The 44,511-nt window shown below is 44.6% G+C and carries 32 protein-coding genes and 3 pseudogenes (1 of these 35 cut by a window edge); 9 read left to right on the forward strand and 26 right to left on the reverse strand.

Features of this window, described 5'->3' with window-relative positions; all coding sequences use genetic code 11:
- The 6 genes from ACPV3A_RS09335 to ACPV3A_RS09360 form a co-directional block, all read right to left on the reverse strand.
- Positions 1–851, reverse strand: the 5' portion of a protein-coding gene (locus ACPV3A_RS09335) for an O-antigen ligase family protein (RefSeq protein WP_426199170.1). The gene continues 574 nt to the left of window position 1, outside the view; the window shows 851 of its 1,425 coding nt (coding positions 1–851); the start codon lies at positions 849–851; its stop codon lies beyond the left edge, outside the window.
- A gap of 49 nt (positions 852–900) precedes the next feature.
- Positions 901–1,599 carry a sugar transferase gene (locus tag ACPV3A_RS09340; RefSeq protein ID WP_127594056.1) on the reverse strand — a complete coding sequence of 233 codons (699 nt, stop codon included), beginning with the start codon at positions 1,597–1,599 and terminating at the stop codon, positions 901–903.
- A 22-nt stretch (positions 1,600–1,621) separates the two neighbouring features.
- A complete protein-coding gene (gene galU, locus ACPV3A_RS09345; RefSeq protein WP_339273360.1) occupies positions 1,622–2,512 on the reverse strand; it encodes a UTP--glucose-1-phosphate uridylyltransferase GalU in 891 nt (296 codons plus the stop codon).
- 308 nt (positions 2,513–2,820) lie between these two features.
- The gene (locus tag ACPV3A_RS09350) at positions 2,821–3,453 is read right to left on the reverse strand and encodes a CpsD/CapB family tyrosine-protein kinase (RefSeq protein ID WP_339292127.1); all 633 of its coding nucleotides are present in this window, start codon (positions 3,451–3,453) and stop codon (positions 2,821–2,823) included.
- On the reverse strand, positions 3,434–4,186 hold the full coding sequence (locus ACPV3A_RS09355) for a YveK family protein (RefSeq protein ID WP_426199174.1): 753 nt from the start codon (positions 4,184–4,186) through the stop codon (positions 3,434–3,436). The genes ACPV3A_RS09350 and ACPV3A_RS09355 overlap by 20 nt, the downstream gene beginning before the upstream one ends.
- 255 nt (positions 4,187–4,441) lie before the next feature.
- On the reverse strand, positions 4,442–6,412 hold the full coding sequence (locus ACPV3A_RS09360) for a glycosyl hydrolase family 28-related protein (RefSeq protein ID WP_426199177.1): 1,971 nt from the start codon (positions 6,410–6,412) through the stop codon (positions 4,442–4,444).
- A 237-nt stretch (positions 6,413–6,649) separates the two neighbouring features.
- Here ACPV3A_RS09360 and ACPV3A_RS09365 point away from each other — a divergent pair, with 237 nt between their 5' ends.
- The 4 genes from ACPV3A_RS09365 to ACPV3A_RS09380 all read left to right on the forward strand — a co-directional run bounded on the left by ACPV3A_RS09365 (position 6,650) and on the right by ACPV3A_RS09380 (position 10,331).
- Entirely contained in the window at positions 6,650–7,063 is a 414-nt protein-coding gene (locus tag ACPV3A_RS09365) for a VanZ family protein (protein ID WP_426199179.1), read from the forward strand.
- 150 nt (positions 7,064–7,213) lie between these two features.
- On the forward strand, positions 7,214–9,163 hold the full coding sequence (locus ACPV3A_RS09370; RefSeq protein WP_426199181.1) for an asparagine synthase-related protein: 1,950 nt from the start codon (positions 7,214–7,216) through the stop codon (positions 9,161–9,163).
- A gap of 16 nt (positions 9,164–9,179) precedes the next feature.
- Positions 9,180–9,305 carry a paeninodin family lasso peptide gene (locus tag ACPV3A_RS09375; RefSeq protein ID WP_106426994.1) on the forward strand — a complete coding sequence of 42 codons (126 nt, stop codon included), beginning with the start codon at positions 9,180–9,182 and terminating at the stop codon, positions 9,303–9,305.
- A gap of 102 nt (positions 9,306–9,407) precedes the next feature.
- Positions 9,408–10,331 (forward strand): aldolase, encoded by a 924-nt coding sequence (locus tag ACPV3A_RS09380; RefSeq protein WP_426199183.1) that lies wholly within the window; start codon positions 9,408–9,410, stop codon positions 10,329–10,331.
- 284 nt (positions 10,332–10,615) lie between these two features.
- Here the strand turns inward: ACPV3A_RS09380 and ACPV3A_RS09385 are convergent, their stop codons facing one another.
- Positions 10,616–10,828, reverse strand: coding sequence for a hypothetical protein (locus tag ACPV3A_RS09385; RefSeq protein WP_100540236.1), 213 nt, complete (start codon positions 10,826–10,828; stop codon positions 10,616–10,618).
- Positions 10,829–11,031: 203 nt separating this feature from the next.
- Positions 11,032–13,803 (reverse strand): annotated as a pseudogene (locus ACPV3A_RS09390) (glycoside hydrolase family 3 C-terminal domain-containing protein).
- A 263-nt stretch (positions 13,804–14,066) separates the two neighbouring features.
- On the opposite strand from ACPV3A_RS09390, the gene ACPV3A_RS09395 reads away from it, so the two are divergent.
- From ACPV3A_RS09395 to ACPV3A_RS09405, 3 genes are all read left to right on the forward strand, one after another.
- Positions 14,067–14,243 carry a hypothetical protein gene (locus ACPV3A_RS09395; protein WP_181469815.1) on the forward strand — a complete coding sequence of 59 codons (177 nt, stop codon included), beginning with the start codon at positions 14,067–14,069 and terminating at the stop codon, positions 14,241–14,243.
- Between the two features lie 159 nt (positions 14,244–14,402).
- Positions 14,403–14,768 carry a winged helix-turn-helix transcriptional regulator gene (locus ACPV3A_RS09400; protein ID WP_426199185.1) on the forward strand — a complete coding sequence of 122 codons (366 nt, stop codon included), beginning with the start codon at positions 14,403–14,405 and terminating at the stop codon, positions 14,766–14,768.
- 108 nt (positions 14,769–14,876) lie between these two features.
- Positions 14,877–15,425, forward strand: a complete 549-nt coding sequence (locus tag ACPV3A_RS09405) for a cysteine hydrolase family protein (protein WP_220686898.1) — start codon at positions 14,877–14,879, stop codon at positions 15,423–15,425.
- A 131-nt stretch (positions 15,426–15,556) separates the two neighbouring features.
- Here ACPV3A_RS09405 and ACPV3A_RS09410 read toward each other — a convergent pair whose 3' ends face one another.
- From ACPV3A_RS09410 to ACPV3A_RS09460, 11 genes and pseudogenes are all read right to left on the reverse strand, one after another.
- The gene (locus ACPV3A_RS09410) at positions 15,557–16,810 is read right to left on the reverse strand and encodes a mechanosensitive ion channel family protein (RefSeq protein WP_339295336.1); all 1,254 of its coding nucleotides are present in this window, start codon (positions 16,808–16,810) and stop codon (positions 15,557–15,559) included.
- Positions 16,811–16,983: 173 nt separating this feature from the next.
- The gene (locus tag ACPV3A_RS09415; RefSeq protein ID WP_426199188.1) at positions 16,984–17,457 is read right to left on the reverse strand and encodes a DUF5381 family protein; all 474 of its coding nucleotides are present in this window, start codon (positions 17,455–17,457) and stop codon (positions 16,984–16,986) included.
- Positions 17,458–17,792: 335 nt separating this feature from the next.
- A pseudogene (locus ACPV3A_RS09420) lies at positions 17,793–19,009 on the reverse strand (DUF438 domain-containing protein).
- Between the two features lie 544 nt (positions 19,010–19,553).
- Positions 19,554–20,909 carry an FAD-dependent oxidoreductase gene (locus tag ACPV3A_RS09425; RefSeq protein ID WP_426199190.1) on the reverse strand — a complete coding sequence of 452 codons (1,356 nt, stop codon included), beginning with the start codon at positions 20,907–20,909 and terminating at the stop codon, positions 19,554–19,556.
- Between the two features lie 34 nt (positions 20,910–20,943).
- Positions 20,944–21,801 (reverse strand): carbohydrate ABC transporter permease, encoded by an 858-nt coding sequence (locus ACPV3A_RS09430; RefSeq protein WP_071219263.1) that lies wholly within the window; start codon positions 21,799–21,801, stop codon positions 20,944–20,946.
- Positions 21,791–22,738 carry a carbohydrate ABC transporter permease gene (locus tag ACPV3A_RS09435; protein ID WP_194540482.1) on the reverse strand — a complete coding sequence of 316 codons (948 nt, stop codon included), beginning with the start codon at positions 22,736–22,738 and terminating at the stop codon, positions 21,791–21,793. Before ACPV3A_RS09435 ends, ACPV3A_RS09430 begins: the two co-directional genes overlap by 11 nt.
- Before the next feature lie 26 nt (positions 22,739–22,764).
- Complete coding sequence (locus ACPV3A_RS09440) at positions 22,765–23,457, reverse strand: hypothetical protein (RefSeq protein ID WP_194540481.1); 693 nt, start codon at positions 23,455–23,457, stop codon at positions 22,765–22,767.
- Positions 23,458–23,483: 26 nt separating this feature from the next.
- Positions 23,484–24,776 (reverse strand): ABC transporter substrate-binding protein, encoded by a 1,293-nt coding sequence (locus ACPV3A_RS09445; RefSeq protein ID WP_426199193.1) that lies wholly within the window; start codon positions 24,774–24,776, stop codon positions 23,484–23,486.
- 171 nt (positions 24,777–24,947) lie between these two features.
- Entirely contained in the window at positions 24,948–25,712 is a 765-nt protein-coding gene (locus ACPV3A_RS09450) for a response regulator transcription factor (protein ID WP_426199196.1), read from the reverse strand.
- A gap of 10 nt (positions 25,713–25,722) precedes the next feature.
- Positions 25,723–27,558 (reverse strand): cache domain-containing sensor histidine kinase, encoded by a 1,836-nt coding sequence (locus ACPV3A_RS09455; protein WP_426199198.1) that lies wholly within the window; start codon positions 27,556–27,558, stop codon positions 25,723–25,725.
- A 197-nt stretch (positions 27,559–27,755) separates the two neighbouring features.
- Positions 27,756–29,821, reverse strand: a pseudogene (locus ACPV3A_RS09460) (pectate lyase).
- A 916-nt stretch (positions 29,822–30,737) separates the two neighbouring features.
- Here ACPV3A_RS09460 and ACPV3A_RS09465 point away from each other — a divergent pair.
- Positions 30,738–30,908, forward strand: a complete 171-nt coding sequence (locus ACPV3A_RS09465) for a helix-turn-helix domain-containing protein (RefSeq protein ID WP_426199200.1) — start codon at positions 30,738–30,740, stop codon at positions 30,906–30,908.
- A gap of 341 nt (positions 30,909–31,249) precedes the next feature.
- Here the strand turns inward: ACPV3A_RS09465 and ACPV3A_RS09470 are convergent, their stop codons facing one another.
- Positions 31,250–32,044 (reverse strand): sensor domain-containing protein, encoded by a 795-nt coding sequence (locus ACPV3A_RS09470; RefSeq protein ID WP_426199202.1) that lies wholly within the window; start codon positions 32,042–32,044, stop codon positions 31,250–31,252.
- A 269-nt stretch (positions 32,045–32,313) separates the two neighbouring features.
- On the opposite strand from ACPV3A_RS09470, the gene ACPV3A_RS09475 reads away from it, so the two are divergent.
- Positions 32,314–32,664, forward strand: coding sequence for a hypothetical protein (locus tag ACPV3A_RS09475; protein WP_339221050.1), 351 nt, complete (start codon positions 32,314–32,316; stop codon positions 32,662–32,664).
- A gap of 492 nt (positions 32,665–33,156) precedes the next feature.
- On the opposite strand, the gene ACPV3A_RS09480 is transcribed toward ACPV3A_RS09475, so the two are convergent.
- The 6 genes from ACPV3A_RS09480 to ACPV3A_RS09505 form a co-directional block, all read right to left on the reverse strand.
- Positions 33,157–34,167 carry an AI-2E family transporter gene (locus ACPV3A_RS09480; RefSeq protein WP_194540474.1) on the reverse strand — a complete coding sequence of 337 codons (1,011 nt, stop codon included), beginning with the start codon at positions 34,165–34,167 and terminating at the stop codon, positions 33,157–33,159.
- Positions 34,168–34,578: 411 nt separating this feature from the next.
- Positions 34,579–35,328: a thioesterase II family protein gene (locus ACPV3A_RS09485; protein WP_426199205.1), complete on the reverse strand. Its 750-nt coding sequence runs from the start codon at positions 35,326–35,328 to the stop codon at positions 34,579–34,581.
- 23 nt (positions 35,329–35,351) lie between these two features.
- Positions 35,352–36,419: a DUF3810 domain-containing protein gene (locus ACPV3A_RS09490; protein ID WP_426199217.1), complete on the reverse strand. Its 1,068-nt coding sequence runs from the start codon at positions 36,417–36,419 to the stop codon at positions 35,352–35,354.
- An 88-nt stretch (positions 36,420–36,507) separates the two neighbouring features.
- A complete protein-coding gene (locus ACPV3A_RS09495) occupies positions 36,508–37,572 on the reverse strand; it encodes a saccharopine dehydrogenase NADP-binding domain-containing protein (RefSeq protein WP_426199207.1) in 1,065 nt (354 codons plus the stop codon).
- Positions 37,573–37,643: 71 nt separating this feature from the next.
- A complete protein-coding gene (locus ACPV3A_RS09500) occupies positions 37,644–39,386 on the reverse strand; it encodes an ABC transporter ATP-binding protein (protein WP_426199209.1) in 1,743 nt (580 codons plus the stop codon).
- Positions 39,387–39,584: 198 nt separating this feature from the next.
- The gene (locus ACPV3A_RS09505) at positions 39,585–44,501 is read right to left on the reverse strand and encodes an amino acid adenylation domain-containing protein (RefSeq protein WP_426199211.1); all 4,917 of its coding nucleotides are present in this window, start codon (positions 44,499–44,501) and stop codon (positions 39,585–39,587) included.
- Positions 44,502–44,511: the final 10 nt, after the last annotated feature.

Consider the following 44,511-nt stretch of genomic DNA (forward strand, 5'->3'; position numbering starts at 1 on the left):
ATCCATCCAACCCGAACCAGAGTAAGCAGAAGCGCAAACGCGACGATCATGATGCCTACGATGCCAAACGCTCTCCACTTTTTCTGCACAATCATAATGGCTAGTGCAAACCCAAGAAACATGCCTGCTGGTCCCGGTGAATTCAGCAGAGAGAACACCCGAAATTTCTGAGGTTCCGGTATTCCGACTGAGTTCATATCCGCGGTTGTCATCCAGAAATGATCCCAAGGAGGCAAAACCAAGTATTGGTAAATGCCGTAAACTCCAACAAGGACCGCAAGATAAGCAAAGCTTCTCAGCCATTTGTCCCAAACTTCCTTATCGAACTGACTGGCACTCACGTATAGCAGCACTAAGAATGGAACAAATAAGCTTAGCAAGTCATATACAGAAGACAGCCCATATTTCATGAAACCGAGGATAAACCCATATATCAATGCCACGCCAATGATCTTTATGATCAGTCTTATTCTCGAATCAATCCGATTAAAGTGTTTTAGCGTTGTTATCAGTAATATTAATGAAACAGAATACGGAGTCAGCATGATAATCGATGTATCGCTGTACGACTGAAACGACCAGTCAAGCAAGCGTCTTACCTCAGGGCTGATCGTCCATATCAAAAGTGAGTATGGAATAAGAACATGGGGGCTCTTAAACTGGATATAAAGCCCGATCAGCATACATAAGACCAGGAATACCAATTCCAGCAGTTTAATATGCAGAGAGTCAACGGAACTTAGCAATCCAATCAAAGTACCGCTCGCTATAATGCCCCCGACCTGTATCGACCCACGAATCGTTCGTGCGGCGTTCCTTCTCCAAGAGCTTAATCCAGAGATCCTCTCCATATTCTCCAATCACCCTATCTCCCTCAAAAATTCCAATAGCACGCCTCAGTTAATAGGCTGAATTCGGAAGGATCATGATCTTGACGGTTTGAAGTATCAATTTCAGATCCATCCACAAGCCTCTTCGTTCGATATACTCCAGATCCAGCTCCAACATCTCATCAAAACTTAAATTGTTACGACCGCTCACCTGCCACAATCCGGTGCAGCCAGGGCTTACCCTCAATCGCAACCTGTCGTAATTGCTGTATAATTGAACTTCTCTCGGTAATGCCGGTCTTGGACCGACCAGAGACATCTCGCCGCAGAGAACATTCCATAGCTGAGGCAGCTCATCAATGCTCGTCTTTCGAATCCATTTCCCAAGCTTCGTAATACGAGGATCATTCTTCATTTTGAACATAGCACCGCTAACTTCATTTTGGTCCAATAGCTCCTCAAGCAGTTCTTCTGCATTCGATACCATGGAACGAAATTTGTACATTCGGAATGGCTTCTCATCCTTACCGATGCGTGTCTGGTAGAAAAAAACAGACCCCTTCGGGTCCTCCAGTTTTATAAGAATGGATACAATCACAAAGAGTGGCGACAACAGAACAAGGCCGATGAAGGCCAATACACAATCCATTACACGTTTTATTGCCAGATACATAACTCTAGGTTCCGCCTCTAATGCCAAATCGTTTGCATATCGTTTATTTACTTCGAACACAACGTCTACTTCATTACGTTGCGGATTGGGAGACATGGATGATACACCTCTTCAGCTATTAATTTTTATTTGAATTTGAATACTCTCTTTCAAGAATCGTCTCCATACCTTGTAGAAGGGGTTTGCGGAGCTCCTCATTTTGAAGTGCAAAATCAAGAGTTGTCATAATAAATCCAAGCTTTTCACCTACGTCATATCGGGTGCCTTCGAAATCATAGGCGTATACGCCCTGACTTTCATTCAGCTTCTGGATCGCGTCCGTCAACTGAATTTCTCCACCAGCGCCCTCCTCTTGATGCTCCAAAAAATCAAAAATTTCAGGAGTTAATATGTAGCGGCCCATGATGGCTAGTTTCGACGGTTCTTGACCGGCAGGAGGCTTCTCTACAAAATAATCCACTTCATACAAGCGGTTCATTTTGCCCAGCGGAGCCACGATACCATAACGATGCGTTTGATCATCGGGTACGGTTTGAACACCTATCACGGACTTCTGCAAGCGTTCGAACTGCTGTGCCAATTGCCGAGTACATGGTGTATCGGATTGGACAATATCATCCCCTAGTAGGACAGCAAACGGCTCGTTTCCTATAAAATTACGTGCACACCAAACGGCATGCCCTAAACCCCGAGCCTCTTTCTGGCGTATGTAATGGATTTCAACATTCGAAGCGCGCCGAACCTCATTAAGCAGTTCATATTTCCCCTTGCTGAGCAAATTATGCTCCAATTCAAACGCATGATCGAAATGGTCTTCAATGGAACGCTTGCCTTTACCCGTCACTATGATAATATCCTCAATTCCCGATGCCACGGCCTCCTCCACAATGTATTGGATGGTGGGTTTATCCACGATCGGAAGCATTTCCTTTGGCATTGCTTTCGTTGCAGGCAGAAAACGTGTACCAAGCCCCGCTGCAGGAATAATGGCTTTCTTTACTCTCCTCATCACCCATTCACTCTCCAACTCTTATTTTTATATAGACAACGGGTAGGCTCATTGTCCGTTTAGCAGAAACGCTCAGCTATATACTCTTCTCTGTAGAAAAGAACATAGCTAAGCCTTTCATGAAAAAAGGGCATTGAACCCGTCCTCACATTACACCCTCGACAATCATGTCTAAGGTCGATACGACCCACAGCGTAACCGAGTGTCTGCAGTGATAGAGGTGCAGCAGACATTACCTTTTCTTACTCATTTTTTCGCCTAATACCATTACTGCCTGAAAGCCGATTCCTTGCGGGCGTTCTCTTCGATTAATTCAGCACAATCCCCAATATTCGGGCATTCACATGGTCCAACTGCTCCTTCGCCTTTCTAAGATGATCCTTCTTTACCTTTCCGGTTGCAGCTACCATAATGACTCCATCGCATAATGCGCTGACAATTACGGAGTCCGATACGGAAAGCACCGATGGCGTATCGACAAGAATGACATCATATTGCAGTTTCGACAGCTCTAGCAGTTCCCGCATAGACGGTGAATCGATCAATTCTGATGGATTTACGGGGACCGGACCGGATGGCAGCAATGATAATCGTTCAACAGCCGTCTCCTGAATCGCTTCCTCAAGACTTATGTCTCCCGCAAGCAGAGTGCTTAAACCTTGGGAGTTTAACAGCGAGAACATTCGGTGCAATGAGGGCTTTCGCAGGTCTGCATCGATCAGAAGCACACTCTTGCCCTCCTGCGCATAAGCTACCGCCAAATTGCCTATCGCAGTACTTTTGCCTTCTCCAGGCTGTGACGATGTCACCGTAACGGTCTTCAATTCCTGTTCTTTATAAAAGAATTGGATCTTGGTTCGAAGCAGTCGATAAATCTCTGAAATTGGCGATTTTGGATTGGCGGAAACGATCAGATTATGGTTATTGATGGAGCGACGCATACTGGCTCTCACCTGCCTTTTGTTTTGGAATAGCTTTCGATCTTGTGGACCTCTTCAGTTCTTTTCTGCTGATCCTTCCTACGACAGCAAGCACGGGTACTTCCATAATCTCTGCAATCTCCACTTCGGTCTTGAGGGTATCGTCCAAATAATCGAGCAGAAATATAAAGCCGATCGCCAGAAGGAGTGAGATAACAAAACTAATCAACATATTCATCACCGGATTTATATTGATAGGCGCAGGAGATATGGTTGGATCCGCTTCGCTCAGAATGGTTATATTGTCTACATTCATAATGTTTGGAATTTGCTCTTTAAATACCGTGGAAACAGCATTTACGACACTGGCGGCCTTGGTGTAAGAGACATCTTCGTAAACCAGATTCATAACTTGTGAATTGTTTGCCGAGGTAACAGATATTTTGGCAGCAATTTGTGAGGGGCTTTCACCCAGCTCGGGGTATTGCTCAACCACTTTGTTCATCACGGCCGAGGACCTAATAATTTCCTTGTACGAATTGATCAGAAAAATACTAGTTTGAATCGTGCTTGCATTGAGTGTCGCCGCTCTGTCGCCCGAGAATTGGTTTACAATTAACTTAGCGTTCGCTGCGTAGATAGGTGTCGTAAAGTAGAAGCTCTTTACAGCGGCTGCTACCATCGCAATGACGACAATAACCGCAATCAACCACCATTTTCTCTGAACAACTCGGAAATATTGTTTGAGTTCCATTCGGCTGCAAACCTCCGCTTATTTTATGGATTGAAAAACATACCTTGATTTTCAAACTCTTCGATACAATCTGTATATTTTACATTCCATAATTTACGATACAATTTGTATCATGTCAAGGTTAATTTTCATGAATTTACATAAAAATGACACAATATGTATCTTTGTATTCGTTGTAACCGCAAAAAAACAGCCTTGTTGATATAAGATCAACAAAGCTGGTTCACCGAAGAGGATCAGTAGTTAGCGAAGCAGTTATAATTTTTGAGAAATTTGCAAGCTGCCATTGACAATAGATAATTGATATCTGGCTCTTGTCACGGAGTCCGTCAATATAATTCCGTTTCCTGGACCCTCGATTTCCAAGGAATCGGTCATATAGCTATGCGGATGTGGTGAATACGACCCGATATGATCCCACGTCACCATTACTCCAGCAATATATGTTTCACCCACTTTGGGAATGAACGATATGCTGAATTCATGCAGTAAACCTGTTTGACTTGCAAGCTCTCTCCCCCGAAGATGCTTCCAACCTTCTTCACGCCAAGTTATGGCATCGTTAAAAATATACTCCGCATTCTGGGCAGCAATTCGGCCCATTGATTTATATAACGACCCACTTTCATACTCCGTTTGCAAAATGAAATATTGCATGGCCAAGTTTCTGTTTGCATCTCCCTGATACGGCAGTGTCCGGCTATTAAACTTGATCGCCATCATCGGTGAGCGAACTCCATCTGGCGTAATTTTTAAAATAACAGGATGCGGACCGATGACCTGCTTCATCTCGTTGCTAATAGGGATCGGCACTTGGTCGGCTGTGACAAGACTAATTACGCCTCCATTTAATACCGTCCAATTCGATAGCACTTCCGGATTTCTAAGCAGGTTCGGCGCTGATACCGGCATAAGCGTGCGATGCTCTCTTTCCTTCATCCGTGTTTGTAAGTCGGCACTCTTGTATAATGGAGTGACCTTTCTACGAATCACCGCTTCCTCTGGTCCCAATCCAGTCAAATCGGAATCCTTATCACCGGTTAGAATATCAATATACGCCGTTCCAATGGCACCTTGAGCATTTGATTTTTTTAATACTCCAAGTTCATCGTTAAATGTCGTCGGAGCTGTAACGGTTCCAAACCAAGCTGCATATTTCTGCTTTTCACCAGCAGGAATCAGTTCATCTGGCATCGAGTACTCCCACTTTGAAGGATTGCCTGTATAACTTGTTACAGACCAAGAAAAGCCGAATCCGAACATTCTTAAATTCGAAGTTAAGGATTTACTTAATAATTTTATGGCTGCTTCTCCGCACTGCTCAAATTGTGCATTCATGTAGATACCGCTTAATCCTAGAACTACAGGAGCTGCCTTATAGTCATCAAGTCCACTGTCGATGCACTGATAAATAGCGTACGGCGAAAATCCAAGATGTGTTCTATGAATATTTGCATTTAACCCCCCGCGATGTCCGGCTGCTAATGTCGTACCGAACATAATGCCGCAGAATGCTCCTGTTATACTTCCGCCTTGATAAAAATAATCCCCCGTGTTGATACGGCAGTATACGCCAATTAATCCGTTCCAGGTACATTCGTATGAAGATACATGTCCATTGTTACTGTTTAGAAGCTGCCCAACCTTTACTCCGGATGTAGCGATATTTCTAAATATCGGTGTTGCTGATCCTGCAACTTCGAACGCAGCTGAACCTACAGCAAACATATCGTATAGACTTTGCTCGAATAACTCCTTATTTATCCAGTTGATCAGTTCTCTTGAGCTATATTTTGAAACACCATATACTCCGAAATCCTCAAATACTGCTTTCACTCCAGAATTTCGGATTCTTATGCATGGAAGTAAATCGGTTGTTGTGTCGAGGGGGTCCCAGATAATTCTCGTGCCCATTTGTCCACCATCTACATAGGGACCTGCTCCATAAATCCCTCTGCTATTGTTGTCTATCGTTTGTCTGATCCGGTAATCACCAGGAGGCACAAATAGCTTGTAACGCTTATCACACTTTGCCATCGCGGCTTGAAAAGCCGCAGTGTCATCTGTTCTTCCATCACCTACAGCTCCAAACCACTTAACGTTAATGCCACGGCTCATTAATTCCTCATCTAACAAATCGAAATTGAAGCTTACATCTTTCGGATCCATCGTATCCGAGGATGACCATGCATTCATCTTCATGTATTTCGTTTGTCTCTTGGCCATGCTCATCTCCTCCTTGCTACATAGTAGTGACTACATTACAAATGTGCTTGATGAAAATACCCATCTAAGATTAGAGCCAAGCCCAAATATTGAAACAATTCAAACTTCAATCTTGAAAACAACACAAGGATTACTATAATATAGGAATTAATTGGATACATTTTGTATCAATCGCAAACGCTCTATAATCAGTTTTATAAATAGAAGCATCTTCACCACCAAAAGGAGCTATTTTTCATGCGAATCATTCTTACCTTTCTATGGGCAATAGCTCTATTCATCTTTACTTGTTCAGTTAATTTCCATCTCCTGATCAGATATCAAGTTGTGGATTTTCAGTTCAACCCCTCCCCCGACTGGTCCGAGCTTACAAAACTGGATTTCCAATGGTACAGGAGCGATTGGATCCTGCGAAAAATCGGCCATTTTATCGGGTTCTTCATTCTTGCCCTTCTCGCATCCGACTTTGGCAGGAGAAGGACCGCCTTTTTCTGGTCAGTCGCCTATGCAGCGCTAACTGAAATTCTCCAGCTCTTCTTCTTCCGAGGCGGTCGAATCTACGATGTGGTCAATGATTCACTCGGCATTCTCCTTGCTTACCTACTCTGTATGATCCTATTCCGCAAAAGTTCAAGGCGCACAAGAAGGTGAAGCCATTTAAAGCCGCCCAATTCTACCCACCAAAAAGGTTAAAAAAAGTATTGATACATTTTGTATACTTGTATTATAATGATAACGATACGAAATGTATCAACGAGATACTTACTTACTCGTAATGAGTTGCAACGAAAGGAAGATCGAATGGGCGCAATTGCCGGTATTTATCGTTTTCATGGAGAGCCGATTCCAACGGATAACAGCGAACTCATAATGTCGGCATTAAGCAAGTATCCTGCTGATCAAAGCGCCGTTTGGCAAAAGGATTACATTATGATGGGGTGTCATGCCCAATGGATTACGGAGCAAGCCGTACAAGAAATACTGCCTTATTACGATCCGCAGCGCGGGCTTGCCATCACGGCCGACGCCATCTTAGACAATCGGGATGAGCTCATGGAGCAGCTGCATGTGCCGCATGTCCACAGGCCGCACATGACAGACAGTGAAATTCTGCTGCAGGCTTATGAGAAATGGTCTGAACGGATGCCGGAGCGACTGGTCGGAGATTTTGCTTTTGCCATATGGGATGCACGCAAGCAGCTGTTGTTCGGAGCAAGGGATTTCTCAGGCGCAAGAACGCTATATTATCATCGCGATGAGCAGCAGTTCTCCTTCTGTACGATGATGACTCCCTTGGTCACTTTACCTTATATACATAAAGAGCTTAACGAGCGTTGGCTAGCCGAGTTTCTGGCGATCCGCGGTGTGTTCGAACCCCCGGATGCTTCAACCACTGTGTACAATCATATTTATCAGATCCCGCCTTCCCACTCCTTCATCGTTACACATAACCGGTTATTGATCAGCCGGTATGACAGCCTGGCTAATGTGCAGCCTTTGCAGCTCCGTTCGTCCGAGGAGTATGAAGAAGCCTTTCGTGAGGTATTTCATAAAGCCGTAACCTCAAGGCTTCGCCGTTCAAGCCTGCAAATCGGCGCTCATCTTAGTGGTGGTTTGGATTCGGGCTCTGTTGCAAGCTTTGCAGCCAGAGCACTTCAGCAGGAGAAGCGGATGCTTCATACCTTCAGCTACATACCGGAAGATGAATTCATAGATTGGACGCCAAAGCACAGATTTGCTGACGAGAGGCCGCTTATCAGGCAGACCGTACAGTTTGTGGGCAACATCCATGATCATTACTTGGATTTCAAAGGTCACAGTCCCTTTACGGAAATCGACGACTGGATTGACATCCTGGAATCTCCTTATAAGTTCTTTGATAATTCGTTCTGGCTAAGAGGAATTTATGCGCAGGCGCAGCAGCGCGGGATCGGAATTCTGTTGAATGGAGCAAGGGGGAATTACAGCATCTCTTGGGGACCCGCGATGGAGTATTACACGCGACTTATGAAAAAATTCAACTGGCTCCATCTATCCCGCGAGATCAATCAGTATAGCAGGAACGTTGGAGTTGGACGTAAACGGCTATACTCCATCCTTTGCCGTAAAGCATTGCCTTCCCTTACAAGGATAAGGCTATCCGGAACATCAGCTGAGTTGCCGCAGCTCATACATTCCGACTTTGCTGAACGCACAGGGATCTACGACAAGCTGCAGGATCGCGCGTTTACCGGAATTGGCTCAACAGACGATCTTCCTGATGATCCACTGGAAGCAAGAATTCAGCATTTCAACCGGGTTAACATGTGGAGCGCCACCGGGTCAAGCGGCTGCAAACTGTCCCTTCGTTATTCCGTATGGAGTCACGATCCGACCAATGATCTGCGCGTCATTCGATTCTGCCTGTCAACGCCAATGGAGCAATTCGTTCATAATGGCATGGATCGGGCTTTAATTAGACGCTCTACTTCAGGCTGGCTCCCCGATTCCATCCGGCTTAACCAGAGAACAAGAGGCATCCAGGCAGCCGATTCTATCCATCGTATGCGAAGTGACTGGCCAGCATTTATCGATGAACTGGATCATCTGAGTCGTGATTCTAGAATGCAGCAGTTCATTAACATGCCTGTTCTCGAAGAAGCTCTATCGGAGGCCCGTCAGGGAATGGATCCAAATCAAGCCTATGGCCCGTCCATTAAACTCCTAATGCGCAGCCTCATTCTGTATCGATTTCTTCAAAAAAACTTTTGAAAGGAGGTGAATCTATATGAAAAAGGAATGGAGCGTACCTGCTTTGGAGGTTCTTGACATCAAAATGACCATGGCTGGTCCTGGTAGTGCAATTCCGGATGGAGTGCAACCGGATCCGGATGAAATGGTTCACACCAGCTAACATATAAAGCCATCATGTTCTGATAAAAAGAGCCCCTATACGCCTGATCGGGTATAAGGGCTATCTTTTTTTATTCGCATATTAATCATTGGAGTGAGGACCATGCTTCAAACATTTAAGCCAACCGCATATAAAGCCTTCGGGTTTTCCATTCATAGTGACATTCCCCTGCCTGAGTTACAGCCTGTCGTCCTCCCGGATGCTATCGCCGATATTGCCATCCGTTATGCTGATCTAACCGAAAGATGGCTTGGAAGATCTGATAAATCGAATAAAACATGGGTATGCACTGAAGATATGGTCATGTTCAGAGTGCCTGAACTCGCTGTTTTTGCAATAGAGGACGGGACGACCATCTCTGTTTCTCCAGAGAAGGGCGCCGCGGAGGATAAAATCCGGCTGTACGTGCTTGGATCTTGTATGGGTGCCCTTTTACTGCAGCGTAAAATACTCCCCCTCCACGGCAGCGCGGTAGTGATTGACCATAAAGCCTATGCCTTCATCGGTCATTCCGGGCACGGGAAGTCGACGCTGGCTTCTGCCTTTTTGCAGAAAGGATACCAATTATTAACGGATGACATTGTCGCCGTGACGCTGGACCAACAAAATATTCCTTACGCAACGCCAGCTTATCCTCAACAAAAGCTTTGGCAGGAAAGCCTTGAAGTCTTCGGTATGGATTCCAGGCATTTTCGGCCTTTGTTCGAGCGTGAAACCAAGTACGCCGTCCCAATCACATCCCAATTCTCCAATAATCCCCTGCCGCTGGCTGGCATTTTTGAGATCATCAAGACGGATTGCTGTCAACTACATATACGTGAGATTGATAAATTAGAGAAGCTGCCGCTGTTGCATCGTCATACCTATCGAAACCAACTTCTATCCGGCAGCGGATTAACGAAGTGGCATTTTGACATCACAGCGCGCATGTCCGGGAGTATGGCTATGTACCAGATTCAGCGTCCATTAAACGAACATACCGTGCAAGAGCTAACGGCCATGGTTTTAGATGCCATCCGTCAATAAAGATGGACCTCATGAGTCGTTTCTTGAATCATATCCTTCATCCTCAAACACCCTCGATTACATATGTCCCCTCTATTAAGAATCCCCAAACGACAGGTTTGGGGATCATTTCACTATTCCACAGCTCAACTTCGACAAGTCAAAGCCTCGTGTGCGTTACAACCTTTCGCTACGTGCTCATGATGGCAAGTATTCTGGGAGAATCAAAATATGAGGCATCGGCTTCAACTGAAGTGGAAAGCGAAGTTGTGCTTATTCCGGTAGGTGTATGTATCATGCACGATTTAAACATCCACCGGCAGGCTTTCTATAGCTGTAAAAAATACGTCCAGCAGCTCTTTATCAAACATTTGTTTTACGTAATCCGAGATTCGAGCTAGGTCTTCCTCGCCGTTATATTCCAGGCATGCACGCCCTTCACACCATAATACCTTGCAATGAAATTGTTGCTTCACATGCTCAATAATATAGTCTTGTTCAACACATTCACGGATCATTACTGCCAACGTCTCACACCCTCTCATCTTTTTATGTTCTCGCATCCTCCTTATTATTCAAATTTCAAATATGTTTTTCGGTGATATTTGTCATACATACTGGATATCAGCAACGGGCAAGTGGTGTATTCATATTGTTATGGAGGAAAAAGGGGATATCCAAAAGATCTTAGATCTGTTGGATACCCCCTGTGTTGCTAGAATTAAACCCGTTTAAATTCAATCCAGTCGATCTGCAAGCCGGGCTTGACGAAATCCAGCTTCATTTCATAATAACCCGCTTCCAGCTACACTTTGACAAGCTTCTGCCTGATCCATCTGCCGTCGGTACCATTCGTTTGAATCGTGGTCACCGGTTGATCGTTCAGTGTGACGTTGCATGCGCTCTGGGCCAGTTCCGATTCCGGAGACATAATGCGCACAATGATCCGGTACTCGCCGGATTCTTCGACCTTCACATACGTCGATCCCGCTTCAGCCGGTTTTACTTGTGTGCTCTCCGATAAGGTTTGTGCTTGCTCCGGCGCGAGAGAAGTGGCGGATTTAAAAGCACCTACGGCTTCCTCGATCACCTGTTTTCTTGAAAATACCGGCGCATGCATCAGGAACCGGCAGATGTTCATGGCGCTGCGCTGCAGCTCTCCACGAGTCAGCGTACCATTGTCCAAGGATGCCAAGGTATTGTCTTCCCATGCGTTGATTTCCGCACCGTAGTTCATAACCACCATATACAGATCATTTTGGGCGCGGACCATCCAGTTGGTGTTTTTGCGATCGGCTGGGCCTCCGTTCACCACATCGTTCATAATGGCCCACCAGTCGGTCATCACGATACCCTGGAATCCCCACTCGTCGCGTAGGATGGTGGTATTCAAATCATAATTGGATGCTGCCCAGTGTCCATTGATCGGATTATACGAGGTCATGATGGCGTTCGCCCCGCCTTGTTTCACCGCGATTTCAAAGCCTTTCAGGTAAATCTCCCGAAGGGCGCGTTCGGACACAACAGCGTCGACTTTACTGCGATGCTTCTCCTGGTTGTTGCAGGCAAAGTGCTTCAGGGTGGCATTGGAGCCGCCCCTCATGATCCCGCGCGTGCATGCCGCGGCAAATACCCCCGAGATCAGCGGATCTTCCGAGAAATATTCAAAATTGCGTCCATTCAGCGGGCTGCGGCGAATGTTCAGACCCGGTCCAAGTAAAGTATCAATGTTGTAGCTGAGTAGCTCCCGGCCTTCCATGACATAGAGCTCTTCGACCAGCTCGGCGTTCCAGGTGGCCGCAAGCAGGGTTCCAATTGCCACCTGCGTTGCTTGCTGGCCGCTGTCCATCCGTATTCCGGACGGCCCATCCGCCGTACAAGCCACCGGAATTCCGTAGTCGAGCAAGCTGTCGCTCACGCCGCCAAAAGCCGATGCCGTGCCCGCCGTAACCAGCGGACTGCTCATGCCTTCTCCTCTGACGATCACTGCCAAGTCATGATCGCTGAGTTGAGCGATAAAAGCTTCCATGCTGACTTTCCCCTCATAAACGTCCCTTAAGGTATAACCTCGATTGCCCGTTTGTTCCAAGGTAAGCGGCAGGTTTTGATGAATGCGTTCCTCCATGTTCGTCTTGCGCTGCGGCACCTCTGCATATGTCAGTTCGTATGAGCCGTCTTCCTTGCGAATGCCTGGCTTCATTCGGGTGAAGCCTTCCGTTGGCGCCATAGCTTCCTGCAGCTGCTCCACAACTTGCAGCGTTTCGACAACATAGCCTTCTTGGCCATCCAAACCGATGGGCTCCACATTCTTCACGCTGGTTCCCACATACAAACGGTAGGTTCCGGCCTCCAAGACATAAGCGGAAGCTTGTCCCGTCACACCAGCATCATCGTAGGAAGCCATGGTGTGGAGAGGGAAACTGATCGTGAGCGGCTGCGAATCGCCGGGCGCAAGCACCTGCGTCTTTCCAAATGCCGCCAACACTTTGGCAGGCTTGCCCAAGACGCCTTGCGGCGCTTCGTAATAAACCTGCACCACCTCTTTACCTGTATAGGTGGTCCCGATATTTTTTACGTTTACGTCGATTTCAACGTATTGCGCTCCCTCTCTAACCACCAGCTTGCCTTCCTGCGGCTCGATTTGGAACTGCGTATACGACAACCCAAAGCCGAATTCATACTGCACGGAAGCGGGTCGAAACGTTTCGAAAAAACGGTAACCCACATAAATATCCTCTTGATAAACATTCTTTAGCTCGTTGCCGTAATTGCGGGTCGATGGATAATCCTCGATCGAATAAGCAATCGTATCGGTTAGTTTGCCGCTAGGCGTCACCTCGCCCACCAATACGTCTGCAATGGCGTTACCGCCTTCCATGCCACCTTGCCAAGCGTACATGACAGAAGAAATCGGGTGCACATAACCTTCATCGAGCATCCAGCTCATATCGATAATGTTGGATACATTCAGCACCACAATGGTTTGCTCGAAGTGCGTGGTCACCTGCTGCAGCATCGCTTTTTCTTCGGACGTTAACTGGTAACTGCCCGGCTCATTAGCATTATCCTGATCTTCACCCGCTGTTCGCCCGATAACAACAATCGCCTTGTCGGATGCCTGTCTTGCTGCGGATACCAGCTCATCGGTCAAAGCCATTTCCTTCTGATGCCACGGTTCAGCAGCCCAGCCGCCTCCGCCATTATCGAAAGGGTTTTGTTCAATCCACTGTTCATAGGCAGCTGCCAATTCTTCGTTGACGGTGATGTTCTTCTTATCCCGAAGACCGCCGAGCAGGTTCGTTGTATGGGAAACATGAACGCTTCCGCCCGAACCCGTACCGCTGCGGTAATAATTAATTTGCGTTCTGCCGAAAACGGAAACGGTTTCGTTTGGTTTCAGGGGCAGAACCTGTCCATCATTCTTTAACAGTACGGCACCTTCGGCAGCGACCTTTCGGCTGAACTCGGCAAAGCCTTCCAAAGGAGCTCCCATTCTCTGTGTATTCAATCTTTTCCCTCCTGTTTGTTTTCTCCAAAGATCCAATCAATATGAAGAAAGGTATGTAAATGCCCAGCTGATTCCAATATTAGGTGTAAGGCATCTTCTACTATCATAGTAACAAATTCTGTATAGGAGTATATAAAAAAAGTCTTCTGGAGATTTTGCTTGTTAAGACGACCTACGAATAGCCCATCCTAAGCCAGCACATAATAAACTTCATAACCGAAAAAAAGTAAACAAGGAGGTGCTTTCCATTGAGTACGAACCAACCGGACAAGAACCTGATCAACACGGTGGAACAACTGGCAGAAACACCTGTAAACAGCCAAGAGGCCCAGCAACAGCAACAAGCCCGCAACGATCGCCGGAAACAAGCGCTGCATAACAGCGATGACAAATACAAGGAAAATGAATCCAAGAACTATCATTAGGAGCGTCGGTGACAAACCTTACTGATCTCCCTTCCCAATGAGAAAACGTAAAAAAGCGACCCGTAGCGGTCGCTTTTCTTATGGTATACATGCTACCTTTTTATTGTTTAAGTGTCACGATTTTATTACATTTGTTATGATGGCATAGAGGTGAGTTCGATGAAAATTCGAGAGAAATGTACCTGTCCATTAGAGATTGCTCATGACATTATAAAAGGCAAATGGAAAACCATGATCATATATCAATTGAACAATGGGAACACGTCCTTAGCCCAACTGGAGCGAGATATTGATCAGATCACCCAAAAGATGTTGCTACAGCATTTAAGAGAACTTATATCCTGCGGGATCGTTGATAAAATCAAAACGGAAGGGTATCCGTTACACGTAGAATACTATCTTACGGAACGCGGGAGGAAGCTGTTAGAGGCGGTACTGATTATGCAAGAGATCGGCATTGAATATATGGTGGAACGGGGTCAAACCGAGCTTCTCGACCGCAAAGGCATCAGTTATAAGTTATGAAATCATGATCACCATACCCACAAAAAAGTGGGTAATTCACCGTTCACGGGTCCGAAATTATAATACTTGTAGAAACCGATTTTACTACGAGTAAAGGAGCCATGAACCATGAATACTGCGTTACTATTAGTAGACATTCAGAATGATTACTTTCCAGGAGGTAGAAATGAATTATTCCATCCCGATCAAGCGTTAACCCATGCTCAAGAAGCATTGTCGCTATTCCGGGAGAAGAATTTGCCTATTGTCCACGTTCAGTGTATTCTTCTGGAGGATAACGCTACATTTTTCCTCCCCGAAACCGAAGGGATCAACATTCATGAAGGCATAAAACCCCAATCCGACGAACAAGTCATCGTTAAGCACACGCCAGACAGCTTTTTTCAAACGGAACTGCAAGAATATCTCGAATCCATTAAAGTCACGCGCTTGGTCATTGGCGGCATGATGAGCCACATCTGTATCGATTCGACCGTGAGAACGGCAAGTCGCCTGGGCTATGAAGTCCTATTGCTCAGTGATGCGTGCACCACCCGAGATTTAGTATGGAATGATACGGTAATTCCTGCAAAAACCGTCCATGATACATTTATGGCATCGTTACAAGATACCTTTGCTCAAGTAGTCGACACGAGCAGACTTTACGACTTGATCTGACTTTCATTACATAAACTAAAACAACAGACGCTTAAGGGCCTGCCTCATATTAAAAAAGTACCCATGTCCGAACACTTTAAAAGGTGCGGGCTATGGGTACCTTTTTGTAATATACATTCCTTAAAGCTGATCTAATACCCTCGCGAATACTCCGGGCTTTCTTTAAGATGGACGATATCATGACCGGTTGGATTCTGGAAGGCACGAAGCCCGAAGGTTGGCGCAACCGCAAAGATATGATCAAAGATATCCGCTTGAATCGATTCATACACTCCCCAGTTGGTGTCATTGCTGAAAGCGTAGATTTCCAATGGAAGTCCATTATCTCCCGGCGCTAATTGTCTGACAATCAGCGTCATATCCTTATGGATTTTCGGATGGTTCCGCAGATATTGATGGATGTATTCCCTGAATACGCCCACATTCGTAAGCTGTCTGCCGTTCACTTTGCTTTCCGTATTAATCTCGTGTTCGATGTTGTAGGCGTTAATTTCATTTACTCTTGTCGTGACGTAATCGGTAAGGTAGTGAATCTTCTGAAATTCCTCAATCATTTCCCTGGTGCAAAAGCAGATGCTGCTCGTATCGACATAGAAGCTTCGCTTAATTCTTCTGCCTCCGGATACTTGCATGCCTCTCCAATTCTTGAACGAGTCCGAGATGAGGGCGTAGCTTGGAATCATGGTAATCGTTTTATCGAAATTCATTACTTTTACCGTATTCAATGTAATATCGATGACGTCACCGTCCGCATGATATTTCGGCATTTCAATCCAGTCGCCAACGCGCACCATATCATTCGATGATAATTGAACGCCTGCCACCAGGCCCAATATGGAGTCCTTGAAAACCAACATCAGAACAGCCGATAAAGCACCAAGCCCGCTGAGAATGATCAAAGGATTCTGCCCGATGAGGTTGGAGATGACCACGATGCCGCCGATGATGAAGAGAACGATTTTCACCACCTGAATGTATCCCTTAATCGGTCTGATCTTGGAAACCTCAAACGAACGATAAATGTCATCAAAAGCATTAAGCAGCGCATTCAACACCGTGATCGTTACGATAATCATGTACGTTGCTGCAGCTTTTTCAATCAAAACTTGATAAGCCGGAAAGATGGACGCCGAAAAATAAATAATGATTGCCGGCACGAGATGCGACAGCTTGTGGAACACTTTTTTCTCTACGATGATATTGTCCCACGTATACCGATTGTTGTTGACGATATGAATAATCGTCTTCAGCACGATTTTTTTGGCTATGAAATTAGCCAGCACGGAGATCACCGCGATAAATACAACCATGATCATATTCGAGAGATATCCAATGGTTTGTTCGCTCATGCCATATCCGTCTAGTTGATTTTTGATAAAGTCCATTGTTTCCTCCTGACGCAGTTTAAGATTAGCCTATTATTATAGAGGAGATTCTAGTACTACGCAAAGTTTAAGATAAGACATCGCTGGGTCGATTTGGAAGATGCTTGGTAAGTCTGTAAGGAAAACGAAAAAGAACACCGATTCGGTGCTCTTTTTGTCTGATTCGATCCGATCTATTTCGTTTCCTTTCCGTTACGGCTGATCAGCCCCCGCAGGAGCTTCATGACAGACTGAATTTCAGTATCGGTTAACAAATAATACGTGTTCACTGTCCAGGTCTCTCTGTTTTTCAAATGAAAAATCAGCACAGGAAATTTCGGAAGCAGCCACTCCCGAATGGAAGGGCCGCTGTAGCTGATGCTTGTAATCTCCGTCCAGGCTACGGTCCGCGTACCATCTGAAATGGAATTTTGATCGTAAGTGATGAGCTGCGTGTCTGATTTCAGTGCCTTTGGCAAGCTGACAACCAAATATCCTCCAAAAAACGGAATCCCTATTATGGCTGATGTGATACAAAAGAACTTACGAATAAAGGAAGTATCCATAAAAAAAGCCGCATACAGCAGAAACAGGCAGGTCAGCACAAACAGTAAACTGCCAAGTGCTTTGCCCCATGCCACGGATTTCCGATAAGATATCGCGTTCATGAATTAACGCCTTTCTGAAATTATTTGAATAGTCCGCGAATCCAGCGAACTCTATTTTTGACCACTTTAGCTGCGCCATCACCAATAAAGGCTCCAATCGTACAACGGCGCGATGAATGTACCAAGAAACCGTCTCGTTTTGGTTTATGGTTGGATGGTACCTCCATTTTATCAAAGAGCGGTTTCTTTATGTTTGACTAAATGAAAAAAGGGGCCGTGTCTCCGTCATTTACAATGACATTTGGGACAGCCCCTTTAGTATGTATGATGGCGAAGCGTGGCTGCTCGAAACCACAATTCGCCGGATCGCGTTAGTCAGGATGTCCTCTATAAACTTACGGAGAGAGTATCCGTTTTTGACCGGTGAGCTCCTGAATCGGTTTAATGTTTTGAGTGAATTCCAGCGTGCCTAAATAGTTCCCTTCTTCATCCCTTACGGCAAAATAGCGAATGTAGACAAACTTATCTTTAACCGGGATCCAGAAATCTTCTGCATCTTTGACACCTGCTTTGAAATCAGCTAGGAGTTGATTGACGACGTGAACGCTTTGCGGAGGATGGCAGTTCTGAACACTTCGGCCGATCACCGCTTTAGTACGAACGAAGATTCGTTCTTTGCCCTGGGAAAAATATCGAACGATATCATGTTCATCGATAAAGGTTAGGTCGACCGGTAAATGATTTAAAATGGATTCCATCTGTTTGACCGATAAAATGCCTGTACTCATTCGGATATATCCCTCTTGCAGCGGAGAAGACGCCAATCCCTGATCTGCGCCAGGCTCAGCTGCTCTTTCAGGATTCCATTGTTGATCAGGCGCAATTAAGCAATAACCGACCTCTTCGCTTTGGGCAGCAATTTGAAGCCATTCATCCTCCGTCAACTTTTCCAGAGCCATAGGTAATAAGATATGTTCCTCTTTATAGATCATTTCTGTAACTTCGTTTAAGACGCGTCTGGCCAGATCCACTACGATCTCGGCATGCCCATTCGGATACCGTCATCTACTGCCCACATCACCTTGGTCGGTCCATAAATTCTGTATTTCTCAAGAAAAGGAAACAGCAAATTTTCTTTGCGGCTGTAGTGTTTGTCTACATCATAGAGAAGACTGAAATCCTCCAGCAATTTGAGGCGATTTGCCTCTCCTTGATCCTTAAGAAACTGATCCAGATGCAGTGCGATTTTGAAGTTTGCCAGTCGATCGATTTCTTGGTTCTCCATCTTAAAGGTAAACACAGGATGTCCAGGCTGCTCTTCAGGCTTATGGGCTCTGTGAATGTCTTGGATGGAACCTTTAAATACCGCAGCATGCACACTGCACAGTCGCTGTACTTCGGTTACCGGGATTCCTTCCTCCTCCATCAGCACTTGCTCCAGCTCCGATATTTCATCAACCGATATTTCGCCAACAGCTTGGTTGAATTTTGACTTTACTTCCTCCACGCTTTTTCCATGGTGAAGCTCTTTAATGATTTCCTTGAGCAAATGTAGCCGGGCAGTTCGATGAGCAGAAATTCCTTCCTCACGGTTATTAATTAATTCACTCATGTTCATCACCTCTGTTTTGATTCATTATATAAAGATAAAGTTCAATTCTGTTTACTTCTCTAAACTAGCATTCTCATGCACCGTGACTTGTGATTAAAAGCACATAGGGAATGAAGATTCATTGAACATAGAAAAGGTGATACGTCATCTTCGAAAAATCTTTATCCGCTTGACGGAATGGCCGCACGACTGAACGAAGCCCGCTCAGCCATATATACGTAACAACCCTTGTTTCCGAATTGCTACGGGGACCGTAAACAAAAAGCGACCGGTTACGGTCGCTTCATTATTGTATGTATAGAAGGGGGTCGAACCCCTATAGTGAAAAATCCGTAACACTCTTTTACCAAGGCTCCACCAACCCGAACACAGGCGGCTATTCGTACTTCTGAATCAGCAATACACTTTTGAATTTCTTCGTCTGAATCAACAAGGAAACCTACAAACGAGCTTTAAGGAGATGCAAAAAAGCAGTCCGCCTCAAACACACTACAAAAATACGGAGCCGCCCCAAGTTATACCGGAGCGGCTAGCCCGCGTCTCTTCACACAATCGCCCCTTGGGCGTACAGCATCTCCCTGAGCTGCGATGCATCGACTTCCGCCGCGGTGATTCCCATCTTGCAGGCCAGGGCCGCCGCCGTGCCCGCCGCTTCTCCCGTAGCCATGCAGCTTGGCGTCAAGCGCGTGGTCGCCAGTGCTTCATGCGTGGTGGAAATGCAGCGCCCTGCCGCGAGCAGATTTACTGGTCCTCGGGCCACCAGGCAGCGGTATGGAATACTGTAGGAACCGTCATTCTCGATGGTAGCCTCCATGATCCCTTTGCCTGACGGATCATGCAAGTCAACCGGATAACCGCTCCTCGCAATGCCGTCTTCAAAATGTCGTCCCGTCACCACGTCCTCCATCGTTAACCGATACAGACCGTCGATTCGGCGCGACTCCCTAATTCCGATCTGGGGGGCAACCGAGGAAATGGAGGCCTCGGCAAATCCAGGCACCCGCGATTTCAAAAATTCCGCCATCATCAGCACCTGTTTGCGCCCTTCCTCCTCCGCCAAAGTCAGTTCCTCGACGTCGGTCGCGCTTAAGCCTTGTACCCGCGTACAGTTAATCAGCACCTCATCCTTCTCCGGCCCGATAAACAGCAGAACCTGATCGCGGTTGATCGGGACCTCGGCAGCCTTCCACTCCTTATAAAAGCCGGAAACCCCCGTGAGCGGAATACGCTCATTCTCTAGTTCGGCAAACGGCGTCTTGTGATAAAAATTGTCGGGATCAGCAAGCATCGCCTTCCGAATCGCCTCCACGTCAACACCCCGCATCCGGAATTTCATCGTCATCGGCTGCGACAGCCCGTCGCTTTCGCGCCCCTGAAGCGTCGGTGCTCCCGCCAGATAAGCGACGTCCGCATCCCCGGACGCATCGACGAACATCTTCCCGTCAACCTTGATTCGCCCCGATTTTCCAGTAAGGGTCACGGACTGGATGTATTCGCCTTCACGTCCGACTTCGTCAACGAAGCTGTGCGAGACGAGCTTCACCCCCGCTTCGCGCAGCATATCGACGGCAAGCACCTTATATATCTCTGGATGGTACGGCGTCAGCGTATTCACGAAACCGACGGTATCGCGAAGATGGCCGGGCGAGCCCCCTCGCTCCATCAGGCGCTCCACAATTTCCTGTGCAATACCGCCGATGACCCGTTCCCCTTGCTGTGTATGAAACGTCATCCAAGGATAAACTCCGGCAGCCGTAGACATCCCGCCGACAAACCCGTACCGTTCAATCAAGATGACGCTTGCCCCCTGCCTGCCGGCGGCAATGGCGGCGGCAATGCCCGCCGGCCCCGCACCTATAACTACCACGTCCGCCTCCATGATCCGTGTCCTGCTGTCCATCTCTTTTTACTCCTCCTTTTAAGCGTTATTTACGCTATTCCTTGAGACCCGTCATGGATACCCCTTCGACAAACTGCTTCTGCGCAAAGAAAAACACAATGAGCAGTGGTAATGTCGCCATAACCGAAGCGCTCATCAGCAGATGCCACGATGTCCCCGACTCGTCGGTAAACAGCGATAATCCCAGCGGCAAAGTCATCAGCTTACGGTCATTAATAAAGATCAGCGGATCAAAAAAATCGTTCCAGCTCGTCAAAAACGTGAAAATGATCAGCGTGGCAATTGCAGGTTTTGCTAACGGCATCATGATTGTGGAATAAATCCGCAGCCTCGAGCAGCCGTCAATCATCGCCGCCTCCTCCAGCTCCTTCGGAATCCCCAGAAAAAATTGCCGCATCACAAACACCCCGAACACACCGCCTGCGCCGAATATAGGCAAAATAATCAGCGGTAAATGCGTATTGATCCAACCCAGCTCACGCATAAACAGAAACATCGGAATGGCAATGACCTCATTCGGAATCATCATCGTGCTCAGCAGCAGCAGAAACACCAGGCTTCTCCCCCAAAAAGGAATTCGTGCGAAGGAATACCCCGCCATGGAAGAGAATAGCACAGTGCCCACGGTAACCAGAAGGGCGATATAGACGCTGTTGCCATAAAATAGATGGAACGGGATCGTCTCCAGCACTTCCGCATAATTCGCCCATCGTATCGGCGACGGAATCAGCTGCGGCGGAAAAACAAACACATCAGCCGGCTGTTTGAGCGAAGTCGAGACCATCCACACGAACGGGGTCATCATGACCACCGAAACGGCAAGCAGCAGCAGATAATGGAACAGGTTCCCGCCTGCCGGGTTACCCCTTTTAGCAAATAGACTAGCTTTCATTCAGAACCCACCTTTTTCTCATCTGCCATTGTGCCAGCGTAAGCAGCAGGGTGATGACAAACAGCACATAAGCCAGCGCAGAAGCATATCCGAACTCGAACAGCTTAAAGGCTCGTTCCCAAATGTTGTAGACGAGCACCTTCGTGCTTCCAGAAGGCCCCCCTTGTGTCATCACGTAAATTTGTCCGAACACCTTCAACGAACCGATAATGGTCATCATCAGGGTTAAAAAAATCGTCGGCGTGATCATGGGTACGGTAATTCGGAAAAAAATCCGCATTCTCCCCGCGCCATCGATTCTGGCCGCCTCGTAGAGCTGCGCCGGAACCTGCTGCAGCGCCGCAATGAACAAAACCATATTCAAACCGACATTTTTCAGAAGACTGGTCACGATAACAACGGGCATGGCAAGCCGGGTATCGTACAGCCAGGCCGGTCCGGTAATGCCGATCATGCGCAGCAGCTGGTTAATGAACCCGGAGTCCGTGGCAAACATATACTTCCAGACAATCGACCAGACCACCAGCGAGGTCATGACCGGAATAAAGATCAATGTCCGGAAAAAGCCGGCTCCGCGGATATTTTTTGATAACGGGATTGCAAGCAGCAATGCCAAAGTAATGTTCAGCGGAACAAGTCCGACGGCAAAATAAAGCGTATTGCCCAGCACGCGCCAAAATTCCGCGTCCCCCGCAATCGTTCGGTAATTCTCAAATCCGATGAGCTTGGCCTCACCCAGCAGCGGCCAATCAGTAAAACTCATATAAAGCGCCATAATGAGCGGGACAAGCAGCAGCAGAATGAACCCCAGCACCATCGGCAGCACAAACAGCCAGCCCGCCAAATGGTCTCCGCGGTTTAAAGGCCTGGTCTTCCTTGCCTTCCTTCGAAATGAACGGCCGGGCCCTTCAGATTTTATCGTTTCAAGTGTGGTCATGTCGCTTTCCTCCTTGTGGGGCACCTCTACAGACGATCGATGGCATTCCGTAAAGCGGCAACCTCCTTGCGGATGCCTTCCGCTTCATTGCCCGTGACCACCGCTCCGACCAACAGCACCTTAACGCCGCTGTCGGCCAAGGCCGGGATATCCTCCGGCCCGATTTTACGCTGTGTTGGCACAATGACCGGCAAACCGCCGTGTGCCGCAAGCCAGCGGTAATGAAGCAGATCGGCAAGGGTAAGCCTGGTACCATATTCATGGCCGGGAACGATGGAAGCCTCAAGCGCGCTGATGCCGAAGGTCCGGCCTCCTTGCACGATGTCCCGGTCGAACTCGCTATCGATCGCAAACGTTCTTGCCAATCCCGGGGCCTGCAGCAGAAAAGCAGGATGATGAAAGGCATAAATCGAGTAGAAATCGACGCCAAGTTCAGGGAGCCGGATAATTTCCTCCGCGTTTACCTCTTCCACCGAGCCTCCGGGCACAATTCCAAGGGGGCCGCTAAAGCGGGAGCGAATGTCCTTGAAAATGTCGGCATAGCTGCCCAGCGTGCCGAAGCGATTGCCGCTGGCCCGGTGCCCTACGTTGATATGAACTTTCAAACCGTCGGCGCCCGAAGCCAAGGCTGCCTCTGCAAGCTTGATGTCATTGGCCGGGAGGCTGACGAACAGCTGCAGCCCCGGCGCTTCGTTTAATGCTTTATCCAAACGATTCATGCCCGTTCCTCCTAATGTAGCTTCCACTATTTGCTCAGCAGAGCATCCACCTTGCTTTTTACCTCGTCCTGAATTTGCTGCGGTTCACCCCGCCCGGCAAATAACTCGTCAAAGCCTGTCAAAATCTCCGTGTCAATGTTTTGCCAGCGGATATGTCCCGGCTGCACAACTGCTTTAGGCATTTCATCGATGACCGCCTGCTTGATGTGCCCGGCATCCGGATTGCCCTCCACGCTCAGGAACTCATCCGAGTTCAACACCGATTGGCGCGGCGGCACGAAGAAGGCCGACGTTTTTTGGACACCCTCTTTGCCGGCAAGGAATTTCAACAGTTCCTTGGCTTCCTCCGGATGTTTTCCCTCTTTAAATAGCACGTAACCCGCCTGACCCATCATTGGAACGCTGCCTTTCGAGCCCGATGGCATTGGCGCAATGCTCCATTTGAAATTTTGGATTTCCCTGGCTTTGGATACAAAGCTATAGTTGTCGAAAATCATGCCGATTTGCCCGGATTCAAAATTAACCTGCTCTCCCGCCTTCGGGTGCGAGCCTTCTGTAAACATCATGCGCTTCAGCATGTCCAAAGTTTCAACCCCGTATTGATCATTCCAAGTGTATTCCGTCATCTCTGGATTAAATGGTCCGCTCCCGTTTGACCAAGAATACGAAGCAAGAATAATCCAAGTCTTCCAGTCACGGAAAAAGTTAGCTCCGTAAACGTTCGGTGAAGAAGCGCTCGTCTTGATCGTTTTTGCGGCTTCTTCGAACTTTTCCCACGTCCATTCTCCTTTTTCCGCAAGCTCATTTGGCGTACTTAAGCCCGCTTTCTTGAACAAATCTTCGTTGTAGAACACCACGCTGGGCGGAGTGGAAAACGGCAGTCCGTATAGCTTGTCGTCCTGGCGAAACAGTTCAAGCGTCGAAGGTATAATGTCATCGATGTCAAAAGCTTCATCCTGAACAATATCCGTGACATCGGCCAGAATGTCGTTGGCCATAAATTGTGGTACCATCCGCTCTGATACCCAGGCAATGTCGGGCAGCTCCTGGCCTGCCGCCAGCACAGACATTTTTTGCTGATAGTCCGCAAACGGGATCGTGTCAATTTGCACCTCAATATTCGGATGCTCCTGCGTGAAAGCGTCGGTCAGCCCTTTGTACAGCTCAAGCTGCGCCGGGTTTCCCCAGGTCGCAAATTTGAGCAGCACCTTCTCGCCACTGGCTTCACCTGGCGTATTATTCGGCTGTTCTTTTCCGGCGCAGCCAATGAGCCCCACACCAAGTGTTAATGCCAACAAACCGGTCAACCATTTTTTCATATACCGCTTCCCCCTCTGTATTGTTCAAGTTAAGGTTGTGATGAGGTTAATTATATTTACATATGGTCATATAAAAAATCACTAAACGTTCAGAAAAGGTACGATTTTTTTAGTTTTTTTCTGTTCTTGTCCACAAAAAAAGAACTACATAACATAATTTGTTATGTAGTGTTACACACCGTATTGCTCCCGGTAGGTTCCCGGCGTTATTCCGATATGCTGTTTAAATACCAGCATAAAATGCTTAGGACTTTGATATCCTGATAAACGGGCGATGTCGTAAACCTTCAGGTTCGTCGTCTCAAGCAGCTTGCAGGCTCGCCGGATGCGCGTTTCGGCGATATAATCGGACAAATTGCCGCCCCCTTCCTGCTTAAAGAGCTGGCTTAGATAGGAGGGATTTAAATGCACCATTTCCGCTAACGTCTGCAGACGCAAATCACCGTCGGGGTTTTCAGCGATATACGCCTTCAGCTTCCGGATCATCCTGCGCCCCTCGTTGGATAGCGGCCCCCCGTCCGCCTCGCTATGCGACTCAGCCCCATCCGCATATCGATTTGACGAATTCAAGGTTAGCCGAATCTTGTCCAAAGCAACCGTAAAATCCTTACGGTCTATGGGCTTCAGCAGGTAATCGGCGATCCCGAACTGCAGCGCTTTTTTAGCATATACAAAATCTCCATAGCCGCTGATAATAACAATCGGCATCCCATGGCCCGCGGTCCGCAGCTTTTCGACCATCTGAAGTCCGTCCATCTCCCGCATACGAATATCCGTAATGAGCACATCCACCACATTGCGTTCCAGATAAGTCAGCGCTTCCTTGCCGTGAGCGGCTTCGTATACGACCTCAAAATCAGGAGCCACACGGCCGATCAGATCGCGGATGCCTTTACGGATAATGTCCTCATCCTCCACCAACATGAGCTTGATCATTGATGACCTCCTACTTTTCTTGTTTCGCGAACGGCAGCGTCACGGTAAAGGCCGCACCTTGTCCCAAGCTTCCATCGATTTCGAAGTCACAGTCCCCGCCGTAAATCAACCGCAAACGCTGTTTAATATTTTTTAGCGCCACTCCATGACCGCGTAATGGCATCGCCGGCGTATTTGCTGCCACATCATCCCCGGCCTCTTCCAATGAAGCTTGCAAAGCCGCCAATTCATCCTCCGACAAGCCCCGCCCGTCATCCCGAATGGTCAACAGCACCTCATCCTCAAAACGCGCCACCGTAACGTATACCGTTCCCCCTTGCTCGCGGTCTCCAATCCCGTGCATAATCGCATTCTCAATGAGCGGCTGGAGCAGCAGCTTCGGGACCAAACAATCTTCCAACCCTTCTTCGATATCGAACATAGCCTGCAGCCTGGAACCATGGCGCATTTTTTGGATGCGAATATAGGACTCCGCCGTCTCAAGCTCCTCGCCAAGCCGTATGAGGCTTCGGTCCTGCTCCACTGCGCTGCGGATCAGTCGTCCCAAAGCCGTGGCCATTTCTGAGACGTCCTCATTATTGCGCTGCCGGGCAAGCATGCTGATCGACTCCAATGTATTATATATAAAATGGGGTTGGATCTGGCTTTGCAGTGCGGCTAGCTCCGCCTCTCTTTCCCTCATGCCGAGCACGTACACTTCATGGACGAGGCGGTCGATTTCCTCTACCATCCGGTTGAAGCCGGAACCGAGCCGACCGATTTCATCCTCAGTTACCGGCACGCTCTGTTTGAAATCGCCGAGCTCCACAAGTCGCATTTTTCGTACCAGCGTCCCGAGAGGCTTGGTCAGCCGATAAGAGAAGAAGATGGCTAAGGCCCCGGCCATAACGAGACATACCAGGCCGGCTAGGAGGGTAAAGTTGCGAAGTTCCTTGGTCTCCACAAGCAGGGTAGCCACCGGAATATAGCTGACGATATGGATATCAGAATATCGGGAATAGTTGGAGACTACCAAATACTTGCTGCCCTCCATATGCAGAATCTGGCTGGCCGTCTCCGAATGCCCTGAAAGCTCGAGGATCCGGTCCGAAAGCAGCTTGGACGCCTCCTCCGTATCCCCATCTGCGGTCGCCGTGTAGAAAAGCTCTTCCCGGCTATTTTGCACGACGATGCCGCCGTTCTCTTCCAGCCTGACATTTTCGACAAGCTGTTTGAACAAGGTCTGCTTCAAATCGATTTTGACTAATCCGAGCGTCCGGTTGGTATTGGGCTCACGGATCAGCCTGGCTACGGAAAAATAGCTTTGATTGCCGTCCAGATAGTAAGAAGGCCGATGCGGCGGAAGCAGCACCCAGGCCCCTCTCGCTTCCACCACGCCAGGGTACCAGGGCTGTCGCTCCACGTCCGTATAGGCAGCGATCGCACTAGGAGCCAGGCTCGAGAAGGTGTAACCGCTTCCGGCAAAAATCTGGATACTGTCAATCTCTGGCCTGTCGAAGGTCATGCTGGCGATATAAAGCTGCATTTTGGAGCGTTCTTCCACCGTAGGCTGCTGATGCAGACTATCCTCCTCCCTGTACTTGCGCAAGATGGACAATACCCCCGAATCATATAAAGGCATCAAGCTCAATCTCTGCATCTCCATCAGGGTCCTGTCCAAATTCCGGTTGATCTGGTCCACCAATTGAGCAGTATAATCGGAGGTTCTTCGTTCAACGGAGTTGGAAAAATCCACGTAAGTAGCCACGCCCTGCAGACTGAGCGGAATCGAAATGAGCAGCAGGAAGATCAGCAAAATTTTAGCACGAAGACTCCAGGACTTAAGCGGTTTGAACCTGAAAGACACGCTGGCCACCCCCTTCCGCCCGTCCCGTTTATTTTCACTTCATTGTACAGGAACATGGTGGGGATGACTACGGGATACGAATACAGTCAGCATGGAAATTAGACCGGACACCGAGAAAATTATAATTAAGAAGTCTTAAAAAGGAAAAATAAAAGCGACCGAATCACGGTCGCTCCACTTTTTAACCGAAGACTGTTCTACTCCAACTCCATATAAAAGAGATTCGTCGTATTATCTTTTGTAATCGTATGCGCCCCTGGAGCAAGTGACACACTAACAATACCATTCGTCATTGGATAACTCGTTCCATCAATCTTGATCTTGGTTCCGTCTGCCGAATTAAACACTAATGTTAATGTAGCGGTTTCCGTAGAGGTAAAGGTAATACGGGTTGAACTCTCGATTTTCAAACATTGGGTTAGCGTTAAGCCGTTATACACCACTGTTCCCTTGGTTGTGGAGAGATTCCCTACAATATTAAAGAAATCGTTTTCCGCTCCGGACGTTGTGAAGTTGTGAACTTGTTCTCCGGTGGACGGCTCTGGTTCTGGTTCTGGTTCCGGCTCCGCCCCGGTTGAATTCCCGCCTACGGATACAAGCCCGCTGGTGTAGCTGCTTATTTTAGCCATAAGAGCTGTATTGAGGGCATAGGATGTGTCGTCAACGGCATCATTGAATTCCCAGGTGAAGTCCCCGTTATTCAGGCGTCCGGCTTGTGCGGTAACGATCTGTTCCACATCGCTCACGTTATCAATGTCGACGCGGTTTACTCCCGTATCGACGGTTGTATCGAAGTTATTATAAGCCGTTCCTCCCACGAATGCTTTGTATGAGCTTGGTACGGTTTCACTTCTTGACGAAGCCAAGAATGCATCGAATGAGGTTGCATTTGCCGGAGTTGTTCCGGTATCGGAATTCGCATAAATTAGACTGTCCGCATCTACGATCCTATTGTTATAGGCCTTAATCACGCCTCCGTCTTCGCCCGAAAATGTCCCTGCCCCTAGAGCATCCGTACCTTGCAAGGAGCTCAACATCGGGTATTTGGCATGTCTAAAGTAATTGGATTCCACAAAGGCCGAAGCTCCCGTTGTCACACCGACCCCATATTTTGAGACTCCGTCATAGAAGTTATTATAGATGTGAACCGATGCCAATCGGATGCGTGGATGCCGCGAGTCCGAGTGATCAAACCAGTTATGGTGGAAGGAGACAAAGAATTCCTCCGATTCACTCAAACCGACCAAAGCCGCTTTTCCCGAATCCCAGTAGTGATTGTAGGAGATGGTAATATAGGTCGATCCTTTTTTCAGATCCGTTGAACCATCACCCTTGGCCTGGTCGGCATCTCCTCCTGCGGTTCCATAAAAAAGATCGTTATTATGCACCCACACGTTGACGTTTCCTGTATCCATGGAAATCCCGTCGTCAGGGAACAACATGAGTCCCAGGTTTCTTACTTCCACATTCCCGACATATCTAAGGAGCAATCCCCATCCATAAGCATAAGCGTCGTCTCCGATCCCTTCGATCGTCATATTCATTTCCGAATATTCGTTTTTGCCTTTTACTTGAAGGTAGCCGCTGCTATTCAGTTGTCCGATCATGTCGTCATCTGTAACTTTTCCAATAAATCGAATGGCAAGAGGGGTTGTATCATATCCTTTTTGTCTTAGCGTCAAAATCTCGCCGATCCCCACGCCCGTTTGAATTCCGCCTGAGCTATTGATTTTCACATCAAGGGTGACGGTTCGTGCCGTTTCGGAGGTCACATAAATAACTTGTGCACCATCCTTAAGTGTTCCGTCATCATTGTAGGCACCCGAGCCTGTCTGGTATGGCGAGTCTGAGGAAAAAGCAAACCCCGATCGATCATGCGGCGCTACGGACAGGTTATTCGAAACGGCACTTACCGCCGAACCGTCACTCAGCCTGGCTTCAACCCTCATTACATAATTTCCTGCAGCTAAGCCTACGGCGTCCGCTCTCCAATAGGAAGGGTATTGTCGAATCAGCTCATTATCAATTTGTTGATAGCTGGAATCCGGGGCGCCTGCTTGTTTAACATATACATTGTATCCCTCCGCATTACTTAGGGGTGACCATTCTATATACACGCCGTTTCATTCCAACCCCCACCACCGATGATCGAAAGACCGGCAGCATGGACCGTACTCTTATTCACCCATCCTCCCGCTATGAGAGATAGCGCCAGAGAAAACAACAACACCATGCCGGTCACCTTTGCAACGCTGTTCTTCATTTCATCTCCTCCTTTTTTTGTTCACTTGCACTTTTGTAATCGTTTTCAATAAATTGGAACTTTCTTATCATCCCCCTCGCTTATGGACCATGTCTGTCAAAACAATGTCATTGTTTAAAATCAACAAATTTTGAAATTCCACCCACAGCTTATCAGCTGCTAAAGAAGTTCCGAAACAATCATTTTCTCACACCCGGTGCATTTCACGATAATCTGAGTTAATGATTATTCGTCAGGGAAATGACACCTACTCTTGGACAACATCCTTGTTGGCATCGCTGCGAACGGCTGAAATCTGCAGATACAAGGCGCAGATTGGGCTATATTTCAGCCTTCTCCGGACGCAAACGGAAAAAGCGACCGGTTAAGGTCGCTTTGGAGAGAGCTTCTAAAGCTCTCTATGGGCAGGCTGCATCGCATAGATTTTATGGAGGCGAACCGTGTAGTTTGGCAGGATGTAAGGCATGCTGCATTAAAGCTTACCCGTTATGTAACGGCGTAAGCTTTTTGTATTACTCTGTTATTCAGTTCGGCAGCGATTAGCAGCGTACAGATTCCCTCATTATGATACCGCCATCCAGTATTGTTAAAGTCCATCGATTTGCGTTATTTGAGGACACTAGTTCCGCTATTTCCTTATTTTCACCGATTTCGCAGCAATATGCGGACAAGAGATCCGCTATTGCGGGATTTATCGCGGATTAATCCGTGTTTATGGTACAATAGCGGATCCTATGTCCGCGTGAACTCCATAATGGGCCGATTTCCGTAAAATAACGGATCCTCTGTCCTCATGATCTTCTTAATGGGCGAATTTTAGCATATAGCAGGGCCTCTTCTGCCCACATAAGCACGGGAAAGGGCCGTTTCCTGTAAATAACGGATCCTATGTCCTCACGACCTTCTTAATCAACTGGTGAACAAGCTGCGCGTCGAGCGGGCCGAAGAGATGCCCCGCCGCAATCCCGATGTGAAGCTGGCGGATTTGTCCTATCAACTGGGCTTCTCGGACAGCAAATATTTTTCCAAGGTATTCAAGAAAATTACGGGAAGGCCGCCAAGCCAAAGCGTCGAGTCCGAAATGTAGAAAGTGTCACCTCGATCTATGGACCTATGGAGCACCCCTTTTTACTTAAACCGGACACCGTGATCACCTGAGCACAAACGATGGGTAAAGAAACATTTATTCCATTCAACATAAATAGGCAAACGAACCTTCAACCGACGGGTTCATTTGCCTTTTCAAAAATGAAGAAAACCCGCTGTTGTGAGCGGGTTCTGTGTATGGAGGCGAACCACGGCTGTGTAAAACCACAATACACCGCCGAGTATTCCATTCGTTACCTTTCATATTTGTCTATCCAATTCGATTGTTGAAGCAATGTAGACGATACGGACCAAGTAGTAGATTTTCAAAAAAGAAGAGCTCTAAAGCTCTCTATGGGCTGGCTGCATCATCCCTTGAGTGGGGTGATCCTCTGGGTAGTCGTAATATTGCGACTGAACAGACGCATGTATTGGTGCTTCCATTGGCGGCACTGACGGCTGCTGATAGGGTTCATCCACATACATGATCTTACGCTGAATTTGCATGAGCCCATTCACGATACGCAGCGCGACCCAGAACAGGATAAGGCCAACGCCTACGTACAGCAGATATTGCTGATTATAAGTCCAATCGATATGAAAATAACTAAATACGCTATTCTCCAAAATATCAAGCTGCAGTTCATTCATCAAAATGATATGGACGACGGGAAGAGCAATTAATCCGAGTCCCAGTGAAATCGCCGTCACCATAATAACAAAGAATACGATGCCAGTAACAAATCTTAGTAATACGAGGAGCAGATTTCGAATAAATAACCCTCCGTCAAAACCTCTCACCATTCGTTTCAACCAGTTCTGCCCAGATTCAGACTGTTGATTGTAGGTATACGAAGCAGAAGGAGCAGGTAAACCTAAAATTTGTCTAATCATGCTTTGTTCAAAATTGACAATCCCATTCAACAGCTTGGCTACTCCAAAAAACAGCGGTATTCCGATAAATATTGGAGTCAAACCGATGGATAGTGTTAGTCCCGTTATCGCTACTGTAAAATAAATAATCCCTAACGGGAGAGATAGCAAGAAATAGAGGATCGTTGCATAGGTTTTTGGATTAAAAAGCACCCAATTCACCTTGCCTGCCCGCGCCATTCCAGTCGCTTCTGTTGCCTTCATATTCAAACACCCCTTATAGCTTCATAAGTCACGCTCCGAGTTATAAGTCCATTATATCCGCCTTATTTGGCTGACATAACCGTCTTAGGGGGTATCTGAACCTAGACTTTAGACTAGGGACTGACCTGGCTCTGATGAACTTATTGAAGTAAAGTCAACGCAATGAGCCTCCATGTATTTCCTTTTATTATTCCATAATCTGTGTTTTATTAAATATAGAATGAAGCTATCCTATTCACGTTTACTACCTAACTGAAGGAGATCTCTACATGAAACAGCCATTAAGTATCATCCCAGACCAATGGAAAAGAACTGGGATTGTCACGATCGGCGGCCTACTTATAGGAGCAGGATTTGCCGATTGCTTGATTGCCATGAATTCAATCGATTTAAATCAAATCGCTAGAGGGTTAACGATCTTTAGTGCAGGTCTGACCATCTTAGTCGTCATGGATAACTCTAAAACACAAAAGGAGACCGAGAAACTCCAAAAAGAAACACAACTTCGAATGGAAAAAATAGAAGATAAGCTGAACGCCCTTCATCAATCCCAACAAATAACGAATTCACAGTTTCTTGAAATCAAAGAGCTGATGCACCAATCCAATTCGGAGATCTAATACACAATACTTTGTTTCGGTACAACTTGAGTCAAAGAACGCGCCTGAGCAGGCTTTAAAAAGCACCATCAGTATTATCAAAGGCCCTCCAGGCACGGGGAAAACCCAGACCAGACGATCTTAAAACATTCTTGCGAAAGTTTTTTGCCAATCTACCACCTGATGTGTGGAGGGAATTTAGAGTAAAGATATCTTATGGGGAGCTGTATGAAACCTTCAGTAAGAGAAGCCGCCATTTCCAGCCCTTGGACTTGTCGATCCTCTCCTCATTGTGTTTAGGACTAAAATATACAGTTAGCGTACAAAAAACAACACATGGTACGCTTATACGTATAATTGAAATCTCAAAGAGAGGAAGCGGATTATTGCCCCCATCTTTTTATCATGTGTTATGAATGTAACATCGAAGCCATAAGGTCTTACTTATCCATTTAAGTTTAACTTTTCTTATTTCTTTTTAGGGCTGATGGCTACAATTGTCTACTCAAATATTTAGGATAACGCGTTGCTTTGATCGACTTCCAAAATATCGAGCAGGAACATAAAGATCGGAATCCCGATAATAAGCCCCCAAATCCCCATGAAGTGCTGAGAGAAAATAAGAACAATAAAGGTGTAGAACATCGGCAGCTTCGTTTTGTGAGCATACAGCTTCGGATTTAAGAAGTATGTCTCTACTGCATGGATAAGTAAAATCATGACAATCGCCCAAATGACAGTTGAGATACCGCCAATCTGGTAACCGATAATACTGATCGGAATGAAGGAAATCACAACACCGACAACCGGCACAAGGCTTAGTAAAAATACCATAATCGTTAGAGCGAACAAGTAAGGGTAGCCCATAATCCACAACCCGATAGTCGTTAAAATCGTATTGACTAAGGCAATCATCAGTTGAACCTCGATCACTTTACCGAAGGAAGAGGTGAATTTTTGGCCAAAATATTTAAACTCATTGTAAGCCCAGCTTATCTTGCTTTTGCTCAACTTATCTGTAAAGTCATTTACTGTTTTCTTCTGGATTAAGTAGAAGTAACTCAATACAATAACAAAAATGATAACCTCGGCCCATTTGCCTATCTTCAGAATATAATTTAATGCCTGGCTTCCGTATTGCTCTAATTCCAGCTTACCGAGCGCGGAGGAGACAAGCTCAGCGATTTCATCCGACTGAGGTGTATTCACGAATCTGATAATGGAAAAATATAAATCGGAAATTTGACTAATGAGCTTCGGAACATAATTGACAATTCCGTATACAAGCCCAAATATTAAAACCGCATACAATATCGTATTCACGACAATAGGCGATATAGGAAACAGCTTCGATATTTTCTTCGTAATAAAGTGCTCTAGGCGTCCCATGACGAAGGTAACAAGAAACAGCAATAACAGCAGATTGAGCATACCTCTTAAGCTGTACAGCAATAAAATAACAAGTAAGAGGAACAGAATCCTTCTTACTACATTGTTAGAAAAAAACTCCCGCAAAAAATTCATTCGCTTCCCTCATTTAATTATATTTAGTTACCTAAAGATTCACGGATGTGCCTGGAGAGTCACAATACGAAAGACGTGACTTCCGACCGCTGTTGACGGCATAACATGACTTCAGTTCAACTTAGACAGTTCAATTATATATGAAATGGTTACCATTCGAAAATTCTCCTCGACAGCTTAATAACGAATAAGTAAAACACACACACTTTTTACCGCTGTAATAAGCAAAAAGCGACCATATTGGTCGCTTCAGATTGTCGATAAACCCTGTACTTTTTCAAAGGCACAGGGTTTATCGCATTTGAGTTCATTCAAAAAATAGAATTTAAGGAGGAGATTACCCCCGTTTTTCCAGGCGATCCAGGTGGATCGCCTGGAGAACCCCCTCTTTTTCGGGTTTCAAGTACAATATCAGTAAACTTTGCGCTCATTATTATAATAAATATTTTGAGTCTCTGTATCTTTAACAATCGTATTTACAATATCATTAGGATACCGATTCAAAAAAAAGTGTTCTCCTTTAAATTCATGAAATTTCACATTCCCTTCAACAACTTCGCTCCATTTATGAATTTCTTTGATATGAGTCGAAAAATCATTATCCGCATAAAAAACGCTTATTCCACAACTTATTTTTTCTGCTTTGGGCTGAAACTTATAATTGTCCAAAATTATAAAATCTGCTCGCAAAATCGGAAGAAACATATCCATAATCTCTTGGGTATAAAACTCCTCTGGTATTCCCCCATATTGTTCTACCTTTTGCAAGAAAATTTCATTCGTCATATTTTCAATGTCTTCTCTCTCTTCAAAAATATGTGGTGCATTTCGCCCAGAAAAAAACAGATGCCTTGGTTCCTTAGCTCCCATTTGCTTAAGTTTATAATATATCTCATAAGTCAATAAGGCTCCCATACTGTGTCCAAATATAACATATTCATCGTCATATTCTAGTTGTTCAATGATTCTTTTGGCGATATCTTCACTTGCTTCACCAACAGACTGGTAGCAAGGCTCTCTGAATCGAGTTCCTCTCCCAGCCAATTCACTCATAAACAATTCATATCTATCCGGCAGTAGTTTTTTCCATTCATAATACACATTTACCGATGCTCCAGCATATGGAATGGGAAATACTTTTATTTTGTTTATTTCACTCACTCCTAATAATATCTATACTTTATTTAATCATACTTCTCTATCCCTCGCTGCTCTGCCAGCAATAAATTTACCATATCACTATAGCTATTCAAACCGTCTGTCTGATTATTCGCCTTCAGATATAAGTCATTTACATTTCTTGAAATACTTGAAATACCACCCTCATACTTATCCCGGTACTGCTCATTTTGTTCTATATCATGCTGCACCGCCTTGGACAGACTGGACATTATATCAGACGCCTTATCTGGATCAACCCTTTTTAGCTCAGATATAGAATAATCAAATGCTAGAAAAAAACCACTATAAAGCATCATTGGATCATCCTGCTGCTTACATGCCAGATAAGCTATAAAATTTGCCTCATCCTCATGCATGAAACCACTCTGATGTGCCAATTCATGTGCCATAGTAGCAGGCGCCAAGAAAACTGGCACATTAACATTGATATTGGATTCAAAAGTAAAAGGGACAAAAATGCCATTTATCCCTGCATGCGACATTAGTTTTGACATCACCACTGGTTTTGGTCTTGAATATAAAGAATGCTCCAAAATAGGATATTTCTTTGATAACATTTGCATCGAGAACACTGCGTGTTGTGCATAATAATCAAAAACATCTGGTACATGAGCCAAAAGATCAGTATCCGCTAACTTTTCCCTTGCCAATTCCATTTCAACGGCAAGCGACTTAGTCAATTTGACCAGTTCCTCCTTGCTGTAGTTCTCCTCTTTATATTCGGTATGAGACAAAAAAGAATATCTGTGATAGTTTATTCCACCCAAAATAGTATAACAAAAATATATTACGCTACAGATCGTAACGATTCCTAGAGTACCACGATAAACTACCATCTTACGTACACCTTTACTCATGATCACCTTGCGCACATAATAAACTATATAAAATAGAAAAAGTAACACAACCAACACTACGAGCCATTCACTAACAGAAAATTTGACCCAAGAAGGTACAAATCCTACTGTTTTTGACAATAACGGATAGACAGACTTACTATATTTTTCCGCCCAATCCTGATGGTTCTGCGCGTATTTTGTCAGTATATAAGCTATAACTCCAAGTGAGATCCACGGCAATCTCTTAAGTAAAAGCTTTTTTATAATGTACTCCTCCTATCCAATAAATATAGGATGTACGCAATGTAACATCGTAATATTATTTCTTTATTTCAATATACTTTTCCTCATAAAAATCATGTTTATTAGAAAAAACATATTGATTCATAAAATCTATAGGAAGTACTTCATAAGCCCAGTAGGTACCATTAGGTCTATTACTTGAAATAGCATGTCGGGCGATTTCAGCAGCCACTGTACCCGTTAACTCTGAACTCGTTTCCATTTGTAAATTCAATCTGCACCTAACATTCTTTCCATTTTTCACTCCTGTAGCATCAATGACTAAAGCTATCCATTCCTCTTTAGGTTGCTCCTCTAAACTAATGTCTAGTTTTTTCATGGCTTCTTCAACCGAAGACTCAAGTTGCATTTGATAAAATTGCATTGCCAAACGAAAAATATAATCATTTGCTGCTATATTGTACCAGTGGAGTTCTTGTACCGAACTAACTTCTAGAATATCAATGATCTCTTGACTTAAATACGGTTTCTTATAGACAGGTACATCCACTTCAGGTACAAATTCTTTCTGCATCATATTTATATTTTCCGTTTTAACACGATGATCACTCCAATAAGAGTCTGTTTTTCCAATTACACTATGCCCACTCATTAATATATCTGAGATAGAAGTTTTCGTATAATGTTCCGCACCACCAATATAACAATTCACATGCTTAGTTTCGTCTAGTAAATGATTTATCACTCGTTTTAATAGCAAACCTGTAATTCCAGGACAAAAACCAGCTCCTATGTAATTTACACCGTTAGCTTTGAGCTCTAGCTCTTGCTCCTGACTCAATAATAAAGCGTTGGAAGCATCAACATATTTTGCTCCTACTTTCATTGCTGCCTGAGCAACTCTATCTTTAATTACAAATTCAGGCCCTGCACAATTAATGACAACTGTACAATCAGCACAGAATGCAATCAAGTTCTCCCAGTCAAAAATATCCAAAAAGTGATAGTTAAAATTATTCAGGTTCAATAATGCTGTAGGTTCACGCCGCTGTCCGCCCTTAACTATAAAGTCTTTACATAAGTTCTTACAGATGACTTCACCAATCATTCCGCCACACCCAACAACTGCGATTTGCTCCATCCGTACGACACCCCTTTCATCTTATACAAGCATAAAACAGTCCAAAAACTTATTTCATACACACATTGAGTTTAAAATACAAGACTAGTTATACCTTTCTCTATTAAAAGATCATTATTATGTCTACTCAACATACTCAATGCATAAAATCTTTGTTTGGTTTCCATTAATTCATGATATGTCCCGTGTTCTTCAATTTTTCCATTATTCAATAAAACAATTTCATCATATCCACTAAGAATTGATTCATCCAGCCTATGTGTAATGGAAATTCTCGTAATGCCCTGCATTTCACTTAACATACACTCCAGGTCACTAGCTGTTTGATTGTCCAACGCTGAAGTCGCCTCGTCCATAAGTAATATAGGTGATTTTCTAAGGAGTGCTCTTGCTACAGAAATTCTCTGTTTTTCCCCACCTGAAAAATGGATTCCATTTTCCCCACATAATACATCAAAGCCGCCTCTGTCATTAATCAATTTCTGTAACATGCTCTTCTTTATTACTTGCTCAAACTCGTCTGTGCCACATTCACGAAACAATTTAATATTTTGTTCAATCGTCTCATCAAAGATAAAACAGTCCTGATGAATAAAACTAACATTTTGGAAAATGGACTGATCACTTATTTTCTCAAGATCAACCCCGTCATACCTGATATTTCCTTCATATCCATCATAAAACCCAGTCAACATCTTTAATAAGGTTGTCTTTCCACTCCCGCTTGTTCCCACAATTGCGTAAGACTTTCCATATTCGAATTCAAAATTAATATCATCTAAGATTTTTTTTCCATCTACGCTTAACGAAAGCCCATTTAAAGAAATTTTATTACCAAATTTAGGAATATCAACTCTTTGAGTTTGATCCGTTTTTGCCTCTCCTATTTTATTGAAATTCATTAATAAAACCCGACTGGCCTGCCTTTTGGTAAAACCAGTTATGAGTCTATTAATGGGAACTGTTACGCAATTTAGCAATTGAATAAAAGCCATAATCTCTCCTACTGTAATTTCTCCTTTCATTAGCTGCTGAGTTCCCACAATAAATATGACTACAGCAACAAGAAATGTTGAAATATCAGTAAGTGACATAATTAGTGACAGCAGATTTTCGTATACCATTTTTGCTTTTTCCTGCTTGTTCGCCTTTGCCTTTGCCCTTTCAAAAATCTCTTTTTCGATGTTAAAGCTCTTAACAACCTGATTTCCTGACAATATATCTTTAATGAAAGATACATAACTTTTATTTTGCTCAGCCACTTCACCTTGTGCTTTTTGCATACGATTATTAAATATACTCGAAACTGCAAGTGGAATGATACAAGTGAGTAATATACTCAATGCAAGGAATGAATTAATGATAAACATCGCAAGCACTCCACCTACAAGCATAGCTAGCTGAACAAATATTTCCACGGTCCCTTTTATATAATCGTTTTGAATTATAGTTATATCATTTGACAATCGTGATATGTAAGTTCCATTACTCTCCTTGTTGAAACTTCTCATATCTAACCGCAAAATATTTTCAACAAGGGTATTTTTCAGGTTTAACGTTGCCCTTTTTGTATATAAATTTTTAACAGCATACCCCACATACATTCCCACTGCACCTAAAGGCAATAAAATAACTGAAATAGTAGTCACCTTAATAATATTGTCAATATCTTTATTAATAGAATAATCAATAAACTTTTGTAGTATAATCGCCAGTGCAATAAACAGAATAGATGTCACGATACCAAGTAAGCAGGACAAAATAAATAAGCCTATATTCTTCTTGTATATGCTTTTTGAAATTTTTTCATTCATACTATAAGCCCTCTTCTTGTTTCTAATTTCTTTTAGAGCATGTCTAATTTATACTTCAATTGTTTATTGCTAGATCATGTGCATTTTTCAGATATTTTGAGTGGGACCGCCACGAGCATATGCACATGACCCAGCATCATATGTCCTTTTATGCCCCCTCCACCTGCATAGCAGGTGGTTTATGGGTAAGATACAACATTAAATATTATTCATGACATCATTAAGGAGCTCTTCTTCAATTGTAATGCCTGTAATGCGAGCAATTAGAGTACTATTTTGAATGTAGAAGTGCATGCTAACTCCAAAATCTTCAGACTCTATAATCTGTGTTTGTAAAAACATCTTCTCTAATGATATGTCATCTCTACTTGCAAACTTATCAAGGACTCCCTGATAATTAATGATTGGAATGCGATTGGACATTTCATTAAAACCGTACTTTTGTGCGATAAGAAACAACTTTTCTGTAATTGCAGATTGATTAATACTGGATTTTTCTGATGCTGATAAAAGCTGTTCTTGCATTTTACTTTTCCTATCATAAATTGAATAATCTAAATTTAAAGTTAGCCCCAACATTCCCTTATTGAATTCATCTCTGTTATGTGTCAAAACAGAAACAGGTATGTTATTTAATTCTTCAGATAAGTCACTATACATAAGCCTTGATATAAATTCTGCTGCTGTATTAATGGGTTGTTCACTAAATTTCTGATATTGTATCTCATTTAGTTTTACATGAATTTCTGTAGACCTCTTAGTGTCTCGTCGAGAGACTAAGTTAGCTGATTTTTTAGCAACTTCAATATACTCTTTCATGTTAGACTCTTGATTATTAGAAATTTCCAGTTCATCAACTTTCTTTTTAATCATTTTGCAATATTCTATGAAAGAATAGTTATAGGGAGTGTTAAGTCTGTTGTTCAAAGTTTCATGAAGCATAACCTTAAACAAATCTTGTGAGACGCCATCCCATATTAAATGATGAATTGCACTAAGTACTAAGCAATGATCTGCATCTATTTCTACGATTAAAAATCTAGATAACAGCTTATCGTCAGTTAGAAAATTCATTTCATTCACAATTTCCTTAAATTGTTCTGCAGATAATTCTAAGGTTCCTTTCACTACTGGAATTTCCCATTTATCTGAATAATCGTATTCTTCTAAATAGGTCATTTTTCGATTTAATTTTGTTCTTAATGCTCCATGCCTGGAAATTATTTCTCTGACTGACACAGAAGCATTCTCTGCCGTTCCTTCTATTCTTATGATTTCAGTAATAATTTCTGTATCTGGTCGCAAAAAGTCTTCATGTCCTGTCAATACAGGACATTCTAAAGTAGAACGTGTTTTAATATAGTTATCTCCATAATCATTCAACTGTTTTTGTATCATGCACTTTAGATCTCCATCACGGTTATCACCAATAAATGTTACGTCTAATGGCATTTTTACTGTTCCTTTTCTGGTTAAACACGTTTCGACAACATCCTTAATTGCTCTTTCATATGCCAACACAAATGTTTGAGCATCATCGTCAGTATACAATCCAGTATCATATGCTATGTCAAATTCAAGTCGCCCATTTAAAACAGCCCCGTTTAGAGACAATCCCATTCCTGATGAATTTTTTGCTGACATACTTCTTCCTGATGGCATTTCCGACATGGATATTCCTTCAATTCTGTCTATCTCGTTATCCAATTCTCCAAGATAATTGAATGTCATGGCTGCGCTCATCTCAAGTCCACTATGCTCACCAAGATATCTCAAAACTCCATATCCAATTCCATGATTAGGGACCTGTCTCAATGTTCTTTTTGTCTCAAAAATGCTTTCTTCAACAGTATCTTTTGTCTCCAAAATAATAGGATATACACTTGTAAACCAACCAACTGTACGATCAATGGCGATCTCTCTATCTATTGTCTCTCTACCGTGACCCTCCATTTCTATGGTTAGGTACTTAGAGTTTCTCCATTCTTTTACCGCAATGGTCAGCGATGCCAGTAACAAGTCGTTTATTTCTGTTTTATATGTCTTTCCAGCTTCAAGTAACAGCTTTTTCGTCGTTTCAGAGTCCACTTTCACTACTTTATTTTTATATTGACCACTTGCTGTTTGTGTACTCTTGAATGTCTCCGTACTATTTGATTTATTTGATATATTTTTCCAGTATGCTATTTCATTTGAAAGTACTGCACTCTTAGCATATTGTGTTAAAGCATTCGCCCATTCTTTGTACGAAGCCGTTTTCATTGGCAGCGTGATTGTACCTGTCTCTTGTATTTGTCGATATCCACTAAATAAATCCTCCAGCAGAATTCTCCATGATACACCGTCTATGACTAGATGATGTACACAAATTAGTAAATGATCTCCACTGCCTGAATGGAACAGCCCTATTTTTACCAAAGGTCCTTTGGCTAGGTCTATGCTTGCCTGTAATTTATCGCTGGCATACTCTATCTCTTTCGAGGCATCTTGCACTTTTGTATAATCTTTTTCATACCAATCATATAGCTTGCTTTCCTCTGTAGACAGCGTGATTTGACGTTGTTCGTCATATACATTTCTTAAGGCGTCATGATGTTTAATGATCTCAGTAATTGCTGTCTTTAAACTAGGTATGTCAAACGGCTCATCACTTCTTAACATTAAGGCCTGATTAAAATGATTTGGTACTATGTGATCTTTATTGAAAAATTCTAGTTGTATAGGAGTTAGTGAACTTTCCCCATTGATTTCTCCCTGTTCGTATACTTGACTTACTTCTCCCTTTTGAATATTTTCCCCAATCTTTCTTGGTGTCTGCTGATACATTAATGCTGCGAAAGAAAGCTTATAACCTTTTTCCCGTAACTTTGAAACTGCCTTAATCGCTTTAATAGAATCTCCACCAAGTTCAAAGAAACTGTCCTCTATTCCGACTGGAGATACTCCCAAGATTTCTTCAAATACGTCCGTAATGACTTTCTCTGTTTTAGTTCTTGGCGGCATATATTCCTGTCCCTCTAATGCATTTGGTTCTGGCAGTGCCTTTGCATCCAGCTTACCATTTGGAGTCAGTGGCAATGCATCGATCTGCATCATAAAGCCAGGTAACATATACTCGGGCAGTTTGTCTCTCAAATCATTTTTAATTTCAGTCAGATCCAGTCTCTGCTCTTGATTTGTCGGGATCAGGTATGCACATATACGCTTGTCACCGCCTACTTCCAATGCAACAACGGCTACATCAGATATACCCGGCTGATTCCTTAGAACGCTCTCGATCTCGTACAACTCGATCCGATATCCCCGGATTTTAACCTGTTCATCTATTCTGCCCAGGTATTCGATCTCTCCGTTAGGCAGCCATCTCGCCAAATCTCCAGAGCGGTATAACTTCCCTTCTCCATAGGGATTGTCGATAAACTTCTCCGCTGTTAATTCAGGCTGGTTTAAATATCCTTTGGCTACTCCGTCTCCTGCGATGCATAGCTCACCAGGAATGCCTACACCACATAACTCCATCCCATTCAGTATATAGAGCTGCATATTGGCAATGGGATGCCCGATTCCTACACTTAAACCCTTATCTTTTTCTTTGGAATAGACATAGTCACAGCATCCTACGGTAGTCTCTGTAGGGCCATATTCGTTATGAATCTTTACGTTGTCTCCTAATAGCTTCTGCGTTTTCCATGCCGTATCTGTTGTTAACTCTTCTCCACCGACAATCAGCGTTTCTAAATTCGGTACATCTACTCCGTCTGCATAAGTTTCCAGCATCTTTAAATGAGAAGGAGTAAGCTTAAGGAAGGTTACCCTGTTATCTTTTAATGCTGCACTTAACCTTTCCTCCGTGTCCCCTCCCTTTAATAGAAGACATCCACCACTAATAAGAGGTAAATACAAGGAAGTTACGGAGAGGTCGAAACTTAAGCTTGTCATTAATACCGTCGTACAAGCTTCTTTCTGKTACTCTTGATCTGCATATGACAAGTAATGATCCAAKTTACCTCGTGTAACCGCCACGCCTTTGGGCTTTCCTGTCGTTCCTGATGTGTAAATCACATAGGCAATGTCGTCTTTTTCAACGGCACACGCTGGGTTTTTCTCCTTCTCGCCCAGGTCTTCAAGATTCATAGAGATACATGGGATTTCCGTTTCCAGCTTCTTCTCTCTTGTTAATATGACTTTGGGTGCTGCATCGTTCAGGATATGCTCGATTCGTTCCTTCGGAGTCGCTGGATCAATCGGGACATAGGAGGCTCCACTCTTTAGCACGCCTAAAATGCCAATCATCGTTTCCGCTTCCAGGGAAGCCATGATAGCCACTCGATCATTGGGCTGGACACCTAACGAGATCAGTTCCCATGCCAGTGCATTTGCCTTTCGGTTTACTTCTCCATAACGAAGTACTCCCGTTTCGTATTCGATTACCGTCTTCTCGGGTGTCTGTTCCGTATGTTTCTCGAATCGTTCTACTACCGTATGATGCTGTGCATACTCCGTATGGGTATCATTGAAAACCGTTATTATTCGTTGTTGTTCTACCTCACTGACCATGTTTAGTTCAGACAATTTCATTTCAGGGTTAGCAATCACCCTATCTAGCAATACCTTAAAATGTTCCAGTATGACCTGTGCTGAAGTCTGGGTAAATAAATCACTGCAATATACCAGATCTAAAGCGTACCCCTCTTTATACGCTGTCGCTTGTAAATCCAAATCGAATTTGGCATCAATGAAATGAATGCCCAACATGTCGACTTGGGCTTCGCCCATCGCAAGATGGATGTCTTCGTTATTCTGCATGGTAAACATCACGTCAAACAGCGGATTGCGTGACAGATCACGGCGTACTTCTACTTCCTCTACCAATTCTTCAAATGGGTATTCTTGATTCTCATACGCGTTTAATGCCAGCTCTTTGATCTCGCTTAAAAATTCCAGGAACGTTTTCTCGTCCCTTGGATATCCTCTCATTGCCAGCGTATTGACAAACATGCCGGCTATCGTCTCGGTATCCTGATGCACCCTGCCGGAGATGGGGGTTCCTACCACTATATCTTGTTGCCTGCTGTATTTATGCAGTTCTATCATAAATACAGCCAGTAAGGTCATGTAATCTGTC

Origin of the sequence: Paenibacillus sp. Dod16, assembly GCF_049893405.1 — a bacterium.
In the GTDB taxonomy this organism is placed as follows: domain Bacteria; phylum Bacillota; class Bacilli; order Paenibacillales; family Paenibacillaceae; genus Paenibacillus_AQ.

What these genes read in the sequence shown, in the direction of transcription:
- ACPV3A_RS09340 (WP_127594056.1), bottom strand. Translation starts at nt 1,599, where the DNA reads ATGTCTCCCAATCCGCAACGTAATGAAGTAGACGTTGTGTTCGAAGTA.
- galU (WP_339273360.1), bottom strand. Translation starts at nt 2,512, where the DNA reads ATGAGGAGAGTAAAGAAAGCCATTATTCCTGCAGCGGGGCTTGGTACA.
- ACPV3A_RS09350 (WP_339292127.1), bottom strand. Translation starts at nt 3,453, where the DNA reads ATGCGTCGCTCCATCAATAACCATAATCTGATCGTTTCCGCCAATCCA.
- ACPV3A_RS09355 (WP_426199174.1), bottom strand. Translation starts at nt 4,186, where the DNA reads ATGGAACTCAAACAATATTTCCGAGTTGTTCAGAGAAAATGGTGGTTG.
- ACPV3A_RS09360 (WP_426199177.1), bottom strand. Translation starts at nt 6,412, where the DNA reads ATGGCCAAGAGACAAACGAAATACATGAAGATGAATGCATGGTCATCC.
- ACPV3A_RS09365 (WP_426199179.1), top strand. Translation starts at nt 6,650, where the DNA reads ATGCGAATCATTCTTACCTTTCTATGGGCAATAGCTCTATTCATCTTT.
- ACPV3A_RS09370 (WP_426199181.1), top strand. Translation starts at nt 7,214, where the DNA reads ATGGGCGCAATTGCCGGTATTTATCGTTTTCATGGAGAGCCGATTCCA.
- ACPV3A_RS09375 (WP_106426994.1), top strand. Translation starts at nt 9,180, where the DNA reads ATGAAAAAGGAATGGAGCGTACCTGCTTTGGAGGTTCTTGACATCAAA.
- ACPV3A_RS09380 (WP_426199183.1), top strand. Translation starts at nt 9,408, where the DNA reads ATGCTTCAAACATTTAAGCCAACCGCATATAAAGCCTTCGGGTTTTCC.
- ACPV3A_RS09385 (WP_100540236.1), bottom strand. Translation starts at nt 10,828, where the DNA reads ATGATCCGTGAATGTGTTGAACAAGACTATATTATTGAGCATGTGAAG.
- ACPV3A_RS09400 (WP_426199185.1), top strand. Translation starts at nt 14,403, where the DNA reads ATGAAAATTCGAGAGAAATGTACCTGTCCATTAGAGATTGCTCATGAC.
- ACPV3A_RS09405 (WP_220686898.1), top strand. Translation starts at nt 14,877, where the DNA reads ATGAATACTGCGTTACTATTAGTAGACATTCAGAATGATTACTTTCCA.
- ACPV3A_RS09410 (WP_339295336.1), bottom strand. Translation starts at nt 16,810, where the DNA reads ATGGACTTTATCAAAAATCAACTAGACGGATATGGCATGAGCGAACAA.
- ACPV3A_RS09415 (WP_426199188.1), bottom strand. Translation starts at nt 17,457, where the DNA reads ATGAACGCGATATCTTATCGGAAATCCGTGGCATGGGGCAAAGCACTT.
- ACPV3A_RS09425 (WP_426199190.1), bottom strand. Translation starts at nt 20,909, where the DNA reads ATGGACAGCAGGACACGGATCATGGAGGCGGACGTGGTAGTTATAGGT.
- ACPV3A_RS09430 (WP_071219263.1), bottom strand. Translation starts at nt 21,801, where the DNA reads ATGAAAGCTAGTCTATTTGCTAAAAGGGGTAACCCGGCAGGCGGGAAC.
- ACPV3A_RS09435 (WP_194540482.1), bottom strand. Translation starts at nt 22,738, where the DNA reads ATGACCACACTTGAAACGATAAAATCTGAAGGGCCCGGCCGTTCATTT.
- ACPV3A_RS09440 (WP_194540481.1), bottom strand. Translation starts at nt 23,457, where the DNA reads ATGAATCGTTTGGATAAAGCATTAAACGAAGCGCCGGGGCTGCAGCTG.
- ACPV3A_RS09445 (WP_426199193.1), bottom strand. Translation starts at nt 24,776, where the DNA reads ATGAAAAAATGGTTGACCGGTTTGTTGGCATTAACACTTGGTGTGGGG.
- ACPV3A_RS09450 (WP_426199196.1), bottom strand. Translation starts at nt 25,712, where the DNA reads ATGATCAAGCTCATGTTGGTGGAGGATGAGGACATTATCCGTAAAGGC.
- ACPV3A_RS09470 (WP_426199202.1), bottom strand. Translation starts at nt 32,044, where the DNA reads ATGAAGGCAACAGAAGCGACTGGAATGGCGCGGGCAGGCAAGGTGAAT.
- ACPV3A_RS09475 (WP_339221050.1), top strand. Translation starts at nt 32,314, where the DNA reads ATGAAACAGCCATTAAGTATCATCCCAGACCAATGGAAAAGAACTGGG.
- ACPV3A_RS09480 (WP_194540474.1), bottom strand. Translation starts at nt 34,167, where the DNA reads ATGAATTTTTTGCGGGAGTTTTTTTCTAACAATGTAGTAAGAAGGATT.
- ACPV3A_RS09495 (WP_426199207.1), bottom strand. Translation starts at nt 37,572, where the DNA reads ATGGAGCAAATCGCAGTTGTTGGGTGTGGCGGAATGATTGGTGAAGTC.
- ACPV3A_RS09500 (WP_426199209.1), bottom strand. Translation starts at nt 39,386, where the DNA reads ATGAATGAAAAAATTTCAAAAAGCATATACAAGAAGAATATAGGCTTA.